This window comes from Conexibacter sp. CPCC 206217, assembly GCF_030646165.1.
GTDB lineage: Bacteria > Actinomycetota > Thermoleophilia > Solirubrobacterales > Solirubrobacteraceae > Conexibacter.
Map to the genome: position 1 here is coordinate 282,727 of NZ_JAUTDO010000007.1, position 55,987 is coordinate 338,713.

The window sequence follows — 55,987 nt, forward strand, 5'->3', positions numbered from 1 at the left end:
GATCGGCGAGGTGCTCGGCGTGACCGAGTCCCGCATCTCGCAGCTGCACACGAAGGCCGTGCTGCGGCTGCGTTCGCGGCTGCAGAGCGAAGACGCCGAAGCCGGCGTCTGAAACCTGGCGTGACTGCATGCGAACCAGCCCCTTGGCGGGGGCTGGTCCGCAGATGTATGGTCGGATCACTTCGAGCAGAGGAGATCGGGCATGCACAAGTCCGCCGGCAGGATCCGGAACGTCGCCCTCGTCGGTCACCGCGGTAGCGGCAAGACGTCTCTGCACGAAGCGCTGCTGTACACCGCCGGCGCGGTCAGCCGGCTCGGCAGGGTCCCCGACGGGACGACGTTCTCCGACGCCGATCCGGACGAGAAGGCGCGCCAGATGTCGATCTCCGCGACGCTGGCGTCGTTTCAGTGGCAGGACCGCAAGGTCAACCTGATCGACACGCCGGGGGAGCCGAGCTTCGTCGCGGACGCGCTCGGCTCGCTGCGCGTCTGCGAGTCGGCGATCTTCGTCGTCAACGCGGTGATGGGCGTCGAAGTCACGACGACGCGGCTGTGGCAGCGCGCGGCCGAGCTGGACCTCGCGCGCCTGGTCTTCGTCAACATGCTCGACCGCGAACGGGCTGACTTCTTCCGCACGCTCGAATCGCTGAAGACGGCCTTCGGCCCGCACGTCGTCGCGACCGAGATCCCGATCGGGCGCGAGCACGAGGTCTCCGGCGTGATCGACCTCGTCGACATGAAGGCGTACGCCTACGACGGCGACGGCCGCGAGAACTGCCGCGAGGTCGCGATCCCCGACGCGCTCGCCGACGAGGCGCAGGCGTACCGCGAGAGACTGATGGACGAGGTCGCGGAGAACTCCGACACGCTGATGGAGCGCTACCTCGAGGGCGAGGAGATCTCCCACGCCGAGATCGTCGCCGCGCTCGAGGAGGGGACCAACCACGGCGCCCTGTTCCCGGTCACGTGCGGCGTCGCGACGCGCAACCTGGCGACCAACCGGCTGCTGGACGCGATCGTCGAGGACCTGCCGTCGCCACAGAAGCACGGCGGCCTGCAGGTCGCCGGGATGACGCTGGAGGCGGTCGAGGACGCCGACATCTACGCCTACGTCTTCAAGACGCGCGCCGACCCGTTCGCGGGGCGGATCAACCTCTTCCGCGTCTACCAGGGCGTGATCGCGCACGACAGCCACCTGCTCAACACGCGCGCCCACTGCAAGGAGCGGATCGGGCAGCTGCTCGCGTTCGGCGGCAGAGAGACCGCGCACGTGGACGAGTTCGGGCCGGGCGACATCGGCGCGGTCGCGAAGCTGAAGGAGACGCGCGCGGGCGACTGGCTGGCGGAGCGCGACGAGCCGATCTCGATGCCGTCGATCCCGCTGCCGGCGCCGGTGATGGCGTTCGCGATCGAGCCGAAGACGAAGGGCGACGAGGACAAGGTCTTCACGGCGCTGCGGCGGCTGCAGGAGGAGGATCCGACGATCGACCTGCACCGCGACGCGCAGACCGGCGAGCAGATCGTCGCGGGGCTGTCGCAGATCCACGTCGAGGTGGTCGTCGCGCGACTGCGCGAGCGCTTCGGCGCCGAGGTGATGCTGAAGCCGCCGCGGGTGCCGTACCAGGAGACGATCCGCGCGCAGGCGAAGGCGCACGGCCGTCACAAGAAGCAGAGCGGCGGCCGCGGCCAGTTCGGCGACTGCAGAATCGAGGTCGAGCCGCTGCAGCCGGGGGAGGGCTTCGAGTTCGTCAACGCGATCAGAGGCGGCGCGATCCCCGGCGGCTTCATCCCGGCGGTCGAGAAGGGCTGCCTGGAGGCGATGGAGCACGGCGCCGTCGCCGGCTACCCGGTCAAGGACGTGCGCGTGCGGCTGGTCGACGGCTCCTACCACTCGGTCGACTCCTCCGAGATGGCCTTCAAGGTCGCCGGCGCGCATGCGATGAGAGACGCGCTGGAGCACGCGCGGCCCGTCCTGCTGGAGCCGATCATGCTCGTCACGGTGACGGCGCCGGAGGAGTCGGTCGGCGACGTGATCGGCGATCTCAACGGCCGCCGCGGGCGGCCGCTGGGAATGGGCCCGAGCGGCGGGATGACCGAGGTCAGAGCCGAGGTGCCGATGGCTGAGCTGCTCGCCTACGCGCCAGATCTGCGCGCGATCACGGGCGGTCAGGGCGAATTCGCGATGGAGTTCCTGCGCTACGAGGAACTGCCCCCGCACCTCGCCGGCAGAGTCGTCGAGCAGGTCCGGGAGGAGGCCGGGGCGCTGCGGACGTAGTCGCGGGCGGGCCGGGTGTTGGTACGCTCGGCGACTCATGGCGACGAAGGACATTCGAACGACGCAGGCGCATGTCACCTGCGACGTTTGCGGTCGGACGCTCCTGCGGGGCGAGAATTCCGAGACATATCTGGTCGGCGGCACGCGGCGCGAGGTCTGCGAGCTGTGCCAGCCGCGTGCGCTGCACGAGGGCTGGGTGCGCGAGGGCGCGGCGCTGGAGGGCGGCACCCGCTCGGTGCCTGGCGAGCGGCGCCGCTCGTTCCTGAGCCGGCTCAAGCGGCCGCGCCAGGACGACGCGCAGCCGTCCAACGGCCACACGGCCGACGACCAGCGCGAGGCGCCGACCTCGCGCAGCACGCGCGCGCGCGTCGAGCGCGTCGAGCGGATGGAGCCGCAGCGGGAGCAGCGTCAGGTGCGCGCGGTGCCGACCAACGTCGAGCAGCGCACCGCGACCGCGATCGAGCGCTTCAACCACAGCGAGCACCCGCGCACGATCGCCGGCGTCGCCCGCTCGCTCGGCGCGCCGGTCGTCGTGGCGCGTGCGCTGGAGGAGCCCGCCAGCATGGTCACGATCGTCGTCTCGTGGGAGCTGTGCTGGTACCGCTACGAGGTCGACCTCGACGGCGGCGCGGTGCGCACGGCCGGCCAGGGCTATGAGCTGGACGAGCTCGACGTCGCCGACCGCGTCGAAGCCAACGCCGTCGCGGACGAGTACGGTGCGCTCTCTCCGGCGTAGCGCGTTGGCGCGTCGCCGCACCGCGTCCCCGTCGTGCTCTAGCATCCGCGAGACTTTGGTCGTCGAGACCGGCGAGGACCGTTGATCTACTGCGTAGTGCCGCAAGAGCTGGCTGACGAGCTCTTCGAAAAGCTGACGGCGTACTACGCCGACGACGACAACGTGACGGTGATCGTCGATCGCCGTAGAGGCGAACGCCGTGCGAGAGGCGCTGCCGGCGACGGCGAGCACGTCCGCACCGTGCGCGACCGCCGCAAGCGCTCCGCCGCCGAGCGGATCCCGCGCGCGCCGCTGGAGCCGATCGACGGGAGCGTGTGAAGGTCCTCGTCCACGTGGACGGCGGCGCTCGCGGCAACCCCGGGCCCGCAGCGGTCGGCGTGATCGTGGCGTCGCGGCTGGGTGAAGTGCTGGAGAGCCGTGCCGAGCCGATCGGCGAGGCGACCAACAACGTCGCGGAGTACCGCGCGCTGCTGCTCGGGCTCGAGCGCGCCAGAGCGCTGGGCGCGAACGAGGTCGAGCTCGTCGGCGACTCCGAGCTGGTCGTGCGGCAGGTCAACGGCGAGTACCGCGTCAAGAACCATGCGCTGAAGCCGTTGCACGCGGCCGTGATGGAGGCGCTCGCCGGCTTCGAGCGCTGGCAGCTGCGCCACGTCCCGCGCGAGCAGAACGCGGACGCCGACGCGCTCGTCAACGCAGCGCTCGACGACGCCTGAGACGACCGCCGGGCGCTCGCGCGCACCGCTCGCCGTGCGCCGCTGGAATGTAGGGGTTATGACGCCCAGCCGCCCGTTTGCGCGGCGCATGGCCTGACCACGCCAGCGCGTGGGTATCCAGGACGTGCGCCGAACGCCAGAAAGGGGTTGGTCCATGTCAGAGAAGTGCGAGCACGCGACCCATCAGACGATCCGCCTCAGCAAGGGCAAGCACGCCGCCCCGACCGAGGGCGCGTGTGTGATGGAGCTCGCGTCGATGCTCGCGGGCGAGCCGTTCAGCGACAGGCCAGCTTCGGCCTGTCCGGTCCTCGGCGGCTTCCTGCGGGCCTACAACGACCGCATCGACGACAGACGCAGGCAGGACCTCTACCGCTACGCGTCCGAGGTCGTCGAGACGCGCGGCAGCGCTGAGGTCGAGCGCGCGCGCGAGCGCCGCTGCCTGGAGTGGGCGGAGGAGCGCAAGCGCGAGCGCTCACGCCCGCTGCGCTGGGTCACGCGCGCCTCGCCGACGGTCGTCGACCGTCGGCTCGGGCTCGACGCGGCCGGCACCTACGCGGCCCGCTCGATCCGCCGCCACAACGACCGCACGCACGTGGCCGCGCTGGCGCTGATCGACGAGCTGCTGGCGATGGGCGAGAGCGGCGCGCGCGGGATCGGCGCACGCGACGGCGACACGGCCGCGCCCGCGACGACGGTCTGACGCCGAGCGCACGGCGGCGCCGTGGCCCGCAGCATGCGGGTCGCGCCGTCGTCGCGCGCGGGTCGTGCGGCCGGCGCGCGACGCGCGCGGGTCGTCCGGCCGGCGTCGGGCGCCGCGCCGGCGCCCGCGGCCGTTCTCAGGCCGCGACGTCGTTGGGCGCCAGCACGCTGAGGTCCTCGGGCGGGTCGCCGCTCAGCAGCCAGTGGCCGTCGTCGTCGCGGCGCAGCAGTTCCCGCTCGGACAGCGTCCCGAGCGCTGAGGTGACGGACGGGCGCTGCGCCCCGACGAGCAGCGCGAGCTGCCTGTGCGTCAACGGCAGCGGCACGAGGATGCCGTCGGAGGTGACCTTGCCGTAGCGGTCGGCGAGGTGCCAGAAGAACGCGAGCAGGCGGACGTCGACGCGTTTGAGGCTGTGGATGCTGACCATCACGGCGAGATCCTGCGCGCGCTCGTTGGCGCGCGCGACCAGCGCGGTGATCAGCGGCGGCCAGTGCGCGACGACGCGCAGGAAGTGCTGATCGAGCACCGCGACCCTCAGCGGCTCGATCACCTGCCAATCGACTTCGTGGCGCATCGGCGCGTCGAGGCCGGTCTCGTCCCACGGGCGCAGGATCGTGCCCGGGCCGATCAGCTCGCCGCAGCGGGCCTCCGCGACGGTCACGTCGCGGATCAGCAGGCCGTCGAGCACGAGCAGGCCGAGCTCGACCTCGGGCAGCGGGTTCGCTTGCGGATCCCACGGCCCGGTGGGGATCTCGGCGATCGCCGCGACCGCATGCTGGCGGCAGCGGGCACGGTCGGCCTCGCCGAGGACGCTGCGCAGACCGGCGTCGTGATCGAGCACATAGACGAAGCGGTCGCCTGAACGGGTTGTATCGCTGACACTCATTCCGTCTCAGCAGTACCCGTTCCAGGCGAATCGCTCTCCCAGATTTGATTCTGGGCGCGGACGGCGGGGCGTCACCGGCTCCGAACGGGACCGGTGACGCCCGCCGCCGCGGGCATCACGGGCGGATGATCGCCGGACGTATGATCGGCCGGATGATGGGACGTATGATCGTCATGACTGGGTCACCTCCTCTCCTGGGTCGTCGTGACGGTCGTCACACCGCTCGCCCTGCGACGTACACGAGCTTCGTGTGGGTGTCCTCGTCGGCGTCCTCGTGGAGGACGCCGCCCGTGGACTGACCCAGCACGGCTCGGCAGGCGAGCCCGGCTGACGCCAAGGCTGTGCGAATCGTGGCTTCGGGGTGGTGGCGCTGAACGTGGCGGCTCAGCACCGCACTGCTGCCGCCGATCTCGATCGACGCGGTGCAGAGCGCGCCCGGCACGATCGGACCGGTCGTCTCGCCGCGCCAGATCGCGTCGGCGAGCGGGCGCTCGAAGGTCGCGCGGGTGCTGAAGCCCTCGCGGTACGTCGTCAGCGTGTTGGTGTCGAAGACGTAGACGCCGTCCGCGCTCAGCAGTCGGGCTGCGCTGGCGAAGGCCGCGGCCAGCTCGTCGGCGTCGAGCAGGTAGTTGACCGCGTCGTCGAGGCACGTCACGAGGTCGAACGCGCCAAGTTCCGGTAACGCGCGCATGTCCGCGACGGTCACGCGACCGGGGTCGAGCGCGCCGCTCGTGCGCGCGCGGTCGACCATCGCGGGGGAGAGGTCGCAGGCCCACACGTCGTAGCCGCGCGCCAGCAGCGGGGCGAAGCTCTTGCCGGTCCCGCAGGCGACGTCGAGCGCGCGCCGGCCGGTCAGGCCGTGGCTGCGCGCCAACGTCTCCAGGCGCGCGACCCAGCCGTCGTGGTCGTAGGAGTCGGTGAAGCGGTCGTAGACCGGCGCCAGCTGCTCATAGGCGAGCAGAGCCGGCGAGGAGGGAGCTGTCGTCGTCATGACCAGCTAGACCCTCTGAGCGCTCACAACCGTTTCACATACTTCGCATTCTCTGAGGAAACCTCGATATTTGCTGGTGTGGCCGAGGTGATCGCGGGGGTTCGCGAGCCCCAGCCGGGAGACGCGGAGTGGGATTGGGAGCGAATGCGCACGACGGCCAGACGCGAGGCCCGCCGGTATCTCCTGGCAGCACACGACGTCGACGACGTGGTCCAGGAAGCGCTCATGAGGGCGTGGCGACGGCGTGCGTCCTGTCGCGGCGAGGACCGCGTTCCGTGGATGCGGCAGATCGCTCGCAACGAGGCGCTCAGGCTGCTGGACCGACGCCGCTCGCGCACGGAGCGCGAGCTGCTGGACGGCGACGAGGTGCTGTCCGAGGTGGCCGACGCGGGCGTCGAGGAGGAGCGTGAGAGCCTGCTGATGCGGCTGCAGGTCGGGCAGGTCGTCGGACGGCTCTCCGTTGATGACCGGCGGTTGCTTGCTCTACGCTATGCAAAGGATTTGAGTCAACCAGAGGTGGCGCGGATGCTGGGCATTCCGGAAGGAACCGTGAAGGTTCGTCTCCACCGACTCCGAGGACGCCTGCGGAAGGAACTCGAGACGACCCGATGAAGCCCTATAGCGACATCACCGATCCACGCCTGATCAAGGCGCTTGCACACCCGCTGCGCATCCGGATCCTCGGGATCCTGGAAGAGCGCGAGATGGCGAGCCCGAACGAGCTGTCGGATCTGCTCGGCGTTTCACTCGGGGTGATGAGCTACCACGTGCGCCGGCTGCACGCGCTCGGCTTCCTCGAGCTCGTCAAGCGGACCCCGCGCCGCGGCGCGATAGAGCACCACTACCGCGCGAAGGCGCGACCCGTCGTGACCGACGAGGGCTGGGCGGAGACGCCGTCGATCGTCAAGCGCGCGATGGTCGGGGCATCGCTGGAGCAGGTCACCGGCTACGTCAACAAGGCCGCGTCCAGAGGCGGCTTCGACCGCGCCGACGCGCACCTCAGCCGACGTTCTCTGACGCTCGACGACAGAGGCTGGAGACTGCTCGCGAGCGAGCTCGAAGTGCTGATGCAGAGAGTCGACAGAATCGAGACCGACAGCGCCGAGCGGCTCGGCAGATCCGGCAGCGAGCACGGCGAGGACGCGATCGCCGCCGCGATCGTGCTGATGCACTTCGAGGCGACCGGCGTGCCGGAGAACGACGCTGCGGCGGCGCGCAACGGCGAGGGCCATCTCGGCCGTCGCTCCAGCCGGCGTCCGCGGCCGCTGCACGCGGCGGCGACCGGCGCCGAGCTCGACTGAGCCCGGCGCTCGGGGGCTCGTGACGAAGGTCCTACGGCTTGACGCGGTAGATCGCTCCCGTCACGTCGCCGGCATAGACGTAGCCCGCGTTGGTGCCGAGCGCGACGACCGGCGCGGCGAAGCCGGTCAGCAGCGGCGTCGTCTTGCTGCCGCCGGCGAGCGGCACCGAGACGACCGCCGGGCCTCTGCCCGTGCCCGTGAAGAGCGCGAGGAAGAGGCGGTCGCCGATCGCGCCGAGGCCCATCGGCGAGCTGTGCGCGGGCAGCAGCGAGAGCGGTCTGGCGAAGCTCGCGCACGCGTCCGGCGTGGACCAGTTGCAGCTCGGGAAACCGTAGTCGTCGCCCTCCTGCGGCGCGATCACGTAGTCCGGCGGCTGCTTTCTGCCGAGGTTCTCCTGGCCGAGCGCGGTCGCCAGCGGGCTGCTCGCCCCGGGGGCGAACGTCAGCATCCACGGCTGGCGCAGGCCGGTCGCGAACGATCTGACGTCGCTGCCGTCGGTTCTGAGCGTGACGATCGACTGCGCGAAGGGCGCGGCGACTCTTCTGGCGTCGCCCTTCTCGCCCATCGTGACGCCCGCGTAGATCAGCCCGTCGGGGCCGAGCGCGATCCCGTTGAAGCCGGTGAAGCCTCTCGGGGCGGTGTAGATCGTCTTGAAGCCACCGCTGAACGCCCTGCCGTTCCAGCCGCTGGCGGCGGCGATCGTCGGGCCGGAGGAGAGGTAGAGCGTGCCGCCGGACCACGCGAGCCCGAAGACGCTCTTCGGCGATCCCTTGACGCGGGTCGCTCTGCCGCTGGCGAGCACGTAGACGCCGCCCGGGGCCGAGCCGTCCTCCGCGCCCGCGCCGCTGACGAAGACGGTGCCCTTCGCGAACGCGAACTGGGTCGGCGTCGGCACGCCCTGGGCGACGGTCGTGACCTTCGCGCCGTTGGCGGCCTTCGGCGGTGGCGGCGGGCCTTGGGGCGCTCTTCTGGCGGCCGAGGCCGTCGCGGCGCCGAGTGGCACGAGCGCGAGCGTCAGCGCCGCGGCGCGGACGATCCGCAGGTGGTTCATGTGGGTTCTCCTGAGTCGAACGTCGGTGTCAGCGCAAGCTATGCACTGTGCACCGGCACGACGTCGGGAGGATCCCCCAAACTACCCCCGAGGCTCTCCTGTTCGTCTCCCTCGCGCTGCCCGCGCAGCTTCAGCCCGACGATCGGGTAGATCGCGGTCGAGCAGATCGCTGCGACGATCAGGCTGGCGGCGGTCGAGGAGCGCATGTGGCCCTCCTCGACGGCGATCGTCGTGATCGCGACGACGAGCGGCAGTTCGGTCGCGCTGAAGAAGGCGAGCGCCGTGCGGTCGCGCGCGCTGAGCACCTTGCGATAGAGCAGCATCGCGGGAGCGCCGCGCACGATCAGGAACAGCGCCAGGAACATCGGCACCTTCAGAAACTCGATCGGATCGTCGGTCAGCGCGCTGAGGTTGACGTTGATGCCGGAGACGACGAAGAAGAACGGGATCAGGAAGCCGTAGCCGATCGCCGTCAGCTTCGACTCCAGCACCTCGACCTCGCGCCCGCGCAGCGCCAGGCGCAGGATCACGCCGGCGACGAAGCCGCCCAGCAGCAGGTCGAGGCCGAGCTCCGCGGCCAGCGCTGCGAGCGCGAAGACGACGACGACCGTGACGCGGATCGCCAGCTGGCTGCTCGCCTCCAGCGTTCTCTCGACGAGGTCCCAGCCGGTGCCGACGGAGCGCACGGTGATCACACCCGTCAGCACGGTCAGGACGATGAAGGCGATCAGGATCGCGGCGTTGGAGAGCGCGCTCTTGGTCGAGAAGACGAGCGTGATCAGCAGGATCGGGCCGAACTCGCCCATCGCGCCGGCGCCGAGCAGGTAGGTGCCGAAGCGCGTTCTGAGCTCATTTGCGTCGCGCAGGATCGGGATCAGCGTGCCGATCGCGGTCGTCGCCATCGCCGAGCCGACGAACACGAGCGACAGCACGATCCCCAGCGCCGCGAGGATCCCGCCGAGCGCGTAGGCGAGCACGAGCGAGATCAGCCAGCCGAGCGCCGCCAGCTTCAGCGGCTGACCCTTGATGCGGTCGAAGTCGATCTCGTAGCCGGCGAAGAAGAACAGCATGCCGAGGCCGAGGTTGGAGAAGAACGAGATGAACGGATCGTTCTGCGCGATGCCGAGCACCTCGGGGCCGATCACGATCCCGAGCACCAGCTCCAGCACGACGACCGGGACGACCAGCCGTCTCGCTATCAGCCCTGCCAGCACGGCTGACATCGCCGCGACGACGACGATCGCGAGGAAGGAGCCGCTGTCGACGTCGCCGGGGGTCATGGCCGCGGCACTCTATCCAGTGGTGCGTGCGCGCGCGAGGGCGCGTGCGCGAGGGTCAGTCCTTGCCGTCGAGCGCCTGGCGCGCCAGTTCGAGCACGCCGTCGCGGCTGCCGGCGACGGCCATGAAGCGGCCGATGTGGCAGAAGCGCGCGTCCGGCACGCCCGTGATCTCGACCAGCTCGGCGTCGGAGCGGCCGGCCCACTGCTCCGGCAGGTCCTTGCGGTTGGAGAACTCGCCCAGCACGGCGGGGACGGCCTGCAGGCCCCAGTCCTGCTCGCGCGGGTAGACGACATAGAGCGCCTCGGGCGCCGACGGCACCAGCTCGCGATGCCACGGCATGCCGCGGTCCAGCTCGATCAGGCGCGGGTCCTCGGCTCTGGCGATAGCAGCGCGCACGAGCGCGGCGGCGCGCACCTGTGCGGCCGCGGACGCCAGCTCGCGCGCCAGCACGCCCTGCGCGAACTGCAGCGCCGCCTCGAACGCCTCCTGCTTGGCGGCGCCGGAGGCGTCGTCGTCCCAGTTCGGATTGAACGCGGCGACCGCGTGCGAGAGCGTCATCGGGGAGGCGACGTCGGGCAGCAGCGGCTGGGTGATCGTCTGGCCGGTGTCGTTGGCGTCGATTCCCTGCACGAGCACCTCGTCGAGGCGCTGGGCGACCGCGTCGCTGCCGCCGGCGATGCGGGCGCCGAATTCGCGCCAGACGAGGCCGAAGGAGGCGTAGCGGATCCCGTTCGGGCGCTCGCCCGCGCCGCCGCGCTGATGGTGGTCGAAGTCCGCGCTGGCGGGGTCGTTGCGCTGGCCGACGTCGACGCGCAGGTCGGCGGCTCTGAGCAGTTCGGGATCGCGCGTGCGCACGATCGTCAGCGGCCCGCGCGCGGGCTCGGCGGCGACGAGCAGTCTCAGCGCGGCGAGCGCGAAGACGTCGTCGGCGTGGAAGGAACCGGAGTGGGTGGCGACTCTCATCGCCGGTCACGGTAGGGCATCGCGGCGGACGGCACGGCGGCGGGCGCGGGGCGGGCGCCAGGCCGCGCGGGCGGCGGGCCCGGTCGGGCGGCGTTCTACCGCGGACGCGCGGCGCCGCCCGGCTGCGCCGCCAACTGTCGCAGCGCGCTGCGCGAGCGCTGCGACCACTCGACGGTCGTGCGCAGGTGCGAGACGACGCCGTCCTGCACGAGCGCGGAGCCGAACGCGCTGCTGCGCGCGCCGAGCGGCTGCTCGCCGTCGCCGTCGCGCTCGGCGATCCGCGCAAGCTGGTCGCGGCACTGCTCCTCGACCGCGCGCAGCGCGTCCAGCAGCGCCGGAACGTCGTCGGGCTGGGCGAGGATCAGCTTCATGTGCAGCTCCTCGCGCAGCGGCGTCTTGCGGGCGGGCTGCTGCATCCAGCTGTGAAAGTGATCGCGCCCGGCGGCGGTCGCCTCGTAGACGACGCGCGGGTGCGGCCAGGGCGCGTCGCCGACGCGCGGGCCGCGGTCGACCTCGACGATCAGCCCCTTCTTCTCCAATGCCGTCAACGCCGGGTAGACGGCGGTGCCGGAGAAGCCGAAGACGTCGCCGAACAGATCCCTCAGCCGGTCGGCGATCTCGTAGCCGTAGCCACGCCGCCGCACCAGCTGTCCCAGCACCACGTTCTGTACCGACATCGCGCCCCGTTCGTCCCTGGTCTGAAGCTCGTCGAGGAGCGTGAACGGAGCTGGGGCGGGGTGGTTGCGCAAACAGGCGGGAAGCGTTCGACCGTTCAACGGGCCTCGACCGCTACTCCTCGACTGCAGGCCGGCGCCGCACGAGCGCGAGCGTCAGCACGATCCCGCCCGCGACGACCGCGAACGACAGCGCCATCGTCGTGCCGAGCGCGGACAGGAAGCCGTCGGTGACGGCGGTTCTCAGCGCCGCCTGCGTCTCGTCGGGGAAGCCCGCGAGCGCTCTGGCGGCCGAAGGCGTGCCGGCCAGCAGGCCGTCGAGCGTCGAGGCCGTGTCCTTGCTGATCGTGACGCCGGCCTTGGCCGCATCGTCGACGGTACGATCGTTCTGCAGCGCCTCGAAGAGGGCGCCCGAGACCGCGACGCCGAACATCGGCCCGACGCCGCCGATCGCCGCCAGCACCCCGCCGATCGCGGCATGCAGCCGTTGCGGGACGGTCCCGAGCGCGGCGAGGTTCAGCGGCGTCAGCGCCGCGCCGATCCCCAGGCCCAGCAAGGTCAGCGGCAGCCACAGGTCGGCGTATTCGGTGCTCGCGTCGATCCGCGACAGCAGCAGCATCGCCGACGCGGTGAGGGCGAGACCGCCGACGATCGGCCAGACCGGGCCCCAGCGGCTGTACGCGCGGCCGCCGAGCGGCATCCCGAGCACCATGCCGGCGCTGGAGGGGAGCAGCAGCAGGCCGGTCTGCAGCGCGTCGTACTGAAGCACCTCCTGCAGATACATCGGCAGGAAGAACAGCACCGCGCCGAGCGCGAAGTTGAGCACGAAGAGCGACAGCACGGCGCCCGTGAGGTTGCGTCTGCGGAAGATCCCGAGGTCGATCAGGGGCGTCTTGAGGCGCGGCTCGACGACGACGAAGGCGATGAAGAGGATCGCCCCGAGCGCGAACGCGGCGATCGTCTGCGGCGAGCTCCAGGCCCATTCGACCGGCGACTCGTTGAGCGCGAGGATCACCGCGGCGAGCGCGCCGACGGAGCAGATCAGGCCGATCAAGTCGATCGACGTGCCGCCCTCCTTGTCGCGCGTCTCGCGCGCGCCGAGCGAGCCGATCAGGATCAGCGCGCCGACGATCACGTTGATCCAGAGGATCCAGCGCCACGACAGCTCGCTCGTGAAGAGGCCGCCGACGGCGGGGGCGAGGCCGGAGAAGAGCGCGGTCGCGGCGCCCCAGACACCGACCGCCATGCCGCGCCGTTGGCCGCGGAAGGCGTCGGTGACGATTGCCAGCGAGGCGGGGGTGAGGACGGCGGCGCCGACCCCGCAGAGGATCAGCGAGACGATCAGGACGATCGGCGACTGGGCGAGCGCGCCGGGTACCGAGGCGGCCATGAAGAGGATCGTGCCGGCGAGCAGGACGCGGCGGCGGCCGTAGACGTCGGCGAGGCGGCCGGCGGCGATCATCAGCGAGGAGTATGCGAGCAGGTAGCCGGTGACGGTCCACTGCAGGACGGTCGTGGAGGTGTTGAACTCGCGGTGAAGGGTGGGGATCGCCAGGGCGATCGCGACGTTGGGCACCGAGGTGATGCCGCTGGCGAGGCCCATCGCGACGAGCAGTTTCGTCGTGCCGCCGCCAGCCCGCGATTCGGCCCCGGTTCCGCTGTCCGTCGTGAGCGCCATGGCGCGACACCGTATTGCAGACGACTGTCGGCGAGCAAGCGTGCGGGACTACACTCCATAGGTATAAAATCGGATCAAGATTTTTGTCAAGCAACACGACCGAATCAGGGAGCCTTTCCATGGCGTTGACGATCGGCGACACCGCCCCCAACTTCAAAGCCCAGACGACCGAGGGCGAGATCGACTTCCACGAGTGGATCGGCGACAGCTGGGCCGTGCTCTTCTCGCACCCGCGCGACTTCACGCCGGTCTGCACCACCGAGCTCGGCTACATGGCGTCGATCAAGCCGGACTTCGACAGACGCGACACGAAGATCATCGCGATCTCAGTCGACCCGGTGGACAACCACGGCAGATGGGCCGAGGACATCGAATCGTCCCAGGGCACCGCGCCGAACTACCCGATCATCGCGGACACGGACCACGCGATCGCCAAGGCCTACGGCATGCTGCCGCCCGAGGTCGAGGGTGACCCGACGGCCCGCACGCCCGCCCAGAACGCGACGCTGCGCAACGTCTTCGTCGTCGGCCCGGACAAGAAGATCAGACTCGTGCTGATCTACCCGATGACGACGGGCCGCAACTTCGACGAGGTCCTGCGCGTGATCGACTCGCTGCAGCTGACCGCCAAGCATGCGGTCGCGACCCCGGCGCAGTGGAGACAGGGCGAGAAGGTCATCATCGCCGGCTCCGTCAGCGACGACGCGGCGAAGGAGAAGTACCCGGAGGGCTTCGAGCAGCCGCTCCCGTACCTGCGCATCGTGGACGCGCCGAAGAGCTGATCCACCCTCGGCGAGCGGCGCGCCGCGCGGCGCGCCGCCCGCCGAGGTCTGCTTCGAGCACCGGCACTCTTCGAACCGCAGCGGTTCGAAAAGTGCCGGTGCTCAGGCGTTCCCGCGGCTCAGCTGAGCAGACGGAACCACTCGACGACGACGGGTTCGTCTGGCCGCAGCACCCAGCCGCGGTCGCCGGCGTCGGCGCGGATGAGGTCGGCGGCGGCGCTCCAGAAGGCGACGTGCGCGGCTCGCCAGGAGGCGGCGTCGGCGAAGCCCTCGCCCTCGTCGCGAGCGATCTCGTCGCCGACGGCGTCGAGCGCGACGACCCGGACGGCCGTCGTCTCGACGATCCCCTGGACGCGGCCGCTGCCGTCAACCAACGTGCGGCGTTCGCCGACGCGTGGCAGCGGCTCGCCGGAGCGGTACTCGACTGCGAGCGAGCTGGTCGCCGTCTTCTCGCCGCGCAACACAGCTGCGAGCAGCCGGTCACCGAGTCCGCCATCGCCGTCGTACCCGAACCGCATCGTCGGTCCCATCCCGTGAACTCTGCCAGCCACCGCGTCGCCCGCGGCGGGTAGCGTTCCGGAACAGAGGATTTCAGCTCGGGCCGAAGCTCCCTCATGCCACGACCCGCGGCTGCGCGAGACCCGGCGGACTGGACACGAGCGGCGCGGTGCTGAAGGACGGCTCGGGCCTGACCGGGAACCTGATCACGGCGGACACCAGGCGCAGCTGCAACGGGCCGGCGGCCGGCGGCGTCTTCGCCAAGACCGGCACGCTCGGTGACTGGACGGCTTCAACCCCAGCGACCTGGAGGGCATTTTCGCGGCCAACGACGACGTCGGGAAGGTCGCAGCGTTGATCCGGGGCGCCTACTGAAGCGGCCGCACCTTCAAAACGACGAAAGCCCCGCTGTCGCGGGGCTTTCGTTACAAGCGGATGAAGAGACTCGAACTCTCGACCTTCTGCATGGCAAGCAGACGCTCTAGCCAACTGAGCTACATCCGCAGGGCTTCGCCAGTATATCCAGCTCAGCGCGGGACGTGTCGTCAGGTTCGTGGGGGGAGGAGCTTGCCGGGGTTCAGGAGGGCCTTGGGGTCGAGCGCCTGCTTGATCGCGCGCATTGCCGCTACCTGGGCGGTGCCGCGGGCTCGCTCCAGCCAGCGGGCCTTCGCGACGCCCACCCCGTGCTCGGCGCTGATCGTGCCGCCGTGCTCGAGGACCAGCTCCAGCACGGCGTCGTCGGCGCATTCGTCGTCGTCGTCCGGGCCGAGCAGGTTGACGTGGACGTTGCCGTCGCCGAGGTGGCCGAAGAGGATCGCTCGCACTCCGCCGGGGAGGTCGGGGCAGGCGGCGGTGACTGCGGGCGGGACTGCGGCGAGGAACGCGCCGAGCTGCGCCAGCGGCACGCCGACATCGAGCTTGTGCGGCACTCCGGCGGCGCCGATCGCGTCGGCATGGCCTTCGCGCAGCGCCCACAGGCGCTCTCGGCTCGGCGTGTCGTCGGCGATCAGCGCGTCCTCGATCCCCGCGCGCTCCAGCGCGGCGGCGAGTTCCTCGGTCGGGTCAACTCGCGCGGCGCATTCGGCCAGGACATACACGGGCGCGCGGGGGGCGATCGGCGAGTTGCGGCGCTGGTGCTCCAGCACGAGCGACAGGCCGTCGTCGAGGAAGAAGTCGCAGCTTTCCAGCGACGGGGCCTCGGCGCGCAGCGCAGCCAGCAGCTCCGCCGCCGCCTCGACGGACGGCAGCGGCACGAGTGCCGCCACGCGTGCGTCGTAGCGCGGCGCCAGTCGCCACAGCACCCGCGTCACGATCCCGAGCGTCCCCTCGGAGCCGACCAGCAGCGAGGTCAGGTCGTAGCCCGCGTTGTCCTTCGCGAGGCCCGCCATGCGCGTCACGACACTGCCGTCTGCGAGCACCGCCTCGATGCCCGCGACGTGCGCGCCCGCGGTGCCGTGGCGCAGCGCCCGCGCGCCGCCGGCGTTGCAGGCGACGGCGCCGCCGATCGTGCACGAGTCGCGCGCGGCGAAGTCGAGGCCGGCATCGAAGCCGGCGTTGCGGGCGGCGGCTTGCAGTGCCGCGAGCGTCACACCGGCGCCGACCTCCACGAGCCCCAGGGCGGCATCGACGGAGCCGATCTCGTTCAGGCGGATCAGGGACAGCACGACCTCGCCGTCACCCGGCACCGCACCCCCAACCAACCCCGTGTTCCCGCCCTGCGGCACCACAGCCGCGCCTGCCTCCGCGCAGGCCCGCACAACCCGAGCCACCTCGGCCGCATCGCCCGGCCGCACGACCATCAGCGCCCGTCCGCCGAACCGCCCCGTCCAGTCGCGCTCGAACTGCTCGGTCAGCTGCGGGTCTTCGAGCACGTGGCCGGCGCCGACGACCTCGATCAGCTGATCTCTGAGACTCGGCATAACGTGTGACATGCTACTCGCAGGATTCCGGGAAGGAGAGGACCAGAACAGTGGGCGGCGAGCGAGAGACGATCTTCACGCTGGAGGCGACGCCGGTGAAGTTCGGGCCGGGCGCAGCGGCCGACGCGGGGTGGGAGCTGAAGCGGCTCGACGTCTCGCGCGTGCTGCTCGTGACCGACCCGGGAGTCGCCAGGCTCGGCCATCCCGACAGGATCAGACAGCTGATCGAGGCGGAGGGGATCGAGGTCGTGCTGTGGGACCGCAGCCGCGTCGAGCCGACGCTCCAGTCGCTCCAGGAGGCGGCCGACTTCGCGATCGAGCACCACGTCGACGGCTTCGTCTCCGTCGGGGGCGGCTCCGCGATGGACACCGCGAAGGTCGCCAACCTCGTGCTCAGCCACCCGGCCCCGGTGATGGACTACGTCAACGCGCCCGTCGGCGGTGGGCGCAAGCCGCCGTCGCCGCTGAAGCCGCACCTGGCGATCCCGACCACGTCCGGGACCGGCTCCGAGGCGACCACCGTCGCCGTGCTCGACATCCCGGAGCTGAAGGTCAAGAGCGGGATCTCGCACCGCTACCTGCGGCCGGCGCAGGCGATCGTCGACCCGGATCTGACGCGCACGCTCGGCCCCGAGGTGACCTCCTCGGCCGGGCTCGACGTCGTCTGTCACGCGGCCGAGTCGTACATCTCCAAGCCGTTCGACGCGCGCCCGCGACCAGCCGGGCCCGACGACCGCCCGCCCTACCAGGGCGCCAATCCGGTCGCCGACGTGTGGTCCTCCAAGGCGCTGGAATACGGCGGCAGATACCTGCGCCGCGCGGTCGCCGATCCCGACGACGTCGAGGCGCGCGGGTACATGATGCTCGGCGCGACGATGGCCGGAGTCGGCTTCGGCTCCGCCGGCGTGCACATCCCGCACGCGTGCGCCTACCCGATCGCCGGGCTCAAGCACGTCTACCAGCCGCCCGGCTATCCAGCCGACCACGCCTTCGTGCCGCACGGCCACTCCGTGATCGTGACCGCGCCCGCCGCCTTCCGCTTCACCTACGCGGCCGCGCCGGAGCGCCACCACCACGTCGCCGAACTGCTGCACGGCGCGCCGATCGCCGATCCCGGCCCCGACACGCTGCCGGACGTGCTGATCAGCCTGATGCGCGACGTCGGGGCGCCGCGCGGGATCGCCGAGTTGGGCTACGACGAGGACGACGTGCCGGCGCTCGTCGAGGGCGCCCTCAAGCAGCAGCGCCTGCTCGTGCTCGCGCCGCGCGAGCCGACCCCGCAGGACCTGCACGGCATCATCACCGCGTCGATCCGCAACTGGTGACGCCGCCGTGCCGGAGGAGGAGAGATCGCCAGCGCTCGATCCGCAGCCGGTGACGGAGCCGCGGCCGGCGCAGCAGGCGAAGCGGCTTGCACTCGACGCGCTCGAAGGCACGCAGAAGACGCTGACGGAGCGGGCCGTCGCGGCGCTGCGGGCGGCGATCGTCGACGGGCGGTTGCGCGCCGGGGAGCTGTACTCCGTCGCGAGACTTGCCGCGCAGCTCCAGGTCTCGCGCACGCCCGTGCGCGAGGCGCTGCTGCTGCTGGAGCGTCAGGGGATGGTCCGCTTCGAGCGCAACCGCGGCGCGCGCATCCTGGAATCCTCCGCGCACGACCTCGACGAGGTCTTCGCGCTGCGGCTGCTGCTGGAGGTGCCGGCCGCGCGGCGGGCCGCGGAGCTGGTCGGCGAGCAGGAGCGGACGCGGCTGGGGGAGATCCTCGACGCGATGCGCGACGAGATGGACAGAGGCGACGAGAGCGCCTTCATGGAGCACGACAAGAGCTTCCACGAGACCCTGCTGACCGCGGCCGGCAACGACCGCCTCGTCGGCGTCGTCGGCTCGCTGCGCGACTTCGTCCGCTTCCGCGGCGCCACGACCGTCGGCCGCGGCCGCGACCTGCGCGCGATCTACGACGAGCACGCGCGGATCCTCGACGCCCTGCGCGCCGGAGACCCCGACGCGGTCGGCACCGCGATGCGCGACCACCTCGTCCACACGCGACAGCTGTTGTTGGCGGCGGCCGAGCCGGCGAGCGACATGGCCGGCCCGGTAGACCCGCCGTGGCCAGTTCGGATGAGCTGAGCGCCGGGGCGTCCGTCGTGAGTGGGTTCGGAGAGCGCGAACCTACCCCGATCATCTACGCTACCCAACTCGTTGGCGACGTGGCGGAGTGGCTACGCAGCGGCCTGCAAAGCCGTGTACACCGGTTCGATTCCGGTCGTCGCCTTCTCGGGGATCTCGAGGGGCGTTGGTGGTCATAGCGCTGCCTGTGGCCTGAAGCGATGTGTCCACATCTCGTCGTCAATCGGCGCACGCGGCAACCTGCTGCTCGAGCCGCTGGTGCGCTTTCTGGCTCCTCAGCTCACCAGAAGCCCACCGGCTCGTCGGTCGAGTGCGTGGTGCCGGTGATCGCGTTGCGCAGCGCGAGCGCGTCGCCGCCGGAGTGGTCGCCGAGGAACTCGTCGCGCTCGTCCCACTGCGCGTGCGCGAGCGCCGTTATCGCGTCGAGGTCGAGCGTCTCGAAGACCACGTCGTCGACCGTCTCGATCACCGCGGCGAGCGCGATCAGGCCTCTGAAGCCGTCGCCGACGGTCCAGGTGCCGTGGGGGTGGATCGTGTAGGTGTGGTCCGGGTCGCCGTCAACGTGTCTGTAGATTCCGGTCGCCATGTTGAGGTGGTGAAAGCGCGGCTCGGTCGCGTCCGGGGAGAAGTACGACACCGCGACCATCTGCCAGACGCCGGCGGCGAGCGTGATGCCGGTCTCGGCCCACGAGGTCGACTCGTGCGCGGGGTCCCAGACGTCGAGCGTCAGCGCGTAGCGGCTTCTGCCAGCGTCGGAGATCCGGAACACGTACGGGTTCCCGTCGTCGCCCTGGCTGGGGGAGGCGTCGCCACGCAGCAGCTCCGCCGCCGTCGTGACGCTGTCGGGCTTCACCACGAGCAGGAACGTCGCGCTCAACTGCTCCTGCGGTTCGATGCCGGGCAGGAAGCGCACGAGGTCCGTGCCGTCGAACTCGCGCGACCCGCCGGTGCGCACGGTCGGCGCGATCGGCGTGGCGGTCATCCCCAGGGTCGGATTGCTCTCGACGGCGCCGTCGTAGGACGTGACCGTCCAGGTGTGCGGCACGCCGTTGGTGAGCCCGGTGTCCTCGTACGCAACCGTGCCTCTGTCGCCGACGCCGGGGCCGTCGTAGATTCTGACGCCGTCGCGGTAGACGCGGTAGCCGTCCGCCGGCGGATCGACCTCGGTCCAGAAGACGACCGCCTTGCCGTCGCCGACGCCGACCATCGACCCCGCCGGCACGTTCTCGGTGCCGGGCCAGAAGTCCGTCGGCTCGTCGGTCGAGTGCGAGGTGCCGGTGATCGCGGTGCGGTTGGCCGCGGCGTCGCTGCCGCGGTCGAACGTGAAGGTGTCGCGCTCGTCCCACAGATGCAGCGGCGCGGCGGCGCCGATCGCCGTCAGTGACGTGAACGTGTTGCGCTCCGCGGACCCGGTGTAGCGGCTCCACAGCGCCACTGCCGCGATCAGCCCGGCGAAGTCGTAGCCGGAGAACCCCGCCTTGCCGATCCGCCAGCCGACCGACGCTCTCAGATCCCCGTAGGCGCCGCCGTCGGCGTTGACGTGGACCGGTCTGGAGCCGTCGAGCGGTATGCGCGAGAAGACGCCGGCCGTCGCTCCTCTGGACTTCGCGTACATCATCACCTGAAACACACCGGTTCTCGGCATGATCGAGGAGTCGAAGGTGTAGTTGGCGCTTCTGCTGCCGGACTCGAAGATCGCGAGCGCACCGCCGTCGATCCCGAAGACGTAGCCGGCGGTGCTGCGGTCGCAGACCCAGGTCTGGTCGGCGGTCGCGCTCGACGGCTTCACGACGACGGCGATCGCGAACGCGTCGGACATCGGCGTCCCGAGCGAGAAGAGCAGCTCGTCGCCTCTGGCGAACTGTCGTGAGCCGGACATCAGATCGTCTCCGGATCGGCGTCGATGCGTGGGCGGATCGCGGCCATGTGAGGTCCCCTCGTCGAACAGGATGCGGTTCCGCTGCGGCGCGCGAGTCGCGGTGGTCCTCGATGGCCTCGGCGATGACGCCGGCGCGCCGCGCAGAGCGTACGAGTACGACCGGCGGTTCGTCGAGGGTGGTGCGGCTGGGTTGGACGAATGGGGAGGCCGGTCACGCGTCACGCGTACGCGCTCCTCGCTATGCTCTCTCCTCCCAGGGCGATTAGCTCAGCTGGGAGAGCGCCGCCTCGACAAGGCGGAGGTCACTGGTTCGAGCCCAGTATCGCCCACTCATCGAAAGCCCCGCAAATGCGGGGCTTTCGTCGTTTCTGGGCCAGGCGGTGGTCCCAATAAGGTCCCATTCTTCGACCGGCCGCCGCCACACGACCGCTGACGGTCGTACGAACATGGGCAGTCGGCCAGGTTCCGACCCGGTGCCGGTGCCGGTGTCCCTTGACGACCGCAGATCAGTCGGGAGCACAGAGCGTTTCCTCGAGGCGGCCGGTGCGCTCACTGCGACTGAAGACCGACTGGCAGCCGAACTGATCGGCGAGATGCTCATCAAGAGTTCGCAGGCAGTCGCTGAGAAGTCTCCATATGGAACCGTTACCGGACCCACAACCCACTGGGATCCGTGGTCGAGCAGCGCGTGCGAGCGGGTTCCATCGTGCCCGGCTGGGAGACTGCGCTCAGTTGCTGCTGCGCGGACGCCCGCGCGTCGCGCAACCCGCCAGACCCGCCAGAGCTGCAGGCAGACGCGCTCCTCGCGGAGCTAACCGCGCAGTGATCCTCGCCTTCGTCGCCAGAAACCCAGGCGCGACCGTCGCCCAGATCTCCGGCGCGACCGGGATCGCGAAGCCGACGATGCACTCCACCGTCTACGCACTTCGCGGCAAGGGCGAGCCTGCCGATGCACCGTGCAACCGGGTATCGGCGGGCAAGCGCTTGGGTTCCGCCGCTCGGCGCGAAGCTGGCCGGTACCATCCGGGCGCATGGTCGACGTCACACTCATCGGCCGGCTCACCAAATTCCGTTTACCCGGGACGATCGTCACGGCGGCTACGCACGCCGCCGCCGTCGAGGCGGCACGGCGACGCGCCGAGGCGCAGGAGCTGCCGGCGCGTGTCGGCCCCGAGCAGGTCACAGCCGCGACGCGCGACGACATCGCCGAGTACCGCTCGGCCCGCGGCTTGTCCGCGAGCGCGTAGAACGACGAAGGCTCCCGGCGGCCCATTCGGCGTATAGCGCTGCGGTGGAATCCTCAGGCAGGACGGGCGGCCGGTGGCCGCCCCTCCTGCTGCGGGACCGACTACCGGGTGCCGGCCGGCAAGACGGTGTCCTCGCCCTCGGCGTGCGAGAGGCGAATCCCTGCGACCTCGGCATATGGCACGTCCGCCAGGACGAAGACGTTGTTCTCGACCTTCGTGCTCGCAAGCGCGCGCCCGTCGGCGGTAACCGCCGCCGCGGCCGTTACGTCGTTCGCGGCGATGGCGTTGTACGACACACGGCCAGCCGCCTCCCGCTTGCCGGTGGACTGAATCGTCCCCGGTCTGGTGTCGGCGTCCAGCTTGTCGGGCAGCCCAAGCGAAGCGGCCGCCTCCTCGTCGGGGGTGAACCCGAGGATGGCGCCTCTGCGGAGCAGTGCTGTCGTGCCGCAGTTGACTGGATCGCCGCCTTCGCTTCTCCGAACCAGGCAGACGCCGTCGGTGCTCTGGACGATCGTCCACGGAGCGCCGACGCCATCGGGCGCAGGCACGGTCACAGCGTCGTCCGCTGCCACCTCGACGCCCGATGTCCGGAGCGTCGCAAGCAGCCCGGCGCTGAGCGTCGTGGGCGTGCCCGTGTCGAGCACCGCCAACTCCGAGCCAGCGTCGTCTGTGCCGACGGCCGACGACGTCACCACGACGATCGCGACAACCGCCGCCAGCGCCGCGGCCAATGCTGAGATCCATCGAACATGCTTCCGCATCAGAAGTCCACCCGCGCTCGGAAGTTGGTGTAAGAGCCGACCGCCGTAACAGCAACCAGCAGAGTGCAAGCGCACGGATAGTTGACCGTGGCCAGGGCGTTCACGCCGTTGTTGCAGCTCAGCCCTCCGGCTCTGGCCCCGCCGTTCGCGGGCGTGTGGTACGACTGCACGCACACGTTCTGGCCGGATATCGTCCGCGCTGACGCCTCGGTCAGCGTGTGAGGGGGAGCTTGCACGCTGCCGGGTCCGCCCCATCCCTCCCAGTAGACATCGAACGCGGCGCTCGCGGAACTGACGAACGTCGTCATTCCGAGCAGAACGACGCACAACACTGCGACGCCCTTCGAGGTCTTCGACCTCACGGATTCCTCCTGTACTTCGTGATAGTGGCATGGGCACCAGGCGCGCGGATCCCCCCACGCGCTCGAACCCTGAACGTCCCTGCCCCGATGTGGGCCGATTAACGACCCTGCGCCGACTCTCTCATATCGCGCTCAACCATGCGCTACTAATCAGCGCCTTGTTCGGATCCTGACTCTGACTGTCACAGAGCCGCAGCGAGCGCGCGCTCGGGGACTCGATCAGCTAGTGCGCGGGACCGACCAGAGCGTGCAGCTCGCGCCGGTCAGCTCCTCGGATTGCGTGACCTGCATGCGGCACACCGTCGTGCGGCGCCCAACAACACGCCTGACAATCCCCCCGAAGCGAACCGAACTGAGCGGACCTTGAGAGCAGCGTAGGTCCCGCCACTGCGTGGGGTTGCCGGCGCAGTCTCGTCGTCGAGCCCAGTATCGCCCACTCACGCGAAAGCCCCGCGTCTGCGGGGCTTTCGTCGTCCAGGGCAAAGCCGAGGAGGCACGTCGCGTCGTCGCGCTCCAGGTGCGCGGCGGGCGGGCGGCGCGGCTGCGGACCGAGGAAGATCCGGACTGGATCGGGCGCGCTGGACGGTGGCGAGTCGGTCGGCTGGCCGGGCGGTGCGCAACCGGCGTCGCGCCGCTCGGCTCACGGGGCGATCGATAGAGTCGCGCCGATGACCGAGACCGCCGCGCCCGCGTGCCCCGAATGCTCCAGCGAGTACACGTACGAGATGGGGGCGCTGCAGGTCTGCTCGATGTGCGCGCACGAGTGGTCGCTCGCGTCGGCAGAGGGTGAGACGGACGTCGGCGAGACGGACGCGGTGATCAGGGACGCGGTCGGCAACGTGCTGGCCGACGGCGACACCGTCACGGTCGTCAAGACGCTCAAGGTCAAGGGCAACACGCAGCCGATCAAGGCGGGCACGAAGGTCCGCAACATCCGTCTCGTCAACGGCGTCGACGACCACGACATCGACTGCAAGATCGACGGCTTCGGCGCGATGCAGCTGAAGTCGAGCGTCGTCAAGAAGGCCTGAGCCCTCCTCGGTTTCTGCTCGCGGCCTTCGCGATGGCCGCACGCGGCGGACCCCCGCCGCGCTCAGCCTGCCGGCGCGTCGAGCGCCCAGACGTCGACGTCGAGGTCCAGCGCAGGGTTGTGGATCTGTCGCGACGGCTGCATGCCGAGCTTCGTCGCGACGCGCTGCGAGCGCTCGTTCTCGGGGTGGATGATCGAGATCAGCTGCGGCAGCCGCAGGCGCTCGAACGCGTCATCGCGCGCGGCGGTCGCGGCCTCCGTCGCGAGTCCGCGGCCCCACGCGCTGCGCGCGAGCCGCCAGCCAAGCTCCGGCTGCTCGCCGGCGGCCGACAGGAACGGCGGCACGTGGGCGAGCCCCGCGAAGCCGAGGAAGCGCCCTTCGAGCCCGGCCTCGCGCGACTCCAGCGCATACGGCCCGAAGCCGTACTGCTCCCAGTGCCCGGCCACGAGCCCGTGGAACGCGGCGATCGCGGCCTCGTCGACCGGTCGGTTGAGATGCCGCGCGACCTCGGGATCACGGTTGATCTCGACCATCGCCTTCTCGTCGTCCGCGGTCCAACGCCGCAGGATCAGTCGTTGCGTCCGAAGCTCGTCCACGCCGGGATTATCGGTGATCGCTGCCCTGAACCGATCCGTGGGATCCTGCGCTTCGATGCCCCCACCGCGCATGACACCGGTGAGATCGAGCGCGGTGGCGCGGGTGGGGTATGACGCGCTGGCGCGGGAACTGCATGTCGCGTACGTGAGAGAGCATCCGTGGGCGGTGGAGCGGACGTATGTCTACTCGGACGTGCCGGCGCGGATTCATCGGGAGCTGCTGGCGGCGGACTCGGTCGGGGCGTTCGTGAACCGCGAGGTCAAGCCGAGGTTCCACGCGCGCGAGCTGTGACCGATCGCGGGTGCGCCCGCGCGTGAGCGGGTAACGCTGGTGGTACGGAGCAACCACCGAAGGAGGAGCGACATGTCGACCGGAGCGATCATCGCGATCGTGGTCGTTGTCATCCTGGTGCTGGCGCTGCTGTTGGTGCTGCTGCCACGGATGCGCGCGAACCGAGCGCAACGGCAGCTCGTCGGCGAGCGTCACGATGCCGCGGACGCCCATCGCAACGAGGCCGAACGGCGCGCCGCCCGCGCTCAGCTCGCCGAGCGAGAGGCGGAGCGCGAACGGGCCGAAGCGCAGTTGCATGAAGCTCGCGCGGACCTGCACGACCAGGGCCTCGCGGACGAGGAGCTGGGCCGCGAGCCGAGCGCCGGACGAACGGCCGCGCCCCGCGACGAGCGCGCCTAGCCCCGTCTGCCGAGCGAGCGCGAGAGGAAGAAGAGCGTGCCGGAGCTGGCGACGAGGACGGCGCCGATCAGCGCGACGATCGTGCTGCTGACGGCGAAGCCGACGATCAGCAGGGTCAGGCCGAGCGCGATCTCCGCTGCGCCGATGAGCCGCAGCATCCGCATGCCAGGCGCAGCAGCCGGCGACTCGGGCTGCTCGTTGCCGAAGGGGTCGGTCATCGCCGTAGTGTGAACCGAGCGGCGGCGGGACGGGGTCGACCCTGCACCCCGTCCCGTCCGGCACGCTCGTTCCTCCCAGAGACAAGCGATGTCCGATCACTCGCTGGCGCGTGCGGTCAGACGCGCGCCATCTCGCGCTCGCGGCGGCGCCGCTCACGCTCGGCGGCGGCGTCAGCGTCAGCGCCCGCGCCGTCGACTTCGCCCGCCGCGAACCCGGCACCCTCCACCGACGGCTCGTGCGTCACGCGCGGCAGCCATTCCAGCCAGCGCGGCAGGTACCAGTTCCACTCGCCCAGCAGCTTCATCGTCGCGGGCAGCAGGACCGCTCGCACGAGCGTCGCGTCGATGAAGATCGCGACCGCGAGGCCGATGCCGAGCTGCTTGAACTCGATCGCGGAGAGCGTCGCGAAGATGCCGAAGACCGCGACCATGATGATCGCCGCGCTCGTCACCGTCGATGCCGTCGACTTGATTCCGTGCGCGACCGCGCGATCGGTTCCCATCCCGCGGTCGTACGCCTCGCGCACGCGGCTGAGGATGAAGACGTGGTAGTCCATCGACAGCCCGAACAGCACCACGAACAGGAACAGCGGCAGCCACGAGGTGATCGCTCCGGTCGAGTCGAACGACAGCAGCGACTCCGCCCACGTGTGCTGGAACACGAGCACCAGCACGCCGTACGCGGCACCGACGGACAGCAGGTTCAGCACGATCGCCTTCGTCGCGATCACGAGCGAGCGGAACGTCACCAGCAGCAGCAGGAACGCGAGCGACAGGACGAACGCGAAGACCCAGACGATCCGCGAGCTCATCAGCTTGTTGAAGTCCTGCGTGCCGGCGGTGGTGCCGGTGATCGGGGTGTCGGCGCCCGCGCCGAGGTCGCCCCGCAGCGACGGCGCCAGTTCGCCGCGCAGCGTGTCGAGCGCACTGTGCGACGCGGCGTCGGTCCCGTCGCCGGAGATCGGCAGCCCGATCCGCGCGACGTCGCCCGATCTCGACAGCTCGACCGAGATCGGCTCGTGGATCTGGCCGGTCGCGAGCGCCGCCGTGCGGAATCTTCTGATCGCCGCCTGCGCCGCCGGCGTGTCGAGCCTGCCCGCGCCGGAGACCGCCATGCTGGCCTCGATCTGCTGGCCGGGGAAGGCTGACTGGATGCGGTCGTAGGTCTGCATCACGGGCAGCGAGCGCGGCAGCGTCTCGATCCCCGGGATCGCGGTCTTCATCCCCAGCACGGGGATGCAGAGCGCCAGCAGCAGGCCGCCCGACAGCAGCACCGAGACGAGCGGGCGCCGCAGCACGGCGTCGACGATCGCCGACCAGATCCGCGGCGGCTTGGAGACGTCGCGCTTGCGCATCAGGAACGGGATCCGGCCACGGTCGACCTTGTCACCGAGCTTGCTCAGCAGCGCGGGCAGGACCGTCAGCGACGCGACGAGCGAGACGCCGACGACGAGGATCGCGCCCATGCCCATGCCCATGAAGGTCGAGTCGCCGGTGATGAACATGCCGGCCATCGCGATCATCACGGTCAGGCCCGAGATCAGCACCGCGCGACCGGACGTGGCCGCGGCGGCTTCCAGCGCCGCCTCCTCGCTGCGCCCGGCCGCGCGTTCCTCGCGTTCGCGACGCAGGTAGAAGAGCGAGTAGTCGACGCCGACCGCGAGGCCGATCAACAGGACGACGGACGAGACGCTGTCGTCGACCGCGATCAGATGCGAGCCGATCGCGACGAGCCCGAGCGTCGCCATCACGCTGGAGAGCGCCAGCAGCAGCGGGATGCCGGCCGCGATCAGCGCGCCGAACGCGACGATCAGGATGATCATCGTGACCGGGATCGAGAGGAACTCGGCCTTCTTGAAGTCGTCGTCGAACATCTTCGAGATCGCCTTGCCGGCGCTCGCGTCGCCGAACTGCTCGACGCGCAGGTCCGGATGGGCACGCTGCACCGCATGCGTCTGCGCGAGCACGTTCGCGACGTCGTCCTCGGCGTCGTCGGCGTCTCTTCTCAGCTCCAGTTGGACGATCGCGGCGTGGCCGTTGGGAGTCACCTGGCCCTCGTTGCCGGCCGTCAGCGGCGATCTCACCGTCGCGACCTCCGGCAGCGCGCGCATCCGTCTCACGACGTCGTCGACCGTCTGCCTGAATTGAGGATCTCTCGCGGTCAGTCGCGGCGACTGGACGAAGATCGTCTCGTCGGCGCGCTGCGGGAACGCGTCGTAGAGGATCTGCTCGGCGCGGCCGGACTCGCCGGTTCCGCTGTCACGGTCGCTGACCGGCTTGGTCCCGACCATCCCGCCGATCACGAACGCCGCGATCACGAAGGCGATCCAGCCGAAGATCGCGATCTTACGGTGGCGCGCGCTCCACATGCCGGCGCGTGCGGCGAAGTTCTGTTTCTGCATTGCTCGCAACCCCTTGCGTGACGCTTGACTCTGCGGTTGCGAGCAGGCTCCCAAGCGGGCCGCGCCGCGCCCATGAGGGCCCCCGGCGAGCGCTGGTGTGGTCAGTCCCCGAGGCGGGGGTGGTGCTATCCCCCGATCATCACGTCCGCGGCGCCAGCTTCGCGTACCATCACGGACCGATGAAGGCCCTTCTGCCAGATGGAACCGAGCTTCAGCTCGACGACGGCGCCACCGGCGCCGATGCCGCCGCCGCGATCGGCGCCGGACTCGCACGCGCCGCCCTCGCGGTCAAGGTCGACGGCCAGTTGCGCGACCTCACGGCGCCGCTGCACGACGGCGCGAGACTCGAGATCCTGACGCAGAAGAGCGGCGACGACGCGCTCGAGCTGTTGCGCCACGACACCGCGCACGTGCTCGCCGCCGCCGTGATCGACCTCTACCCGGGCGTCAAGATCTCGATCGGCCCGGCGATCGAGGACGGCTTCTACTACGACTTCGAGTTCCCCGACGGGGTCACGATCTCCGATGCCGACTTCGCGAAGATCGAGCAGGAGATGCGCAAGCACGTCAACGCCGACGAGCACTTCGCGCGCGAGGACGTGACGGTGGGGGAGGCGCTCGAGCGGTTCGTGCGCGAGGACCAGCCGTACAAGGTCGAGCTGATCGAGGACCTCGTCAGAAACGCGCCCGCGGACGCGCCCGTCGAGACCGTCTCGCTCTACACCAACGGCCCCTTCACCGACCTCTGCCGCGGTCCGCACGGCCCCGGAACCAAGCGGATCAAGGCGTTCAAGCTGCAGTCGGTCGCGGGCGCCTACTGGCGCGGCGACGCGAGACGCACGATGCTGACCCGCATCTACGGCACCGCCTTCTTCACGAAGGAGGAGCTGAGAGAGCACCTCGAGCGGATCGAGGAGGCGAAGAAGCGCGACCACCGCCGCCTCGGCAGAGAGCTCGGTCTGTTCTTCATGAGCGAGGTCTCGCCCGGCTCGCCGTTCTGGCAGCCGCCGGGGATGGCGATCTGGAACCAGCTGTCGAGACTGTGGCGGACCGAGAACGCCAAGCGCGGCTACGACGAGGTGCGCACGCCGATCCTCTTCGACGTCGAGCTGTGGAGACAGTCCGGCCACTGGGACAAGTACCGCGACAACATGTACTTCGCGCACGTCGCGGGCGAAGATGACCGCGAGATGGGCGTCAAGCCGATGAACTGCCCGGGGCACATCCAGCTCTTCAAGGAAGAGCGGCGCTCCTACAGAGACCTCCCGATCCGCTACTCCGAGCAGGGCCTCGTGCACCGCTACGAGCCGTCCGGGACGCTCCACGGGCTGATGCGCGTGCGCCACATCACGCAGGACGACGCCCACATCTTCTGCACCGAGGAGCAGATCGAGGCGGAGGTCGTCGACACGCTCAACTTCGCCTTCTTCCTCTACGACATCTTCGGCTTCGAGCCGAGCCTGGAGCTGTCGACCCGGCCCGACACGCGCGTCGGCACGGACGAGATGTGGGATCGCGCCGAGGGCGCGCTCAGAGCCGCGCTCGACCACCAGGGCCTCAGATACGAGGTCAACGCGGGCGACGGCGCCTTCTACGGCCCGAAGATCGACCTGCACATGAAGGACTCGATCGGCCGCTCGTGGCAGCTCGGCACGGTGCAGCTCGACTACTCCTTCCCGGAGCGGTTCGACCTCGCCTACACCGGCGCCGACAACTCCGACCACCGCCCGGTGATGATCCATCGCGCGCTGATGGGCTCGTTCGAGCGCTTCATCGGGATCCTGATCGAGCACTACGCGGGCGAGTTCCCGTTGTGGCTGTCGCCGCTGCAGGCGATCGTGCTGCCGATCTCCGACCGCCACGTCGACTACGCCAACGGGATCGCGAACCGTCTGCGCGACGCCGAGGTGCGCGTCGAGGTCGACGAGCGGACCGAGTCGATCGGCAAGAAGATCCGCGAGGCGGAGCTGCGCAAGATCCCCTACATGCTGATCGTCGGCGACAGAGAGCAGGAGTCCGACGAGGTCGGCCTGCGGCGCCACAGAGCGGGCGACCTGGGATCGTTCTCGGTGGCCGACTTCGTCGCGCGCGTGGCGCAAGAGATCGAGCAGCGGTCCGCATAGATGCAGAAGTCCCTGTCGAGCGTCGCCGACGCCGCTATACTGCGGCCCCTTGATGCTCATGACCAACACGTCGCGCAACTCTTGACGCGACAGAACGACGCTTCGTAATGCCGGTCCCTCGACGGTTTGACCGGCGCCCGCCAGAGCGGGACACCACGCGCATCAACGAACGCATTCGCGTTCCAGAGGTGCGCCTGATCGGTGAAGACGGCCAGCAGATCGGCATCCTCAAGACGCCGGACGCTCTCAGGTACGCGCAGGAGCGTGATCTCGACCTCGTCGAGGTCGCCGCCGACGCGCGCCCGCCCGTCTGCCGCGTGCTCGACTACTCGAAGTACAGATACGAGCAGGCGCAGAAGGTCAAGGCCGCCAAGAAGCACCAGCAGCAGATCACGATCCGCGAGATCAAGTTCCGGCCGAAGATCGCGCAGAACGACTACGACACGAAGAAGGGGCACGTCACCCGCTTCCTCAGGCACAAGGACAAGGTCAAGGTCACGATCATGTTCCGCGGCCGCGAGGTGACGCATCCCGAGCGTGGCTCGATGCTGCTCGAGAGACTTGCCGAGGAACTGGCGGACATCGCCGTCATCGAGCAGCGTCCGATCCAGGACGGCCGCAACATGACGATGATGCTCGGCCCGTCCAAGACGGTGCTGGCCGAGGCTGAGCTCGCCGTGAGCCAGAGCGGCCAGAGAAGAGCCGATCCGGCGGCGAATGGCAAAGCCGAGGCGCCGGCGGCGAGAGCCGCTGTGAGCGCGGAGGCCGCGCCGAGAGCTGACGCTGCGGCTGCTGAGACGGCGCCGGCCGCCGAGGCGAGAGCCGAGGCTGCCAGAGCTGCGCCTGCTGAGGCGAGAGCCGAGGCCGCGAGAGCTGCCCCGGCGAGAGCCGAGGCCGCGAGAGCCGCGCCCGCTGAGGCGAGAGCTGAGGCCGCCAGAGCCGCGCCGGCTGAGGCGAGAGCTGAGGCCGCCAGAGCCGCGCCGGCGAGAGCCGCGCCCAGAGCCGCTGCTGCCAGAAGAGCGCCGGTGGCGAGAGCTGCCGCGCCCGCCAGAAGACCTGCGGCGAGAGCCGCGCCTGCCAGAAGAGCGGCTGCCAGAAGAGCCGCTCCGAGAGGCGACGAGGTGCCCGAGGGCGCCCCCGCCGCCTCCGGCAGCTGACCGGCGCCGTCACGGCGGCGCTGGACGGCCGATGATCCCCGCTCTGCTTGCGATGGTGGCCGCGCTCGGCGCGGCCGCCCCGCACGCCGCGCCCGCCCAGGCGGTCGCCGCTCCGACCTCGCTCGCGTCGTCGCTGACGCTGCGTCAGTCGGTCGGGCAGCGGGTGATCGGGTCGTTGCCGGGGACGACGGTACCCGCCGCGCTCGCCAGCGAGATCCGCCGCGGCGAGCTGGGCGGCGTGATCCTGTTCGCGCGCAACATCTCCTCGCGCACGCAGCTGAGAGCGCTGACCGCGCAGCTGCAGGCCGAGCGGCAGAAGGGCCCGCGCGCCCTGCGCAGCCGCCCGCTGCTGATCATGATCGACCAGGAGGGCGGCCTCGTGAAGCGGCTCTCCGGGGCGCCGCTGCTGTCGCCGGTCCAGGTCGCCGCGCGCAACGACGCGTCGCTGGCGCGCCGCACAGGCGTCGCGACCGCGGCCAACCTCAGATCGGTCGGCGTCAACGTCAACCTCGCGCCGGTGCTCGACCTCGGCCTGCCCGGGTCGAGCGTGCTGGAGCTGGGGCGGACCTACGGCTCGACGCCCGCCCAGGTCAGCCGCCTCGGCGGCGCCTTCGCGGACGGGCTCAGAGCCGGCGGCGTGCTTGCGAGCGCCAAGCACTTCCCGGGCCTCGGTCGCGGCGGCGACGACGAGGACCTGCGGCTCAACCGCATCGACGTCCCGCTCGCGACGCTGCGCGCCAACGACGAGCTGCCGTTCAGAGACGCCGCGCGCCGCGGCATCCCGCTCGTGATGGTCTCGACCGGCGTCTATCCGGCGCTCGACTCGCGCCCGGCGATGTTCTCGCCGCGGATCGCGACGCAGGAGCTGCGCGACGTCGTCGGCTTCAGAGGCGTCGTCGTGACCGACGACCTGGAGGTGCCGGCGATCGCGCACCTGTCGCCGGAGCGCAAGGCGCTGGCGGCCGTGCGGGCCGGCAACGACCTGCTGCTGTTCTGCCAGACCGAGGCGGCCGCCGACCGTGGTGCCGCCGCGCTCGTGCGGGCCGTGCAGCGCGGTCAGCTGCCGCGTGCGACGATCGATGCCGGCGCGGATCGCTCGCTTGCGCTGCAAGCGAGCCTGCGTTGATTCTCAGAGTTTGCTTTACTTCTCCGTCCCAATGCCCAAGATGAAGACTCATTCCGGCGCCAAGAAGCGCTTCAAGGTGACGGCCAAGGGCAAGGTCCGTGGTCGGCACGCCTTCACCAGCCACATCCTCGAGAAGAAGTCGCCGAAGCGCAAGCGCGCGCTCGGCCGCCCCGCGATCATGTCCGACCATGACGCGCCCCGCATCAAGAAGCTGCTCGGCCAGGTGGGCAAGTGACCCGCGTCAAGCGCTCCGTCCACGCGCGCAAGAAGCGCTGTGAAGTCCTTGAGATGACGAGAGGCTTCCGTGGGGAGGCCAACTCGAACTACAGACGCGCGAAGGAAGCGCTCCTCAAGGCCGATGCCTATCGCTACCGCGATCGCCGCAACCGCAAGCGCGACTTCCGTCGCCTGTGGATCACGCGTATCAACGCGGCCGCGCGCATCAACGACCTTTCGTACTCGCAGTTCATGCACGGCCTGCAGCTGGCCGGCGTCGAGCTCGACCGCAAGATCCTCGCTGACATCGCCGTGCGCGACGCGGACACGTTCCGACGTTACGCCGACAAGGCCCGCGAGGCGCTGGCGGCGGCTGCGTAGAGCACCCCACCAGCTTCTCCCGAAACGGGCGCCGACTCCTCTTGGACGGCGCCCTTTCTGTTTAAACGATTCGACCTGTCCAGCTCCGACCCAGCTCCCGCGACCGATGCCACCGATCACCTCACCCCAGAACGAGCGCCTCAAGGACGTGCGCCGGCTCGCGCGCAAGCGCGGTCGTGACGAGCTGGGGCGCTTCGTCGCCGAGGGCGAGGACCTGCTCGCCGCCGCCGACGCCGCCGGCTGGCGCGCGCTGGAGCGCTTCTGCGCAACGGGCAGCGGGCTCGGCGGCGCGGAGGTCGAGGCGGACGTGCTCGCGCACGTCTCCCAGCTCGGCTCCGGCACGCGTGCGCTGGCCGTCTACGAGCAGCGCTGGGCGCCCGCGCCGACCGGTCCCTTGGCGGTCTACCTGCACGGCATCACGGATCCCGGCAACGTCGGCACGGTGCTGCGCAGCGCGCTCGCGTTCGGCGCCGCGTGCGTCGTCTTCGGCCCCGGCTGTGCGGACCCGTTCGGACCGAAGGCGGTGCGGGCGAGCATGGGCGCGCTGTTCCAGGTGCCGATCGCGCGCGCCGACAGCGTCGCCGAGCTGCCCGGCACGACGATCGCGCTCGACGCGCACGGGACTGCCGGGACGCTGCAGGGGCCGCTGCGCGAGGACGCGACGCTGCTGATCGGTGCCGAGCGGGCAGGGCTGCCGCCCGAGGTGCTCGCCGCATGCGACCGCACGGTGCGGATCCCGATCCGATCGGAGTCGCTCAACGCGGCGATGGCGGCGACGATCGCGCTGTACGAGGCAACCCGCGGCGACAGCGCGCTTGACCATAGGATGGGCGCCGCATGATCGAGCGCATCGACGAGCTGAGACGGGCGGGCGAGGCCGAGGTCGCCGCCGCCACCACGACTGACGCGCTGGAGCAGGCGCGCGTCAGATGGCTCGGCCGCAGAGCCGAGCTGCCGAACATGCTGCGCGGCGTCGCGCAGCTGCCGCACGAGCAGCGCGGCCCGGTCGGCAAGGCCGCCAACGAGGCGCGCAAGGCGCTCGAGGCGCTGATCGACGCGCGCAACGCGCAGCTGGCGGCGTCCGAGTTGGACGTGCAGCTCGCCGCCGACCGCGTCGACGTGACGCTGCCGGGCGCGCCGCTGCCGCCGGCCGGCGGCCTGCACCTGCTGAGCCAGACGCGCCGCGAGATCGAGGACGTCTTCGTCGGGATGGGCTTCACGATCGCCGAGGGTCCCGAGGTCGAGCGCGTCTACTACAACTTCGACGCGCTCAACCACGACGCCGCGCACCCGGCGCGGCTGAAGAGCGACACCTTCTACGTCGCCGACGACGTCGTCCTGCGCACGCACACCTCGCCGATGCAGGTGCGCGCGATGGAACTGCAGCCGCCGCCGATCTTCCTGATCGTCCCCGGCCGCGTCTACCGCCGCGACAGCGACGCGACGCATACACCGCAGTTCCACCAGATCGAGGGTCTTGCGGTCGACGAGGACATCACGCTCGCCGACCTCAAGGGGACGCTGCTGCAGTTCGCGCGCGCGATCTTCGGCGACGAGCGCGAGGTGCGCCTGCGGCCGCACTTCTTCCCCTTCACCGAGCCGAGCGTCGAGGTCGACGTCTCCTGCTTCAACTGCGGCGGCAGCGGCCACCTGAAGGACGGCTCGCGCTGCCCGATCTGCAAGGGCACCGGCTGGATCGAGATCCTCGGCGCGGGGATGGTCGACCCGAACGTCTTCTCCTACGTGAGAGAGCACGGCTACGACCCGGAGAAGATCCAGGGCTTCGCGTTCGGCATGGGCGTGGAGCGGATCGCGTTCCTCAAGCACGGCGTCTCCGACCTGCGCCTCTTCTACGACAACGACCTCCGCTTCCTGCGGCAGTTCTGAGGAAGGCAACGCGATGAAGGTCCCGCTTTCCTGGCTCCACGAGCACGTTCACCCCGAGTTGGACGCGCGCGCGCTCGCATCGCGCCTGGCGCTGACCGGCACCGAGGTCGACCGCGTCCACCACCACGGCGTGCCGAGCTCCGACAACTTCGTCGTCGCGAAGGTGCTGGAGGCCGTCCAGCACCCCGACGCCGACCGCCTGCGCGTCACCACGCTCGACATCGGCGAGGCGGAGCCGGCGCAGGTCGTCTGCGGCGCGCCGAACGCGCGCGCCGGGATCACGGTCGCGCTCGCGCGGCCCGGCGCGCGGCTGCCCGACGGCACCAAGCTGAAGAAGGCGAAGCTGCGCGGCGTCGAGTCGCAGGGGATGATCCTCGGCGAGTCCGAGGTCGACGTCGGCGTCGACCACGACGGCATCATGGAGCTGCCCGACGAGCTGATCGCCGGCACCCCGCTCGGCAACGTGCTGCCGCTCGAGACCGACGTGCTGGAGCTGGAGATCACGCCCAACCGGCCCGACTGCCTCGGCATCTACGGCGTCGCGCGCGAGGTTCACGCCGCGACCGGCGCGCCGCTCGGCCCGGCCCCGTGGGAGCACGACACCGGCTCCGCCGGCCCGCTCGACGGGATCGCGGTGACGGTCGAGACCGATCGCTGCCCGCGCTTCAGCGCCCGCATCTTCGAGGGCGTGAAGGTCGGCCCGTCGCCGTACTGGCTGAAGGCGCGCCTGATGGCGGCCGGTCAGCGGCCGATCTCCAACGTCGTCGACATCACCAACTACGTGATGCTGCTGTCGGGGCAGCCGCTGCACGCATTCGACCTCGACCGGATCGCCGGCGGCACGCTCGTCGTGCGCGACGGACGCGAGGGCGACGTCCTGGAGACGCTCGACGGCGAGACGCGCAGACTCGACGCCGACATGGTCGTGATCGCCGACGCCGACGGGCCCACGTCGCTCGCCGGCGTGATGGGCGGGGCGCGCTCCGAGGTCCACGGCGGCACGACCCGCGTGCTGCTGGAGTCGGCGACCTGGAACGGTCCCAACATCCAGCGCACCTCGACGCGGCTCGCGCTGCGCTCGGAGGCGTCGTCGCGCTACGAGAAGGGGCTCTCGCCGGAGCAGACGCAGGAGGCGCTCGCGGTCGCGACGCGGCTGCTGGTCGAGCTGGCCGGCGCGACGGTCCGCGAGGGCACGCTCGACGAGGCCGGCCCGTCCGGCTGGGACGGCACGCACCAGACGATCCGCCTGCGCGACGCGCGTGTCAGCGGGCTGCTCGGCGCGGACATCCCGCGGGCGCGCAGTGCGGAGATCCTCAACGCGCTCGGGTTCGAGACGGTCGATGCGGGCGGCGACGCGACCGCAGCCGGCGGCGACGCTGCCGCGACCGGGAACGGCGGCGCTGCGACGGCCGCCGGCCTCGACGTGACCGTCCCGCACTTCCGCCGCAACGACGTCACGCGCGAGGCCGACCTGATCGAGGAGGTCGCGCGGATCGACGGCGTCGACAACCTGCCCGCGACGCTGCCGCTGCGGCGCGGCGCGGCCGGGCGGCTGACGCAGTGGCAGCAGCTGCGCCGCACGACCGCCGACACGCTGGCCGGCGCGGGCCTGCACGAGATCATCGGCTGGAGCTGGTCACCGGCCGAGCTGGCCGACAGACTGCGGCTGCCCGCCGACGATCCGCGCCGCGCCGCGATCGCGGTCGACAACCCGATGTCGGCGGAGCACGGCCTGCTGCGCACGACGTTGCTCGGCGGCCTGCTCGACGTCGCCCAGCGCAACGTCACGCGCGGTATCCCCGACGTGGCGATCTTCGAGTCCGGCGCGGTCTTCGTGCGCGGCGAGGACGGCGCGCTGCCGCACGAGCCGCACACGCTCGCCGCGCTGCTGACCGGCGCGCTGCGCCCTGCCAGCTGGCGCGAGTCGCAGCCGCCGCCGGCGGACTTCTTCGCCGCCAAGGGCGTGCTCGCGCATCTGCTCGACACGCTGCGGGTGACCTGGCGCGTCGAGCCCGGCAGCGAGCCGTTCCTGCATCCCGGCCGCAGCGCGCGCGTGATCGTGACGCCGCAGGGCGGCGCCGACGAGATCGTCGTCGGCTGGATCGGCGAGCTGCACCCGTCGATCGCCGCCGACTGGGACCTCGAGCGCACGGCCGCGTTCTCGATCGACCTCAACGTGACGATCGCCGCCGTGCCAGGCGCGGCCGTCTACGCGGACTACACCTCCTTCCCGGAGGTGCGCCAGGACCTCGCGGTCGTGCTGCCGGACACGGTGGCGGCCAGCGACGTCGTCGCCGCGGTGCGGAGAGCGGGCGGTCCGCTGCTTGCCGACGCAGGCGTGTTCGACGTGTACGCCGGTGCCCAGGTCGGCGAGGGCAACGTCTCGCTGGCGCTGCGGCTCGCCTTCCGCGCCCCCGACCGCACGCTGACCGACGAGGAGGTCGGGCAGCGCCGCACCGCGATCGAGGAGGCGCTCGCCGAGTTGGGGGGCAGTCTGCGTGCCTGACGGACCGAAGGTCTCCGTCTTCGGCGCGTCCGGCTACGCCGGCGCGCTCGCGGCGGCGCTGCTGCAGCGCCATCCGCGCTTTGAGCTGGCCGCGCTGACGTCGCGCTCCGACGTCGGCCGGCGCCTGGACGATCTCTACCCGCGCCACCGCGTGCCGCTGGCGATGGAGGAGCTGGACCTCGATCGCCACGGCGACGTCGACGCCGCGATCGTCGCCTACCCGCACCACGCCGCCGCTCCCGTCGTCGCGCAACTGCGCGAGCGCGGCGTGCGCGTGATCGACCTGTCCGCGGACTTCCGCCTGCGCGACGTCGCGACGTACGAGCAGTGGTATGGCGAGCACGCCGCGCCGGAGCTGATCGACGGCGCCGTCTACGGCCTGCCGGAGCTGGGGTACCGCGGGCGGATCGCGGACGCCGGCGTCGTCGCCAACCCCGGCTGCTTCCCGACCGCCGCGCTGCTCGGGCTCGCTCCGTTGGCCCGCGCGGGCCTGATCGGCGACGTCGTGATCGACGCGAAGTCGGGCGTCTCCGGCGCCGGCCGCGCCGCGACCGAGAAGACGCACTTCGTCACGGTCGACGAGAACGTCAACGCCTACGGGATCGCCGGCCACCGCCACACGCCCGAGATCGAACAGGAGCTGGCGCTGCTCGGCGCGCGACTGCAGGTCACGTTCGTGCCGCACCTCGTGCCGCTGGACCAGGGCGAGCTGATCTCCGCCTACGTCACGCCCACGCGAGCGACGAGCGACGAGGCCGTGCGCGACCTCTACGCCGACGCGTACGCGGACGAGCAGTTCGTCGAGCTGACGCGGCGCTCGCCGGGCGTGCGCGACGTGCGCGAGACGAACATCGCGCGGATCGCGACGCAGGTCGACGCGCGCACCGGCCGGATCCTCGTCTTCGCCGCGATCGACAACCTCTGGAAGGGCACCTCGTCGCAGGCGGTCCAGAACCTCAACCTGATGTTCGGCTTCGAGGAAGGGCTCGGGATCGCATGAGCGCGGCGTTCTTCAGCTCCCGCTGGGTCCCGCGGCCCGGCCACGTCCACGAGGACGAGGGCGGGCTTCCGCGCGGCTTCCGCGCCGCCGGCGTCGCAGCGGGCGTCAAGCCGGGCGGTGCCAAGGACCTCGGGCTGCTGGTCGCGGATGCGCTGGAGACCGTCAGCGCGGCACGCTTCACGCGCTCCGGCGTGCTCGCCGCGCCGGTGATCGTCAGCCGCGAGCACGCCGACGTGACGCACCTGCACGCGATCGTCGCCAACAGCGGCAACGCGAACGCGGCGACCGGCCGACAGGGCGTCGACGACGCGCTCGCGACGCAGGCGAAGGCGGCCGAGGTCGCCGGCGTCGAGCAGATCCACGTCGCGGTCGCCTCGACCGGCGTGATCGGGGTGCCGCTGCCGCTCGACCGCCTGCTGAGCGGGCTGGAGCGAGTCCGCGGCGAGCTGCGCACCGACGGCGACCGTGACTTCGCCGAGGCGATCCGCACGACCGACAGGTTCGTCAAGCGCGCCTCGCTCGTCGTCGAGCTGCCGTCCGGCGACGTGCGCCTGAGCGCGCAGTGCAAGGGCGCCGGGATGATCCAGCCGAACTTCGCGACGATGCTCTGCTTCGTGCAGACCGACGCGGCGCTGGAGCAGGAGACGGCCGAGCTGCTGCTGGGCGTGACCGTCAAGCGCTCGTTCGACCGCATCTCCGTCGACGGCCAGCTGTCGACCAACGACACCGTCGTGCTGATGGCCAGCGGCGCCAGCGGCGTCAAGGTCGAGCCGCTGTCGGAGGACGAGCTGCGACTCGGCGAGGCGCTTGACGCGCTGCTGCGCCAGCTCGCGCTGCAGATCGTCGCCGACGGCGAGGGTTCCAAGCGGATCGGCCGCCTCGTCGTGAGCGGTGAGGAGCCCGGCGCGATCGAACACGTCGCGCGCGCGGTCGCCAACTCGCCGCTGGTGAAGACGGCGCTGCACGGCGGCGACCCGAACTGGGGCCGGATCGCGCAGGCGGTCGGAGCGGCGCTGCTGGACACCGCACCGCTGCACTTCGACATCGCGATCGAAGGCGTGACGGTGTTCGCCGACGGCAGCGCGCTGCGCTTCGACGCGGCCGCCCTCGACAGAGCGGTCCTGCGCGACGAGGTCGAGTACGTCATCGCGCTGCCGGGCGAGGGCGCGGAGACGGAGGTCTTCTTCTCCGACCTCTCGCACGAGTACGTGACGATCAACGCGGAGTACACGACATGACGCCCCAGCCCGCCCCGCCGCGCGACGTCGCGACGCTGCTCGAAGCGCTGCCCTATATCCGCGACTTCCACGGCAAGACGGTCGTGATCAAGTACGGCGGCGCGGCGATGACCGATCCGGCGCTGCGCGAGGAGTTCGCGCGCGACGTGGTGCTGATGAAGTACGTCGGGATCAACCCGATCGTCGTGCACGGCGGCGGCCCCGACATCACCGCCTACATGGACCGGCTCGGGCTGCCCGTCGAGTTCGTCTCCGGCCTGCGCGTCTCCGACAGAGCGACCGTCGAGGTCGCGAAGATGGTGCTCGTCGGCAAGGTCAACAAGGACATCGTCCTGCGCATCAACCGCCACGGCCAGCCGGCGGTCGGCCTCTGCGGCGACGACGGCCTGCTCTTCCGCGCCGCGCGCCAGACCGCTCCCAACGGCGAGGACATCGGCTTCGTCGGGCGGATCGAGCGCGTCGACACCGACGTCCTGACGCACGTCGCGCAGGACTACATCCCGGTCGTCGCCTCCGTCGGCTCCGACCGCGAGGGCAACTCGTACAACATCAACGCCGACGAGGCGGCCGGCGCAGTCGCACGCGCGCTCGGCGCTTACAAGGTGATGTTCCTGACCGACGTGCGCGGCTGGCTGCGCGACCCGTCGGACCCGTCCAGCGTCATCACCGAGGTGACCGCCGACGAGGTCGAGCGTCAGCTGCCCGAGATCTCCGGCGGGATGCGGCCGAAGCTGGCGGCCTGCATCGACGCGATCCACGGCGGCGTCACCTCCGCGGTGATCGTCGACGGCCGCGTGCCGCACTCGCTGCTGCTGGAGCTGTTCACCGACGCCGGCCTCGGCACGATGGTCAAGCCGGCGATCTAGCCAAGGAAGCCCGATGTCGCTCACCGAACTGCAGGCGCTCGAAGCCGAGCATGTGATCCCGTCGTATGCGCGCTACCCCGTCGAGATGGTGCGCGGCGAGGGCACGCGCCTGTGGGACGCCGACGGCAACGAGTACCTCGACTTCCTCTCCGGCATCTCCGTCCTCAACGTCGGTCACTGCCACCCGGCGGTCGTCGCGGCGGTGCGCGAGCAGGTCGGACGCCTCACGCACGTCACCAACCTCTTCTACACCGAGCCGGCGATGCGCCTCGCGCAGCGCCTCGCGACCAGCTCGCTCGGCGGCAAGGTCTTCTTCTGCAACTCCGGCACGGAGGCCAACGAGGCGCTGCTGAAGCTCGTGCGCAAGGCCAAGCCGCGCGGTGAGATCGTCGTGCTGCACGGCGGCTTCCACGGCCGCACCTACGGCTCGCTGAGCGCGACGACGCAGGAGTCCAAGCAGGTGCCGTTCGCGCCGCTGGTGCCGGGCTTCGTGCCGATCCAGCCGACCGTCGCGGCGCTCGAGGGCGTCGTCAGCGAGCGGACCGCCGCGGTGCTGGTCGAGCCGATCCAGGGCGAGACCGGCGTGCATGCGTTGTCCGACGAGTTCCTGCTGGCCGCGCGCGCCGCCTGCGACCGCGTCGGCGCCGCGCTCGTGTTCGACGAGGTGCAGACCGGGATGGGCCGCACCGGCACGCTGTGGGCGTACGAGCAGACGCCCGTCGTGCCGGACGCGCTGACGAGCGCGAAGGCGCTCGGCGGCGGGCTGCCGATCGGCGCGCTCGTGACCGGCCCGCGCCTGGCCGACGTCTTCCAGCCGGGCGACCACGGCTCGACCTTCGCCGGCGGGCCGCTCGTCGCGGCCGCCGCCAACGCCGCCTTCGACGTGCTGGAGGATCCTCAGCTGCTGGCGCGCGTGCGCGAGCTGGGGGAGCGGCTGCGCGAGCGGCTGCGCGCGCTGCCGCAGCTGAGCAACGTGCGCGGCCGCGGGCTGATGGTCGGCTTCGACGTGCCCGAGGCGCCGGCCGTCGCCAGACGCGCGCTCCTGGAGCAGCGGCTCGTCGTCAACGCGACCGGCCCCGGCACGGTTCGCCTGCTGCCGCCGCTGACCGTCGGCGACGCCGAGCTCGACGACGCGATCGGGCGGATCGCCGCGGTCGTCTGAGCGGCGTGCTCGTGCGTCCGATACGCGCGCACTCCGAGCGGGAAGGCCGATCGTCTGACACGCGTTCGCCTGAACGGGAGGCACGTTCGCGCGCATGCACGGGTAAGGTCATGGCGAGGCCCGTGATTCGCATCCTGATCGTCGACGACCATCCCGCAGTACGGGCCGGCCTGGTGGCCGTCCTGCGCAGCGAACCGGGATTGGTGCCGGTCGGATCGGCGGCGGAGGAGCAGGAGGGCTGGAAGCTCGTGCAGCGGGCACGCCCGGACCTCGTGCTGCTCGACCTGCACATGCCGGGCGGCAACAGCCTCGCGCTCTGCCGCCGCGTCAAGGCATTCGACCCGCACGCGAGAGTGCTGATCTACTCCGCCTTCGCGCACGACGAGCTGGCGGTCGCGGCGACGCTGGCGGGCGCCGACGGGATGATCGACAAGACCGAGCCGGTGCTGGAGCTGTTCAACGGGATCCGCCGCGTCCACAGAGGTGAGCGGCTGCTGGCGCCGGTCACGCCCGAGCGGCTGCAGGACGCCCGCGCGCGGATTCCGCAGGCCGACTGGCCGATCGTCGCGATGCTGCTCGACGGCACGCCAGGCGCCGACATGGCGCAGACGCTCGGGGTGCGGCCGCAGGAACTGGAGGGGCGCATCGAGCGGCTGCTGGCGCGGCTGGCGCCGACGGTTTCACGCGCGAGGGCGTGAAGCCAGGCCATCGCGTAGAGTCTCGGCCGCAATGAGCGAGCCTACTCAGACCGAAGTCCACCGCATCGCCACCGCACCGGCGCGGACCGCCAGCTACGAGGCCGACCCGGCTGCCGTCAAGCGCGTCCTGTTGCTCTACTCCGGCGGTCTCGACACGAGCGTCATGCTGAAGTGGATCGCCGACGAGTACGGCGCCGAGGTCGTCTGCCTGACCGTCAACCTCGGCCAGCCCGGCGAGGACTACGACGTGATCCGCCAGAAGGCGCTCAGAATCGGCGCGATCGAGACGCACGTCGTCGACGCGCGCGAGGAGTTCGCGCACGACTTCGTCAAGCCCGCGATCAAGGCCAACGCGCTCTACGGCGGCGGCTACCCGCTCTTCACCGCGCTCGGGCGCCCGCTGATCGCGAAGCTCGCGGTCGAGTACGCGCGCAGAACCGGCTGCGACACGATCGCCCACGGCTGCACCGGCAAGGGCAACGACCAGGTGCGGATCGAGACGACGATCGCGACGCTCGGCCCCGAGCTGAAGGTGATCGCCCCCGTGCGCTCCTGGCAGATGGGCCGCGAGGAGGAGATCGCCTACGCGCGCGAGCACGGGATCCCCGTCAAGGGCGGCACCGAGGTCACGCCGTACTCGATCGACGACAACCTCTGGGGCCGCTCGTCGGAGGGCCGCTGGATCGAGGACCTGACGCATGCGCCGGAGGACGACGTCTTCCAGCTCGTGACGCGGCCCGAGCTGGCGCCCGACGAGCCGGAGACGGTCGAGCTGGAGTTCGTCGAGGGCGTGCCGGTCGCGCTGAACGGCGCGCGTCTCGGGCTCGTCGAGCTGCTGGAGCAGGTCGCCGAGATCGGCTGCAAGCACGGCGTCGGCATCGTCGACCACATCGAGGACCGGATCGTCGGGCTGAAGGTGCGCGACATCTACGAGGTGCCGGCCGCGGCGATCGTGCTGAGAGCCCATCAGGAGCTCGAGCACCTCGTCGGCACGATCCACCAGAACCAGTTCAAGACGGGGCTGGACCAGAAGTGGGGCTACCTCGTCTACGCCGGCCTCTGGTGGGAGCCGCTGCGCAGCGACATCGACGCCTACCAGGACCGCGTCAACGAGCAGGTGACCGGCAAGATCGGGCTGAAGCTCTACAAGGGCTCGCTGCGCGTCGTAACGCGCGAGTCGCCCAACGCCGTCTACGACGCGACGCTCGCGTCGTTCGCGGAGTCCGGCGGTCTCTTCTCGCAGACTGCGTCGCCCGGCTTCATCGAGCTGTGGTCGCTGCAGTCGCGGATGGCGCACAAGCTGCGCGAGCGCGGCGAGCCGTCGTCGAACGAGTGAGCTTGCTCGGCTCCGTCCGCGGGTAGGGTCGGGCCCATGTACTACAAGGCACTCGGCTGGGCCGTCTGGAAGGGCGGCACCTGGTACCTGCGACGGCGCTACGGCACCGCGCCGAAGAAGATCGGCGCGGGCGCGCTCGTAGCCGCCGGCATCGCCGCGGGCATCGTCGTCGCGCAGCGCCGCTTCGCCTCGCACCACGACGACTGACGTTTCGGCGCGGCCGATGTTTGCGGCCCTGTGCGCTTCTCGCAGCTTTCGTGTGGGCTTCCTGCAGGACTGCATTCATCGGCGCCGACGGCTCGGCACGCGTCCGCGTCGCGGGATAGCCTGCGGTCTTCAACGCCTTTGCGATGCGCCTCATGAACCCGCCAGAACCTCCGCCTGACGACGACGCGCCCTTCGGCGACGCCAACGTCGTCGACCCTCTGGTGCTCGCCGAGCGCCGCGCGCAGCGTGCGGAGCTGGGCGAGCAGGTCGCGTCGCGCCGCGCCGCCGACGCACAGGCGCTCGCCGCCGAGCTGGCGGCCGAACGCGCGCGCCTGGAGGCCGAGCTGGAGCAGGCCCGGCGCGAGCCCGAGCGCCTCAGTCGCCTCGTCGCCGAGCGCGAACGCGCCCTCAGAGCAGCCGAGCAGCGCTCGCACGGGGAGGAGGCGCAGCGGATCGAGGCCAGCGAGGCGCTCGCCGACCGCACCCGCAACTTCGAGGCGCAGCTGGCGGACCTGCAGGCGGGCGCGCAGCGCGCCGAGGCCGCGGCCGCGGCGCAGCGCGAGGAGCTGCAGGCGCGCGTGGCGCGAGCGGAGGCTGAGGCGAGCGCTCAGCGCGAGGAGCTGCAGGCGCGCCTGGCACGCGCGGAGGCCGACGCGAGCACCCAGCGCGAGGAGCTGCAGGCGCGTTTGGCACGAGCGGAGGCCGAGGCGAGCGCCCAGCGCGAGGAGCTGCAGGCGCGTTTGGCACGAGCGGAGGCTGAAGCGGCGGCGCAGCGCAGCGACCGGAGCGAGCGCGCAGAGGCGGCTGACGAGTTGGCCGCGCGGGTCGCGGGTGCCGAGGCGCTCGCGCAGGAGCAGCGCAGGGAGCTGGCCGAGCAGACGGAGCGGGCGCGCCAGGCGGCGGCTCGCGCGGCGTCGGAGCTGGGAGCGCTGCGCGCGCGGGTGACGGAGGCCGAGCAGGTCGCCGCCGCCGCCGAGTCGGCGCGTCGGCGGGCGGAGGCCAAGCGCGCGGCCGCGCGCGAGAAGCGCCGCCGCGTCGTCGAAGAGCTCGAGCAGCTGGAGATGGAGCTGGCCTCCGCGCGCGCGGAAGCCAGCGCGGCACGCGAGGGCGCCGACGCCGTTCTCGTCGAGGTCGCCCACGAGCAGGCCGAGCGCGAGGCGCTGCGCACCGAGCTGATGCAGGCGCGCGCCGAGCGCGACGCCCTCCGCAGCGAGCTCGACCGCACTCGCGACGAGCACCACGCCGCAGCCGAGCAGCGTGCCGACGCGGTGCTCGCGGCGGCGGGTGCCGCGGAGCAGGCCGAGCAGGACGGGCCGGAGGATTCGGGCTTCGCGCTGGATCGTGCCGCGCATGAGTCGGACGCCGCCGCACCAGGACCGCATGCCGGGGATCGATCCCCGTCTGCCGCCCCCGGCGCACCGGCCGACTGGGCCGGCCGCCTGCGCGCCGAGCTGACGCTCGCGCGGGCGCGTCGTGGTGTGGCCGCGGGCGAGACGACGAGCGGCGCATCACCTGCGACACATGCCGATCCGCCGAGCGCTGGCGCGTCCGCGCTGGAGCGCGAGCGACGGCTGGTCGACGAGCGCGCGGCCGCGCGGGCGCTGAATCCGGGCGGTGTGACGCCACGCGCGCTCGTGCCGCCGATCGATCAGCCGCTGACGGCCGCCGGCAGAGGGTCGGCGCGAGCGATATCGGTGACCGCGCTGGCGCTGGAGCGCGAGCGTTCGGGGCGCCTGCAGGCGCGGCTCGACAGACAGGCCGAGACCGAGCGCGAGCTGCGCGAGCAGGTCGTCGCGCTCGAACGCGCCGTCGCGTCGCGGATGGACGCGGAGCAGCGGATCGAGGGCGCGCTGAGGCGCGTTCGCGGCGAGCTCGAAGCCGCCAACGCGCTGCGGATGCTGACCGAGCGCGGCTCGCCGACCCGGTCGCTGATACCTGCGGCGGACAACGACCCCGAGGCGACCGCCGCGACGAGGGTCTCGCAGCCGCCGCTGGTCGAGCGGCTCGAGGTGGGCGCGGCGGAGCCGGATGCGCCCTCCGCGGTTGCGCCGACTGAGTCGGCTGCGCCTGCAGAGCCGGACGCACCTGCAGCTCCGACTGCGTCTGAGGAGGGAGTCGTGTCGCCGGAAGCCGACGCGGTCGCTGATCCGGCCGCTGTGCCGGCCGCGCCCCTGCCGGGCTTCGACGCCAACCGACTCAACGCCGCTCGCGAGCGGCTGCGGGCGACCGCGCCGCCGGTGGACGAGGACGATCAGGCGACGCTGCCGCCGGCTGACGACGAGGATCAGGCGACCGCGCCGTCGGCGCGCGAGGCGGACCAGTCGCCGGCGACGACCGTCGCCGTGCGCACGGCAACGGCTGTCCCCGCGCCGACGGGCCCTCCGGCGCCGTGGCTGCCGCTCGCCCTGAGGCGGCTCGGCCGCGACGATCCGGAGACGGCCGGGCGGATCGTCGTGGGGATGCTGCCGGCACAGGGGCTCGTCGCGACGCGCGCGCTCGCGTACGACCTGGTGCTGTCGGACCGTGGCACGGTCTCCGTCGACGTGAGGGACGGGCAGGCGGTGGTCAGAGCGCTTGACGGTCCGCGCGACGCGCACGGGCTCGACTTCCGCGTGATATCGACGCACACCGGTCTCGCCAGGCTGCTGCTGACGCGCCGCGGACTGCGCCGCCGGGCACGCGTGCGCGGCTCCCGCCGCCGCCTGCGCGAGCTGCGGGCGCTCACGCGCGAGCCGCTCGCGCTGCGGGACCTCGCGGCCAGCGGCGCGACGCTGGAGCCGGCGCTGGCGCTGTGGCTCGCGGCGTTGGCGATCGACTCGTCCGCGACGTTCGGTCACCGCTTCACGATCGCCCACGCGCCGCTTCCGGGCGGTCCGCCCGACGCCTGGCTGCGGATACAGCACGGCGCGCCCCTCTCCGTCCTGCGCACGCGCCCGGGTGAGGAGCCGACCGTCACGCTGCGCTGCACGAGGGGCGCACTGCTCGCGCTGCTGGCCGGCATCACCCCGCCGCCCGGCGAGGGCGGCGTGATCGACGGCGATCTCGCCGCGCTCGAGCGCATCCGCAGCTGGATCCGCCAGACCGAGTTCCCCCACTCCTGAGCGGGCGGCTCGCGCGCCGCGCTTGCTCGCCCGCGCCGCTGACCTGCGGCCACGGCGTCCTCTTGGCGTGTCCGATTTCCACCACCGCCAGTTTGCTGTGGTTATACGACAGCAAATTTGCGCTCCTCGGTCACGCGGGTGCCGGTGCGCGGGAACCGGCTCGTGGCCCGACACGCCGCGGTTAGGCTGGCGCCGATGCTGGAGGCGCCGCCACTGGGCGAGGTTTTTCATGGTCCCGCCAGCGCGCAGACGCGCGCGCTGGAGCGGACGCTGCGGCGCACCTGGATCCCGCTCGCGCGCTCGTGGCGACTGACCCCGCGCGGCATCCGCCTGCTCAAGCGCGTCACCGATCCCAGCGGCCGCGTCCCGGTGCTGCGCGGGACGCGCGTCGTGCCCGCGCGGGTCGGCGGCCGCCCGGCCGAGTGGGTGCTCGCCCCGCGCGCGCTGGAGCAGCCCGGCGTGTCGCCGCACGCCGCCCCCGCCACCGACGCCCCGATCCTGCTCTACCTGCACGGCGGCGGGTACGTCTTCGGCTCCCCGCGCACGCATCGCAACCTCGTCTCGCGGCTGTCGCACGTAAGCGGGCTCGCCGCGCTCTCGCTCGACTACCGACTGCCGCCGGAGGCGACGCTGCCGGCGCCGATCGAGGACGCGCTGGCGGCGTACGCGCAGCTGCTGGCCGAGGGGCGCAGCGCGGAGCGGATCGTCGTCGCGGGCGACTCGGCCGGCGGCAACCTCGCGCTCGCGCTGGCGCTGCACGCCGTCGAGGCGCGGCTGCCGCGACCGGCGGGACTCGTGCTGCTGTCGCCCTGGGCCGACCTGACGCACAGCGGCGAGTCGTTCACGCGCAACGGGCTGATCGACCCCTTCATCCCGCCGGTCGCGCTGAAGCGCTTCGCGCAGGTCGCGGCGGGCGGGGCGGACCCGGCCGGCTGGCGCATCTCGCCGCTGTTCGCGCCCGAGCAGCTGTGGCGCGAGGCGATCCCGCCGCTGCACATCCAGGTCGGCTCGACCGAGCTGCTGCTCGACGACGCGCGCGCGATCGCGCGGCGCTCGCACGGGACGGGACTGGCGGCGGGGGCCGGCGCGGACGGCGCGGCGAGGAAGGCGGACGGCGCCGACAGCGCGGCGGGAGCCGACGACGCGCTCGCCCGCCCTGCCGAGATGCACGTGTTCGAGCGCCAGCCGCATGTCGTGCCGCTGTGGGCCGGGACGCCGGAGGCGCGCACGGCGCTGCAGCTGATCGGGCAGTTCGCCAGCTCGGTGTTGGCACCTGCGAGCTCTCCCGCGCCACCCACGATCGATGACGCGGCGACTGCGGCGGAGCTGCCGCCGGAGGCCGACGCGCCGCGATCCCAAACGGCGCCGGGCGATCCGTAAGGTGTCCGCGGGGCCGCCTATTCTCACTATCCCGATGTCTTCCTCCTCAGCTCAGGCCTGCGCCCACCTCCACGTCCACTCCGAGTACTCGCTGCTTGACGGCGCGTGCAAGATCGAGGCGCTCGCGGCCCGTGCCGCGGCCTTCGGTCAGCCCGCTCTCGGGCTCACCGACCACGGCGTCATGAACGGCTCCGTGGAGATGTACAAGGCCTGCAAGAAGCACGACATCAAGCCGCTGATCGGCTGCGAGGTGTACGTCGTCGACGACCGGCACTTCCGCAACGGCAGAGCGGAGCGCAACCACCTGACGCTGCTGGCGCAGAACGACGTCGGCTACAAGAACCTCGTCAAGCTCTCCTCGACCGGCTTCCTCGAGGGCCTGCACCGCGGCAAGCCCGGCGTCGACTTCGAGATCATGTCGAAGCACTCCGAGGGCATCATCGCGCTCACCGGCTGCCTCGCCTCGCGCTTCTGCCAGCGGCTCGTCAACGACCGCCCCGAAGAGGCGCGCGCGCACGTCGACGACCTGATGAACATCTTCGGGCGCGAGCAGGTCTACTTCGAGGTGCAGAAGAACGGCATCGCGGACCAGGACAAGGCGAACGAGGGGATCGTGCGGATCGCGCGCGAGGTCGGCCGTCCGCTCGTCGGCACCGGCGACGTCCACTACCTGCGCCGCGAGGACTACCACCACCACACCGCGCTGCTGTGCGTTCAGACGAAGTCGACTTTGGCCGAGCCGAAGATGACGTTCGACACGAACGAGTTCTACCTCAAGTCCAACCAGGAGATGGCGGACGCGTTCGCCGAGTGGCCGGACGCGCTGCCGACGACGCTGGAGGTCGCGGAGCGCTGCAACGTCGAGATCCCGCTCGGCGGCCAGTTGATCCCGAGCTACCCGACGCCCAACGGCGAGGACGAGAGACAGTACCTGCGCGACCTCGTGCTGGAGGGGATGCACCGCCGCTACGGCACGCCGCTGCCGGCCGAGGCGGTCGAGCGGATGGAGATGGAGCTGGCGGTCGTCGACAGAATGGGCTTCAACGCCTACTTCCTGATCGTCTGGGACTTCGTCAGATACTCGAAGGAGAACGGCGTCGCGGTCGGCCCGGGCCGTGGTTCGGCCGCCGGCTCGATCGTCGCCTACACGCTCGGCATCACCGATGTCGACCCGCTCGCCTACGACCTGCTGTTCGAGCGCTTCCTCAACCCCGAGCGCGTGTCGATGCCTGATATCGACATCGACTTCTCCGTCCGCGGCCGCGAGCGCGTGATCAGATACGTGACGGAGAAGTACGGCAGAGCGTCGGTCGCGCAGATCATCACCTTCGGCAAGATGTTCCCGCGCGCCGCGACGCGTGACGCCGCGCGCGTGCTGGGCCACGACTACGGCGCCGGCGACAAGCTCGCGAAGCTGATCCCGGATCCGATCATGGGCCGTCCGCCGTCGTTCGAGGACTGCCTGCAGCCTGGCGAGCCGCTGCGTGCGGAGGTCGACTCCAACCCGGTCTCCAGACAGATCGTCGACGTCGCGCAGGGTCTCGAGGGGATCGTGCGCAACTCGTCGATCCACGCCGCCGCGGTCGTGATCGCCGGCTTCCCGCTGACCGACATCGTCCCGCTGCAGCTGGCCGACGCCGGCACCGACGCCAGAGGCGACAAGGTCTACCGCACGGTGACGCAGTTCTCGATGAAGCCCGTCGAAGAGCTGGGCCTGCTGAAGATGGACTTCCTCGGCCTGCGCAACCTCGACGTGATCGAGGACGCGCTCGACATCATCGAGCGCTCGACGGGCGCGCGGCCGGACATGACGACGCTGCCGCTGGACGACGCCAAGACGTACGAGATGATGGCGCGCGGCGACTCGGTCGGCGTCTTCCAGTTCGAGTCCGAGGGCATGCGCGAGTCGCTCAAGAAGGTCAGGCCGACCGAGCTCGAGGACCTGATCGCACTCAACGCGCTCTATCGCCCGGGCGCGATGGACCAGATCCCGGCGTACGCGCGCGGCAAGCGCAACCCCGACGGCATCTCCTACCCGGACGAGCGTCTGCGGCCGATCCTCGAGTCGACCAAGGGCGTGATCCTGTACCAGGAGCAGGCGATGCAGATCGCCAAGCAGCTGGCGGGCTTCTCGGGCGCCAAGGCAGACGACCTCCGCAAGGCGATCGGCAAGAAGAACCGTGCGGCGATGGCACAGCTGCAGCCGGAGTTCGTCGCCGGCTGCCGCGCGTCGAACATCCCGGAGCAGGTGATCGAGTGGCTGTGGACGACGAACGAGAAGTCCGCCGACTACTCGTTCAACAAGTCGCACGCCGCCTGCTACGCGCTGATCGCGTACCGCACCGCCTGGCTGAAGGCCAACTACCCGGCCGAGTACATGGCCGCGCTGATCTCCTCCGTGATGGACACGAAGGACAAGGTCCCGTTCTTCGCCGCGCAGGCGGAGCAGATGGGGATCGAGATCCTGCCGCCGGACGTGAACGAGTCCGACCACGACTTCATGGTCGTCGCCGGCAACATCCGCTTCGGCCTCGACGCCGTCAAGGGCGTCGGCTACGCGGCCGTCGAGGCGATAAAGCGCGCCCGCGAGGAGGACGGCCCCTTCACCTCGCTGTGGGACTTCTGCGAGCGCGTCGACAACAAGTCCGTCAACAAGAAGGCGATCGAAGCGCTGATCAAGTGCGGCGCCTTCAGCTCCACCGGCGCCTCCCGCAAGGGCATGCTGTCGGTGCTGGAGCAGGCGCAGGCGTCCGGCCAGAAGGCGCAGCAGGACGCGCTGATCGGCCAGGGCTCGATCTTCGACCTCGGGCCCGAGGTCGGCGGATCCGGGGCGGCGGCGGCCGCGTTCGCCGCGCCGACGCATCCCGGCATCCCGGCCGAGGAGTTCGACCAGGCCGAGATGCTCGCGGCCGAGAAGGAGTCGATCGGCCTGTTCATCTCCGCACACCCGCTGAAGGCGGTGCGCGAGGCGATGCGCGCGAAGGTCGACTGCACGCTGGCCGAGCTGACGGACAGAAAGGACGGTGACTGGGTCACCGTCGGCGGCATCATCACGCAAGCGAAGAGACTGCGGACCAAGAGAGGCGACCACATGATGTTCGCCACCCTCGACGACCTCGAGGGCACGGTCGAGATCCTCATCTTCGGCAGAGTCCTGGCCGCCTCCGAGGAGGCGTTCGAGATGGACTCCGTGATCACGCTGCGCGGCCGCGTCGACCACAAGGACGCGTCGAAGACGACCGTCGTGGTGCAGGAGGCGGAGTTGTTCGCGCCGACCGAGGAAGAGGTCGAGAAGGCGAAGGAGGAGGCCGCGAAGGTGCCGGTCGGCCCGCCGCCGTTCCGTCTGCGTCTCGACGCGACCGCCCTGCGCGCAACCGTGATCGACGACCTCAAGTCGGTGATCGAGAACTTCCCCGGCGAGTCGCACGTCTACCTGGAGATCCACACCTCCGTCGGCCCCCGCACCCTGCGCCTCGGCCCGACCTACAAGGTCGCCCGCAACGCGGCCTTGCAGGCGGAGTTGGACCACCTCCTCGGGAGCGCGATGCTGGAAGCACCGGCTCCCGCGGCGGCTTAGCCTCTACGGGCCTTCAACCCTCTTCTGCGGAGTCTGTTCGCGTAGACGATCTCCTCCGCCGTCGTCCCTCTCTTGTCCGGCCCAGGCGTCTCCAGCACGACGGGGAGGTCCTCGAAGCGGGGTTCGGAGAGGAACGCGCTTATGCCCGCTTCGCCGATCTCGCCCTCGCCGAGGTTGGCGTGGCGGTCGCGGTTGGAGCCCAGCGGCGTCTGCGAGTCGTTGAGGTGCACGGCGCCGAGGCGGTCGAGGCCGACTGCCGCGTCGAAGCGGTCGACCGTCTCCGTCAGCGCCTCGATGCTGCGCACGTCGTAGCCGGACGCGAGCAGGTGGCAGGAGTCGAGGCAGACGCCGAGCCGTCTGCCGCCGCCGGCGGCGTCGATCAGCTCCTGCAGCTCCTCGAACGAGCGGCCGAGCGTGCCGCCCGTGCCGGCGGTGTCCTCCAGCAGCAGCAGGCTGTGGTCGGTCTCCGCCAGCGCCTCCTCGAAGACCTTCCCGGCGCGCGCGATCGCCGGCCCGACCTCGCCTCTCAGCGCCGAGCCGGGGTGCAGCACGACGCTTGCGCCGATCCCGTCCGCGACGCGCAGCGACTGCTGCAGCGAGGCGAGCGACTTCTTGCGGATCTCGGGATCCTCGCTGGCGCAGTTGATCAGGTAGACCGCGTGGATCAGGACCGCGTCGATCGGCGAGTCGTCCATCGCGGCTCTGAAGGCGGCGAAGTCGTCCTCGGAGTACGCGGTCGGTCTCCACATCCGCGGCGACTGGTTGAAGATCTGGATCGAGCGGCAGCCTCTCTCGACACCGCGCTCGACCGCTTTGTCGAGACCTCCGGCCTGTGACACGTGGGTGCCGATTAGCATGCTGACTCCATGAAAGTTCGATTCGCTCCTTCTCCGACAGGCGCGCTGCACATCGGCGGCGCACGCACAGCCCTCTACAACTGGCTGCTCGCCCGTGGCAGCGGCGGCAGGCTGGTGTTGCGGATCGAAGATACCGACCGCGAACGCTCCACCCCCGAGAACGTCGAGCAGATCCTCGACGCGCTGAGCTGGCTGCAGCTCGACTTCGACGAGGGGCCGATCTTCCAGACGGCGAACGCGCCGCGCCACCAGGAGGCGCTGCAGAAGCTGCTCGACTCCGGCCACGCGTACCGCACGACCGCGACCGGCGACGACGTCAGAGCGTGGAAGGCGCAGCACGGCGACGACCGCGGCTATCGCGGCACGCCGCAGGACGCGGGCGCGATCCGCCTGCGCGTGCCCGACGACGGTGAGACGGTCGTACACGACGCGATCCGCGGCGACGCGACCTTCCAGCACGTGCACATGGACGACCCCGTGATCGCCCGTGCGGACGGCTCTGTGCTCTACAACTTCGCGGTCGCGATCGACGACCTCGACGCCGGCATCACGCATGTCGTGCGCGGCGAGGACCACCTCTCCAACACGCCCAAGCAACTGCTCGTGTTCGAGGCGCTCGGCGAGAGAGCGCCCGTCTACGCGCACCTGCCGCTGCTGCACGGCCCGGACGGCAAGAAGCTGTCCAAGCGCCACGGCGCCGCCTCCGTGCAGGAGCTGCGCGACCAGGGCTACCTGCCCGAGGCCGTCAACAACTACGTCGCGCTGCTGGGGGCCGGCTTCGACCCCGAGCGCGAGCTGTTCACCGTGCAGGAGCTGTCCGAGCTGCTCAGACTCGAGAGAATCTCGAAGTCGCCGGCCGTCTTCGACGAGAGAAAGCTGCGCCACATCAACGGCATCTACCTGCGCGAGCTGTCGGTCGACGAGCTGACGAGCCGGCTGGAGACGTTCACGGGTCGCAGCGGACTGCGCGACGCGGTCGAGATCAGCCGCGAGAAGATCCAGACGCTCGCCGACTTCTGGCCGCTGGCCGGCTTCTTCTTCGACGGCCCCGGCGACGACGCCAGAGCGTGGGAGAAGACGTTTGCGGTCGAGGGCTCGCACGAAGGCTTGCAGGCCGCGCGCGACGTGCTGGCGACGCTGGAGCCGTTCACGCAGGAGTCCGTCGAGGCCGCTCTGCGTGGGGTGCTGGAGGCGAACGAATGGAAGCCCAAGCACGTCTTCCAGCCGGTCCGCGTGGCGATCGCGGGCACGACGATCTCGCCCGGGATCTTCGAGTCCGTGGCGCTGCTGGGACGCGATCAGACGCTCGCGCGCATCGACGCCGCATTGGCGCGTATCGGCGCCTGAGCCCATTGACGGTCTGTCAAGCTCGGTTGCCCTCAACTCGAAGGCCTGGGATGCCGATAACCTGAACGGATCGGGACAGCGGCTGACCAGGCTGGGCTGGGCGATCCCCTCGGCACGCATGAGGCGGCCGAGGCTCATGAGAACGCCATGACGCCACCGACACTCACCGCCAGCTTGAGCTCTCCGGCCAACGCCACCGACGCCGGTTTTCCGCGCCACCACAACGAGGGGCACGGGCGTCGGCTGACGGCCGCCTTCGAGGCGCTCGAAGCCTTCCCCGTGCTGGCGGAGTCGCGCAACCGCGTCCTGCGCCTGTTCACGCAGGAAAGGCCGCCGACCGCCGAGATCGTCGCGGCGGTCGAGTCCGACGTCGCGCTCGCGATCGCGACGCTGCGGCTCGCCAACCGCGTCGACGGCAGGTCGCGGGGCAGAGTCGACTCCGTCGTGAAGGCCGTCAGCGTGCTCTCACCGGCGGCCGTGCAGGCGCTCGCGAGCCGCGCCCGCACGTTCGACTTCTTCGAGCGCAGCGGCATCTGGGAGGGAACGCCCGAGCGCTTCCGCCTGCACGGCGTCGCGACGCAGCGCGCGGCCGACCGGCTCGCGACCGAGCTCGGCTACGAGGACCGCGACCGCCTGATGGTCACCTCGCTGCTGCACGACATCGGCAAGCTCGTGCTCAGCCACGCCTACCCGGGCTACCCGAGGCAGGTCCACGGCGACGCCAGAACGCCGGAGGAGCGGATCCACCGCGAGCGGCGCGAGTTGGGCGTCGACCACGCGCTCGTCGGCGGCGTGCTCGCGCGCCGCTGGGGCCTGCCGAAGTCGATCGCCTCGACGATCGAGCGCCACCACAGCGACGACGCCGACGGCGAGGCGGCGCTCGTGAGGTTGGCGGACATGCTGGCGCACTACGGCCATGGCGAGGCCGTCTCCCCGAGCGAGATGCTGTCGACGGCGCGCCTGGTCGGGATCGGCCCGGCGGAGCTGCGCGCGGTGATGTACGACCTGCCGTACTCCTCCGGCGCCAACCGCCAGCGCGCGCTCGACCCGTGCCCGCTGTCGACGCGCGAGACGGATGTGCTCAGACGCCTCGGGCAGGGCAAGGTCTACAAGCAGATCGCCCACGAGCTGGAGCTGTCGACCAGCACGGTCCGCACCCACCTGCACAACATCTACGGCAAGCTGGGCGCGGTCGACCGCGCCCAGGCTGTCCTGATCGCGACCGAACGCGGCTGGATCTAGTGGCGCGCCGGACACGGCGGCCGTCACCCGACCCACCACGGGCCGCTGCGCGGCTCTACGCGGCACTCAGCAGCCGGTGACGCGAACGCACGAGATGGGTCAGCAAGGCCGCAACCGCAACCCCGGCGGCGTCGATCGCGACGTCGCGTGGCGCTCCGGAACGACCGGACACGAACGTCTGGTGAAACTCGTCCGTGCCGGCATAGCCGATCGCAATCGCCGCCGCGATCCAGCCGGCGCGACGGTCCCAGCCGAGCGCGCGCAGCCACAGCAGCCACAGCAGGCCGTACTCGAACATGTGCACGAACTTGCGCCCGACCAGGTCGATCCAGCCGAGGTCGGTGCCGAGGTTGGGCTGCGCCGAGAGGTAGTAGATGACGCCCATCAGGGCGAGTGGTGGACCAAGACGACCGGTCCAGTGTGCGAGCCGTCGCGCCTGTGACATACCATCGGTCATCCTAAGGAACGCGCGATGATCTCGATCACCACTAAATCCCCCTACGCGCTGCGCGCGCTGACCGAGCTCGGCCGCCTCGGCGCGGCCGGTCCCGTCCCGATCGCGGAGCTGGCGCGCCGCCGCGACATCCCGGTCCAGTTCCTCGAGCAGCTGTTCGCGGTCCTGCGTCGCGCCGGCGTGCTGAGATCCCAGCGCGGCGTGAAGGGCGGCTACAGCTTCGCGAGAGCGCCGAGCGAGATCACGGTGCTCGAAGTCGTCGAGCTGCTCGACGGCTCCTTCGGCGCCGACTCCGAGGGCGTCTTCGAACAAGCCGCCGCGGCCGCCCGCGCCGTGCTCGAACAGACGACCGTCGCCGACGTGATCG

Annotated in this window: 53 protein-coding genes and 3 tRNA genes (2 of these 56 running past the window's edge); 38 read left to right on the plus strand and 18 right to left on the minus strand. The window is 71.0% G+C overall.

Translation table 11 applies throughout. The features are described from left to right. The 6 genes from whiG to Q7L65_RS20470 form a co-directional block, all read left to right on the plus strand. A protein-coding gene (gene whiG / locus Q7L65_RS20445; RefSeq protein WP_304724177.1) for an RNA polymerase sigma factor WhiG crosses the window boundary here: on the plus strand, positions 1–112 show its end. Its footprint begins 680 nt before the window's first position; the window shows 112 of its 792 coding nt (coding positions 681–792); the start codon falls outside the window, past its left edge; it ends in the stop codon at positions 110–112. Between the two features lie 90 nt (positions 113–202). Then, complete coding sequence (fusA, locus tag Q7L65_RS20450) at positions 203–2,275, plus strand: elongation factor G (RefSeq protein ID WP_304723985.1); 2,073 nt, start codon at positions 203–205, stop codon at positions 2,273–2,275. 37 nt (positions 2,276–2,312) lie between these two features. After that, positions 2,313–3,011 (plus strand): hypothetical protein, encoded by a 699-nt coding sequence (locus tag Q7L65_RS20455; protein WP_304723987.1) that lies wholly within the window; start codon positions 2,313–2,315, stop codon positions 3,009–3,011. 96 nt (positions 3,012–3,107) lie between these two features. After that, the gene (locus Q7L65_RS20460; protein ID WP_304723989.1) at positions 3,108–3,329 is read left to right on the plus strand and encodes a hypothetical protein; all 222 of its coding nucleotides are present in this window, start codon (positions 3,108–3,110) and stop codon (positions 3,327–3,329) included. Beyond that, on the plus strand, positions 3,326–3,724 hold the full coding sequence (locus Q7L65_RS20465) for a ribonuclease HI family protein (RefSeq protein ID WP_304723991.1): 399 nt from the start codon (positions 3,326–3,328) through the stop codon (positions 3,722–3,724). The genes Q7L65_RS20460 and Q7L65_RS20465 overlap by 4 nt, the downstream gene beginning before the upstream one ends. Positions 3,725–3,878: 154 nt before the next feature. Beyond that, the gene (locus Q7L65_RS20470; RefSeq protein ID WP_304723993.1) at positions 3,879–4,424 is read left to right on the plus strand and encodes a hypothetical protein; all 546 of its coding nucleotides are present in this window, start codon (positions 3,879–3,881) and stop codon (positions 4,422–4,424) included. Between the two features lie 136 nt (positions 4,425–4,560). On the opposite strand, the gene Q7L65_RS20475 is transcribed toward Q7L65_RS20470, so the two are convergent. After that, positions 4,561–5,310, minus strand: a complete 750-nt coding sequence (locus Q7L65_RS20475; RefSeq protein WP_304723995.1) for a Crp/Fnr family transcriptional regulator — start codon at positions 5,308–5,310, stop codon at positions 4,561–4,563. A gap of 214 nt (positions 5,311–5,524) precedes the next feature. After that, positions 5,525–6,301 carry a class I SAM-dependent methyltransferase gene (locus Q7L65_RS20480; protein WP_304723996.1) on the minus strand — a complete coding sequence of 259 codons (777 nt, stop codon included), beginning with the start codon at positions 6,299–6,301 and terminating at the stop codon, positions 5,525–5,527. A gap of 78 nt (positions 6,302–6,379) precedes the next feature. Here Q7L65_RS20480 and Q7L65_RS20485 point away from each other — a divergent pair, with 78 nt between their 5' ends. Beyond that, positions 6,380–6,913, plus strand: a complete 534-nt coding sequence (locus Q7L65_RS20485) for an RNA polymerase sigma factor (RefSeq protein WP_304723999.1) — start codon at positions 6,380–6,382, stop codon at positions 6,911–6,913. After that, positions 6,910–7,602, plus strand: coding sequence for a transcriptional regulator (locus Q7L65_RS20490; RefSeq protein WP_304724000.1), 693 nt, complete (start codon positions 6,910–6,912; stop codon positions 7,600–7,602). Before Q7L65_RS20485 ends, Q7L65_RS20490 begins: the two co-directional genes overlap by 4 nt. A gap of 31 nt (positions 7,603–7,633) precedes the next feature. On the opposite strand, the gene Q7L65_RS20495 is transcribed toward Q7L65_RS20490, so the two are convergent. The 5 genes from Q7L65_RS20495 to Q7L65_RS20515 all read right to left on the minus strand — a co-directional run bounded on the left by Q7L65_RS20495 (position 7,634) and on the right by Q7L65_RS20515 (position 13,249). Then, positions 7,634–8,653: a sorbosone dehydrogenase family protein gene (locus Q7L65_RS20495; protein WP_304724001.1), complete on the minus strand. Its 1,020-nt coding sequence runs from the start codon at positions 8,651–8,653 to the stop codon at positions 7,634–7,636. 38 nt (positions 8,654–8,691) lie between these two features. Beyond that, positions 8,692–9,933 (minus strand): cation:proton antiporter, encoded by a 1,242-nt coding sequence (locus tag Q7L65_RS20500; RefSeq protein WP_304724003.1) that lies wholly within the window; start codon positions 9,931–9,933, stop codon positions 8,692–8,694. Positions 9,934–9,988: 55 nt separating this feature from the next. Beyond that, on the minus strand, positions 9,989–10,897 hold the full coding sequence (locus Q7L65_RS20505; protein WP_304724007.1) for an MYG1 family protein: 909 nt from the start codon (positions 10,895–10,897) through the stop codon (positions 9,989–9,991). A gap of 95 nt (positions 10,898–10,992) precedes the next feature. Then, positions 10,993–11,574, minus strand: a complete 582-nt coding sequence (locus tag Q7L65_RS20510) for a PadR family transcriptional regulator (RefSeq protein WP_304724009.1) — start codon at positions 11,572–11,574, stop codon at positions 10,993–10,995. Between the two features lie 112 nt (positions 11,575–11,686). Continuing rightward, on the minus strand, positions 11,687–13,249 hold the full coding sequence (locus Q7L65_RS20515; protein WP_304724010.1) for an MFS transporter: 1,563 nt from the start codon (positions 13,247–13,249) through the stop codon (positions 11,687–11,689). A gap of 119 nt (positions 13,250–13,368) precedes the next feature. On the opposite strand from Q7L65_RS20515, the gene Q7L65_RS20520 reads away from it, so the two are divergent. Next, a complete protein-coding gene (locus Q7L65_RS20520) occupies positions 13,369–14,031 on the plus strand; it encodes a peroxiredoxin (protein WP_304724012.1) in 663 nt (220 codons plus the stop codon). A 119-nt stretch (positions 14,032–14,150) separates the two neighbouring features. On the opposite strand, the gene Q7L65_RS20525 is transcribed toward Q7L65_RS20520, so the two are convergent. The 3 genes from Q7L65_RS20525 to Q7L65_RS20535 all read right to left on the minus strand — a co-directional run bounded on the left by Q7L65_RS20525 (position 14,151) and on the right by Q7L65_RS20535 (position 16,448). Then, positions 14,151–14,561, minus strand: coding sequence for an ASCH domain-containing protein (locus Q7L65_RS20525; protein WP_304724013.1), 411 nt, complete (start codon positions 14,559–14,561; stop codon positions 14,151–14,153). Between the two features lie 398 nt (positions 14,562–14,959). Beyond that, a tRNA-Gly gene (locus Q7L65_RS20530) sits at positions 14,960–15,033 on the minus strand. 41 nt (positions 15,034–15,074) lie between these two features. After that, entirely contained in the window at positions 15,075–16,448 is a 1,374-nt protein-coding gene (locus tag Q7L65_RS20535; protein WP_304724014.1) for an FAD-binding oxidoreductase, read from the minus strand. Positions 16,449–16,498: 50 nt separating this feature from the next. Between Q7L65_RS20535 and Q7L65_RS20540 the strand changes: the two genes are divergently transcribed. The 3 genes from Q7L65_RS20540 to Q7L65_RS20550 all read left to right on the plus strand — a co-directional run bounded on the left by Q7L65_RS20540 (position 16,499) and on the right by Q7L65_RS20550 (position 18,717). Next, positions 16,499–17,773 (plus strand): hydroxyacid-oxoacid transhydrogenase, encoded by a 1,275-nt coding sequence (locus Q7L65_RS20540; protein ID WP_304724015.1) that lies wholly within the window; start codon positions 16,499–16,501, stop codon positions 17,771–17,773. A 7-nt stretch (positions 17,774–17,780) separates the two neighbouring features. Then, positions 17,781–18,572 carry a GntR family transcriptional regulator gene (locus Q7L65_RS20545; RefSeq protein ID WP_304724016.1) on the plus strand — a complete coding sequence of 264 codons (792 nt, stop codon included), beginning with the start codon at positions 17,781–17,783 and terminating at the stop codon, positions 18,570–18,572. A 74-nt stretch (positions 18,573–18,646) separates the two neighbouring features. Further along, positions 18,647–18,717, plus strand: a tRNA-Cys gene (locus Q7L65_RS20550). Positions 18,718–18,852: 135 nt separating this feature from the next. On the opposite strand, the gene Q7L65_RS20555 is transcribed toward Q7L65_RS20550, so the two are convergent. Next, complete coding sequence (locus Q7L65_RS20555; protein ID WP_304724017.1) at positions 18,853–20,451, minus strand: hypothetical protein; 1,599 nt, start codon at positions 20,449–20,451, stop codon at positions 18,853–18,855. Positions 20,452–20,707: 256 nt separating this feature from the next. Between Q7L65_RS20555 and Q7L65_RS20560 the strand changes: the two genes are divergently transcribed. Then, a tRNA-Val gene (locus tag Q7L65_RS20560) sits at positions 20,708–20,780 on the plus strand. Positions 20,781–21,482: 702 nt separating this feature from the next. Next, a complete protein-coding gene (locus tag Q7L65_RS20565) occupies positions 21,483–21,698 on the plus strand; it encodes a hypothetical protein (RefSeq protein ID WP_304724018.1) in 216 nt (71 codons plus the stop codon). A 101-nt stretch (positions 21,699–21,799) separates the two neighbouring features. Here the strand turns inward: Q7L65_RS20565 and Q7L65_RS20570 are convergent, their stop codons facing one another. Together Q7L65_RS20570 and Q7L65_RS20575 are read right to left on the minus strand one after the other, a co-directional pair. After that, the gene (locus tag Q7L65_RS20570) at positions 21,800–22,429 is read right to left on the minus strand and encodes a hypothetical protein (protein ID WP_304724019.1); all 630 of its coding nucleotides are present in this window, start codon (positions 22,427–22,429) and stop codon (positions 21,800–21,802) included. A 29-nt stretch (positions 22,430–22,458) separates the two neighbouring features. After that, complete coding sequence (locus Q7L65_RS20575; RefSeq protein WP_304724020.1) at positions 22,459–22,821, minus strand: hypothetical protein; 363 nt, start codon at positions 22,819–22,821, stop codon at positions 22,459–22,461. A gap of 668 nt (positions 22,822–23,489) precedes the next feature. Here Q7L65_RS20575 and Q7L65_RS20580 point away from each other — a divergent pair. Beyond that, positions 23,490–23,852 (plus strand): zinc ribbon domain-containing protein YjdM, encoded by a 363-nt coding sequence (locus Q7L65_RS20580; RefSeq protein ID WP_304724021.1) that lies wholly within the window; start codon positions 23,490–23,492, stop codon positions 23,850–23,852. Positions 23,853–23,914: 62 nt separating this feature from the next. Here the strand turns inward: Q7L65_RS20580 and Q7L65_RS20585 are convergent, their stop codons facing one another. Further along, positions 23,915–24,448 carry a GNAT family N-acetyltransferase gene (locus tag Q7L65_RS20585; protein ID WP_304724022.1) on the minus strand — a complete coding sequence of 178 codons (534 nt, stop codon included), beginning with the start codon at positions 24,446–24,448 and terminating at the stop codon, positions 23,915–23,917. 55 nt (positions 24,449–24,503) lie between these two features. On the opposite strand from Q7L65_RS20585, the gene Q7L65_RS20590 reads away from it, so the two are divergent. Further along, positions 24,504–24,740, plus strand: coding sequence for a KTSC domain-containing protein (locus Q7L65_RS20590; protein WP_304724023.1), 237 nt, complete (start codon positions 24,504–24,506; stop codon positions 24,738–24,740). 72 nt (positions 24,741–24,812) lie between these two features. Continuing rightward, positions 24,813–25,139 carry a hypothetical protein gene (locus Q7L65_RS20595; protein ID WP_304724024.1) on the plus strand — a complete coding sequence of 109 codons (327 nt, stop codon included), beginning with the start codon at positions 24,813–24,815 and terminating at the stop codon, positions 25,137–25,139. Here Q7L65_RS20595 and Q7L65_RS20600 read toward each other — a convergent pair. Together Q7L65_RS20600 and Q7L65_RS20605 are read right to left on the minus strand one after the other, a co-directional pair. Then, positions 25,136–25,357: a DUF3040 domain-containing protein gene (locus Q7L65_RS20600; RefSeq protein ID WP_304724025.1), complete on the minus strand. Its 222-nt coding sequence runs from the start codon at positions 25,355–25,357 to the stop codon at positions 25,136–25,138. The two genes, Q7L65_RS20595 and Q7L65_RS20600, sit on opposite strands and share 4 nt — an antisense overlap. 116 nt (positions 25,358–25,473) lie before the next feature. Next, positions 25,474–27,759, minus strand: coding sequence for an MMPL family transporter (locus Q7L65_RS20605; RefSeq protein WP_304724027.1), 2,286 nt, complete (start codon positions 27,757–27,759; stop codon positions 25,474–25,476). Positions 27,760–27,938: 179 nt separating this feature from the next. Between Q7L65_RS20605 and thrS the strand changes: the two genes are divergently transcribed. The 18 genes from thrS (at position 27,939) to dnaE (ending at position 51,720) form a co-directional block, all read left to right on the plus strand. Next, the gene (gene thrS / locus Q7L65_RS20610) at positions 27,939–29,882 is read left to right on the plus strand and encodes a threonine--tRNA ligase (RefSeq protein WP_304724029.1); all 1,944 of its coding nucleotides are present in this window, start codon (positions 27,939–27,941) and stop codon (positions 29,880–29,882) included. A 107-nt stretch (positions 29,883–29,989) separates the two neighbouring features. Next, positions 29,990–31,039 (plus strand): translation initiation factor IF-3, encoded by a 1,050-nt coding sequence (gene infC / locus Q7L65_RS20615; RefSeq protein WP_304724031.1) that lies wholly within the window; start codon positions 29,990–29,992, stop codon positions 31,037–31,039. A 31-nt stretch (positions 31,040–31,070) separates the two neighbouring features. After that, entirely contained in the window at positions 31,071–32,165 is a 1,095-nt protein-coding gene (locus Q7L65_RS20620) for a glycoside hydrolase family 3 N-terminal domain-containing protein (protein WP_304724033.1), read from the plus strand. A gap of 31 nt (positions 32,166–32,196) precedes the next feature. Then, entirely contained in the window at positions 32,197–32,400 is a 204-nt protein-coding gene (gene rpmI / locus Q7L65_RS20625; RefSeq protein ID WP_304724035.1) for a 50S ribosomal protein L35, read from the plus strand. Continuing rightward, on the plus strand, positions 32,397–32,762 hold the full coding sequence (rplT, locus tag Q7L65_RS20630; RefSeq protein ID WP_304724037.1) for a 50S ribosomal protein L20: 366 nt from the start codon (positions 32,397–32,399) through the stop codon (positions 32,760–32,762). Before rpmI ends, rplT begins: the two co-directional genes overlap by 4 nt. Positions 32,763–32,868: 106 nt before the next feature. Beyond that, positions 32,869–33,603 carry an RNA methyltransferase gene (locus Q7L65_RS20635; protein ID WP_304724039.1) on the plus strand — a complete coding sequence of 245 codons (735 nt, stop codon included), beginning with the start codon at positions 32,869–32,871 and terminating at the stop codon, positions 33,601–33,603. Continuing rightward, positions 33,600–34,649, plus strand: a complete 1,050-nt coding sequence (gene pheS, locus Q7L65_RS20640; protein ID WP_304724041.1) for a phenylalanine--tRNA ligase subunit alpha — start codon at positions 33,600–33,602, stop codon at positions 34,647–34,649. Before Q7L65_RS20635 ends, pheS begins: the two co-directional genes overlap by 4 nt. A 13-nt stretch (positions 34,650–34,662) precedes the next feature. Beyond that, positions 34,663–37,155, plus strand: coding sequence for a phenylalanine--tRNA ligase subunit beta (gene pheT / locus Q7L65_RS20645; protein ID WP_304724043.1), 2,493 nt, complete (start codon positions 34,663–34,665; stop codon positions 37,153–37,155). Next, on the plus strand, positions 37,148–38,155 hold the full coding sequence (argC, locus tag Q7L65_RS20650; protein WP_304724045.1) for an N-acetyl-gamma-glutamyl-phosphate reductase: 1,008 nt from the start codon (positions 37,148–37,150) through the stop codon (positions 38,153–38,155). Before pheT ends, argC begins: the two co-directional genes overlap by 8 nt. Further along, positions 38,152–39,393: a bifunctional glutamate N-acetyltransferase/amino-acid acetyltransferase ArgJ gene (argJ, locus tag Q7L65_RS20655; protein WP_304724047.1), complete on the plus strand. Its 1,242-nt coding sequence runs from the start codon at positions 38,152–38,154 to the stop codon at positions 39,391–39,393. Before argC ends, argJ begins: the two co-directional genes overlap by 4 nt. After that, positions 39,390–40,259: an acetylglutamate kinase gene (gene argB / locus Q7L65_RS20660; RefSeq protein WP_304724049.1), complete on the plus strand. Its 870-nt coding sequence runs from the start codon at positions 39,390–39,392 to the stop codon at positions 40,257–40,259. The genes argJ and argB overlap by 4 nt, the downstream gene beginning before the upstream one ends. A 13-nt stretch (positions 40,260–40,272) precedes the next feature. Next, positions 40,273–41,421 (plus strand): aspartate aminotransferase family protein, encoded by a 1,149-nt coding sequence (locus tag Q7L65_RS20665; RefSeq protein ID WP_304724051.1) that lies wholly within the window; start codon positions 40,273–40,275, stop codon positions 41,419–41,421. A gap of 110 nt (positions 41,422–41,531) precedes the next feature. Then, positions 41,532–42,119, plus strand: a complete 588-nt coding sequence (locus Q7L65_RS20670; RefSeq protein WP_304724053.1) for a response regulator transcription factor — start codon at positions 41,532–41,534, stop codon at positions 42,117–42,119. A gap of 31 nt (positions 42,120–42,150) precedes the next feature. Then, complete coding sequence (locus Q7L65_RS20675) at positions 42,151–43,455, plus strand: argininosuccinate synthase (RefSeq protein WP_304724055.1); 1,305 nt, start codon at positions 42,151–42,153, stop codon at positions 43,453–43,455. Positions 43,456–43,491: 36 nt separating this feature from the next. Continuing rightward, positions 43,492–43,662: a hypothetical protein gene (locus tag Q7L65_RS20680; protein ID WP_304724057.1), complete on the plus strand. Its 171-nt coding sequence runs from the start codon at positions 43,492–43,494 to the stop codon at positions 43,660–43,662. Between the two features lie 152 nt (positions 43,663–43,814). After that, the gene (locus Q7L65_RS20685) at positions 43,815–46,763 is read left to right on the plus strand and encodes a hypothetical protein (RefSeq protein WP_304724058.1); all 2,949 of its coding nucleotides are present in this window, start codon (positions 43,815–43,817) and stop codon (positions 46,761–46,763) included. A 195-nt stretch (positions 46,764–46,958) separates the two neighbouring features. Beyond that, positions 46,959–48,143, plus strand: coding sequence for an alpha/beta hydrolase fold domain-containing protein (locus tag Q7L65_RS20690; protein ID WP_304724059.1), 1,185 nt, complete (start codon positions 46,959–46,961; stop codon positions 48,141–48,143). A 34-nt stretch (positions 48,144–48,177) separates the two neighbouring features. Beyond that, positions 48,178–51,720 (plus strand): DNA polymerase III subunit alpha, encoded by a 3,543-nt coding sequence (dnaE, locus tag Q7L65_RS20695; RefSeq protein ID WP_304724060.1) that lies wholly within the window; start codon positions 48,178–48,180, stop codon positions 51,718–51,720. Here the strand turns inward: dnaE and Q7L65_RS20700 are convergent. After that, on the minus strand, positions 51,717–52,577 hold the full coding sequence (locus tag Q7L65_RS20700) for a deoxyribonuclease IV (RefSeq protein ID WP_304724061.1): 861 nt from the start codon (positions 52,575–52,577) through the stop codon (positions 51,717–51,719). The genes dnaE and Q7L65_RS20700 overlap by 4 nt on opposite strands. A 9-nt stretch (positions 52,578–52,586) precedes the next feature. On the opposite strand from Q7L65_RS20700, the gene gltX reads away from it, so the two are divergent. Together gltX and Q7L65_RS20710 are read left to right on the plus strand one after the other, a co-directional pair. Further along, entirely contained in the window at positions 52,587–53,924 is a 1,338-nt protein-coding gene (gltX, locus tag Q7L65_RS20705; protein WP_304724063.1) for a glutamate--tRNA ligase, read from the plus strand. A gap of 174 nt (positions 53,925–54,098) precedes the next feature. Next, complete coding sequence (locus Q7L65_RS20710; RefSeq protein ID WP_304724064.1) at positions 54,099–55,166, plus strand: HDOD domain-containing protein; 1,068 nt, start codon at positions 54,099–54,101, stop codon at positions 55,164–55,166. 55 nt (positions 55,167–55,221) lie between these two features. Here Q7L65_RS20710 and Q7L65_RS20715 read toward each other — a convergent pair whose 3' ends face one another. Continuing rightward, positions 55,222–55,551, minus strand: coding sequence for a VanZ family protein (locus Q7L65_RS20715; protein WP_304724065.1), 330 nt, complete (start codon positions 55,549–55,551; stop codon positions 55,222–55,224). 87 nt (positions 55,552–55,638) lie between these two features. On the opposite strand from Q7L65_RS20715, the gene Q7L65_RS20720 reads away from it, so the two are divergent. Further along, positions 55,639–55,987, plus strand: the 5' portion of a protein-coding gene (locus Q7L65_RS20720) for an Rrf2 family transcriptional regulator (protein WP_304724068.1). The gene runs 44 nt beyond the window's last position; only the first 349 of its 393 coding nucleotides appear in the window; its start codon is at positions 55,639–55,641; its stop codon lies beyond the right edge, outside the window.

Bases quoted from the DNA above. Each gene is read 5' to 3' on its own strand.
- Q7L65_RS20600 (WP_304724025.1), bottom strand. From the start codon at position 25,357: ATGACCGACCCCTTCGGCAACGAGCAGCCCGAGTCGCCGGCTGCTGCG.
- argB (WP_304724049.1), top strand. From the start codon at position 39,390: ATGACGCCCCAGCCCGCCCCGCCGCGCGACGTCGCGACGCTGCTCGAA.
- Q7L65_RS20635 (WP_304724039.1), top strand. From the start codon at position 32,869: ATGCCACCGATCACCTCACCCCAGAACGAGCGCCTCAAGGACGTGCGC.
- dnaE (WP_304724060.1), top strand. From the start codon at position 48,178: ATGTCTTCCTCCTCAGCTCAGGCCTGCGCCCACCTCCACGTCCACTCC.
- gltX (WP_304724063.1), top strand. From the start codon at position 52,587: ATGAAAGTTCGATTCGCTCCTTCTCCGACAGGCGCGCTGCACATCGGC.
- Q7L65_RS20690 (WP_304724059.1), top strand. From the start codon at position 46,959: ATGCTGGAGGCGCCGCCACTGGGCGAGGTTTTTCATGGTCCCGCCAGC.
- Q7L65_RS20665 (WP_304724051.1), top strand. From the start codon at position 40,273: ATGTCGCTCACCGAACTGCAGGCGCTCGAAGCCGAGCATGTGATCCCG.
- Q7L65_RS20480 (WP_304723996.1), bottom strand. From the start codon at position 6,301: ATGACGACGACAGCTCCCTCCTCGCCGGCTCTGCTCGCCTATGAGCAG.
- Q7L65_RS20580 (WP_304724021.1), top strand. From the start codon at position 23,490: ATGACCGAGACCGCCGCGCCCGCGTGCCCCGAATGCTCCAGCGAGTAC.
- Q7L65_RS20595 (WP_304724024.1), top strand. From the start codon at position 24,813: ATGTCGACCGGAGCGATCATCGCGATCGTGGTCGTTGTCATCCTGGTG.
- Q7L65_RS20495 (WP_304724001.1), bottom strand. From the start codon at position 8,653: ATGAACCACCTGCGGATCGTCCGCGCCGCGGCGCTGACGCTCGCGCTC.
- Q7L65_RS20520 (WP_304724012.1), top strand. From the start codon at position 13,369: ATGGCGTTGACGATCGGCGACACCGCCCCCAACTTCAAAGCCCAGACG.
- Q7L65_RS20685 (WP_304724058.1), top strand. From the start codon at position 43,815: ATGAACCCGCCAGAACCTCCGCCTGACGACGACGCGCCCTTCGGCGAC.
- Q7L65_RS20500 (WP_304724003.1), bottom strand. From the start codon at position 9,933: ATGACCCCCGGCGACGTCGACAGCGGCTCCTTCCTCGCGATCGTCGTC.
- Q7L65_RS20565 (WP_304724018.1), top strand. From the start codon at position 21,483: ATGGTCGACGTCACACTCATCGGCCGGCTCACCAAATTCCGTTTACCC.
- Q7L65_RS20475 (WP_304723995.1), bottom strand. From the start codon at position 5,310: ATGAGTGTCAGCGATACAACCCGTTCAGGCGACCGCTTCGTCTATGTG.
- Q7L65_RS20675 (WP_304724055.1), top strand. From the start codon at position 42,151: ATGAGCGAGCCTACTCAGACCGAAGTCCACCGCATCGCCACCGCACCG.
- Q7L65_RS20590 (WP_304724023.1), top strand. From the start codon at position 24,504: ATGCCCCCACCGCGCATGACACCGGTGAGATCGAGCGCGGTGGCGCGG.
- Q7L65_RS20535 (WP_304724014.1), bottom strand. From the start codon at position 16,448: ATGCCGAGTCTCAGAGATCAGCTGATCGAGGTCGTCGGCGCCGGCCAC.
- Q7L65_RS20680 (WP_304724057.1), top strand. From the start codon at position 43,492: ATGTACTACAAGGCACTCGGCTGGGCCGTCTGGAAGGGCGGCACCTGG.
- pheT (WP_304724043.1), top strand. From the start codon at position 34,663: ATGAAGGTCCCGCTTTCCTGGCTCCACGAGCACGTTCACCCCGAGTTG.
- Q7L65_RS20470 (WP_304723993.1), top strand. From the start codon at position 3,879: ATGTCAGAGAAGTGCGAGCACGCGACCCATCAGACGATCCGCCTCAGC.
- Q7L65_RS20715 (WP_304724065.1), bottom strand. From the start codon at position 55,551: ATGGGCGTCATCTACTACCTCTCGGCGCAGCCCAACCTCGGCACCGAC.
- fusA (WP_304723985.1), top strand. From the start codon at position 203: ATGCACAAGTCCGCCGGCAGGATCCGGAACGTCGCCCTCGTCGGTCAC.
- argJ (WP_304724047.1), top strand. From the start codon at position 38,152: ATGAGCGCGGCGTTCTTCAGCTCCCGCTGGGTCCCGCGGCCCGGCCAC.
- Q7L65_RS20505 (WP_304724007.1), bottom strand. From the start codon at position 10,897: ATGAGAGTCGCCACCCACTCCGGTTCCTTCCACGCCGACGACGTCTTC.
- rpmI (WP_304724035.1), top strand. From the start codon at position 32,197: ATGCCCAAGATGAAGACTCATTCCGGCGCCAAGAAGCGCTTCAAGGTG.
- infC (WP_304724031.1), top strand. From the start codon at position 29,990: ATGCCGGTCCCTCGACGGTTTGACCGGCGCCCGCCAGAGCGGGACACC.
- Q7L65_RS20700 (WP_304724061.1), bottom strand. From the start codon at position 52,577: ATGCTAATCGGCACCCACGTGTCACAGGCCGGAGGTCTCGACAAAGCG.
- thrS (WP_304724029.1), top strand. From the start codon at position 27,939: ATGAAGGCCCTTCTGCCAGATGGAACCGAGCTTCAGCTCGACGACGGC.
- Q7L65_RS20515 (WP_304724010.1), bottom strand. From the start codon at position 13,249: ATGGCGCTCACGACGGACAGCGGAACCGGGGCCGAATCGCGGGCTGGC.
- Q7L65_RS20510 (WP_304724009.1), bottom strand. From the start codon at position 11,574: ATGTCGGTACAGAACGTGGTGCTGGGACAGCTGGTGCGGCGGCGTGGC.
- Q7L65_RS20605 (WP_304724027.1), bottom strand. From the start codon at position 27,759: ATGCAGAAACAGAACTTCGCCGCACGCGCCGGCATGTGGAGCGCGCGC.
- Q7L65_RS20620 (WP_304724033.1), top strand. From the start codon at position 31,071: ATGATCCCCGCTCTGCTTGCGATGGTGGCCGCGCTCGGCGCGGCCGCC.
- Q7L65_RS20525 (WP_304724013.1), bottom strand. From the start codon at position 14,561: ATGGGACCGACGATGCGGTTCGGGTACGACGGCGATGGCGGACTCGGT.
- pheS (WP_304724041.1), top strand. From the start codon at position 33,600: ATGATCGAGCGCATCGACGAGCTGAGACGGGCGGGCGAGGCCGAGGTC.
- Q7L65_RS20670 (WP_304724053.1), top strand. From the start codon at position 41,532: ATGGCGAGGCCCGTGATTCGCATCCTGATCGTCGACGACCATCCCGCA.
- Q7L65_RS20455 (WP_304723987.1), top strand. From the start codon at position 2,313: ATGGCGACGAAGGACATTCGAACGACGCAGGCGCATGTCACCTGCGAC.
- Q7L65_RS20490 (WP_304724000.1), top strand. From the start codon at position 6,910: ATGAAGCCCTATAGCGACATCACCGATCCACGCCTGATCAAGGCGCTT.
- Q7L65_RS20555 (WP_304724017.1), bottom strand. From the start codon at position 20,451: ATGTCCGGCTCACGACAGTTCGCCAGAGGCGACGAGCTGCTCTTCTCG.